This is a genomic window from Paenibacillus marinisediminis, from assembly GCF_054343325.1.
The window spans coordinates 865,072-920,703 of sequence record NZ_JBTGUH010000001.1; the positions used below are offsets into that span (position 1 = coordinate 865,072).

Consider the following 55,632-nt stretch of genomic DNA (forward strand, 5'->3'; position numbering starts at 1 on the left):
ATCTTTGCGGCTGTACCAGATGAAGTTGAAGCCCTTGCCTTCGGCATCCCCTTCGATTACGGGAACCATATAGATGCCGCCGTCCGCTCCTGTGGCTACCGCTTTGGCTTCAGGATATTTATCGAAGAAGCTCTTGATGTTCGGAGCTTTATCCAGATAATCATTTAAGTTAAGGAATATCTTGTCTGGCCCGTGTTCTCTGCCTTCCTGCGTGGTAACCTGAATGAAGTCTGTCGCGGTGTTCGTCGCGATCATGATCTGTTTCTTCTCAGCGAGTCCTTCCTGACTGACCACCTGGAAGTCGACCGATACGCCTGTCTTGTCCTTAATCTCCTTGAATATATCCCAATCCGTGCGAACCTTGCCCTCGGTCCGATCATACACGAGCCAAGTGAACGTTATCGGCTTCTTAGAGCCCCCGTCTCCACTATCAGAGCCCTTACCTGAACATCCTGCTGCAAGCACACCGATTAGCAAGCATGCGGTTAGAATCATCGCAACATATTTTCTCTTCACGCTACTACCTCCCTTTTTTAGATAAGTACCACACACGATATAGCGATAGATTCCTTGAATCTATAACTATCCTTTGATTCCGCCAATCATGGTGCCTTGAATAAAATACTTCTGCAAAAACGGATATACGCACAAAATAGGCAACGTCGCGATCACAATCATGGCGTACTTCAACGTCTCCAGGTAGGTCAGATCGCCTTCGCCCTGCACATTCGTTCCAGCTATCAATATGTTGCGGAGCATAATCTGCAGCGGATACATATTGCGGTCGCTAAGGTAAATCAGCGCATCGAAGAAGGCATTCCATTGGTTAACGGCAGTGAACAAGCCGATCGTCACGAGAACAGGCATCGATAGCGGCATGACGACTCGAGTCAACACTTGCAAGGTACTGCATCCGTCTATCGTCGCCGCATCCTCCAATTCAGCAGGAAGCGCCTCGAAGAAGGTTCGCATGATGAATAAATACCAAGTGCTGATCAATGTCGGAAGGACCATAGCCCAGATCGTATTCAATAGGCCCAACTGCTGTACCACGAGGAAGGTGGGAATCATTCCGCCGCTGAACAGCAAGGTAAATGCAGCCAGCATCAATATGATTCGGCGTCCAGGCAGCCACTTCTTCGACAGTGGATAAGCCATGGCCGCAGTTGCGATTAAAGTAAGCACAACATGAAGAACTGTATAGCGAATTGTATTCCAGTAGCTGATCCATAGATCCGGGTTATAGATTAATTGTTCATAGGCGATCCAAGTGATATCCTTCGGCCATAGCAGCACATCTCCTCTTGCCACCAGCGCATTGTTGGAGATCGAGGCGGAGAATACATAGATCATCGGATAGACCATGACAATGATAAATAGGATCAAGAAGCAATAATTAAGGATGTCAAACAGCCGCGATCCAACGCTTTCTTTGATCTTCATATCCGCCCGCCTTTCACCATAGACTGGTCTCCGAGTATTTTCGAACGATGCGGTTTGCTGTTACGACTAGAATAAGTCCGATTAGGGATTGGAACAGTCCGACGGCCGTGGCAAAGCTAAAGTCCGCATCCAGAATACCGCGCCGATAAACAAACGTATTAATGACATCTGAGGTCTCATAGTTCATAGAGTTGTACAAAAGCAATATTTTCTGGAACCCGATCTCCATGAAATTACCGAGTGTAAGCACAAACAGAATGATCATGACAGGCAGCATGCCCATAAGCGTGATGTGACGAATCTGCTGAAACCGATTGGCCCCGTCCATCTTGGCCGCTTCGTATAAGGTAGGATCGATCCCTGCGATCGCTGCAAGGTAGAGAATCGTTCCCCAGCCAACCTTCTGCCATATCTCCGAACCGACGTAAATCGTCCGGAACCATTCCGGCATCCCTAGAAACATGATGGGCTCCATACCGAATATTTTCACGAGAAGATGATTAATGACACCTGTGGTCGGCGAGAGAAAGGTGACCAGAATCCCGGCAATAACGACCGTGGACAGGAAGTGGGGCATATAGCTGATGGATTGTACCAGTCTCTTAAAAAATTTACCCCGAATCTCATGGAACAGGATCGCCAGTACAATGGGTGCTGGGAAATGAAACAATAAGTCATACACATTCAGCAACACCGTATTGCGAATCAGCTTCCAGGCATCTGGGGTCACATAGAAGAACTCGATGAAATGCTTAAGTCCGACAAACTTGCTGTCCAATATGCCCCGACCTACTGAATAATCCTGAAACGCGATAACGATCCCATACATCGGCGCATATCTGAAAATGATGTAGTACAAGATCCCAGGAAGCATGAGCAGATACAGCGCTCTATGACGTTTCAATACATACCAGAAGCGAGAACTTCTTGACACAACCTCCCCTCCTCTTCGCAGCGTATTTACGGCGGATGGAACGCCGTAGGTCTAACTATAGGCAGCCGTTATTGGAGCGTAAAGCGTACTTATTTGTGTGAGGAAGCATTTCTTGCAGCCTTGCGGGATATAGGAAAAAGACGCATTCAGGAAAAAAAAGAGACTTCAGAAAATATTGAAGTCTCTCGCTGGCTACTGATGAATACCACGGTATTGAGCAGGGGTGATCCCCTCATATCTGCGGAACATGCGGATAAATGAATTACGTCCCCAATAGCCTACCTTTTCAGCAATATCGTCAATCTTCCAGTCCGTGGTCAGCAGCATCTCTTTCGCTCTCATCAATCTGTATTTCGCGATGTAATCCACATATTTCTCGCCGACTTCTTCCTTGAATGTGCGGCTAAAGTGTCCTACTGACATATTCAAGGTCTCCGCAAAATAATCGATCGACAGCTCCTCATCATAGTGCTCGTGAATGTACGTCAGAATATCGTTGAATTTCTTGGCCTTGTCTCCGAACTCTGCTGTCGGAAATAGGTGTTTGTGAATATCGGCGAAGCACGCCTTGAGCTCATCACCCGTGATGCTTCGATTCAGCTTCTGATACATGTCCGCATAGAAGGACACATTGAAATCCTTGCGGTCAACTTCAACCGCGCGAATCCACGTATTCAGGATATCCGTGCACAATTGCTTCATCTGGATGACTGTCGCATTCATGTGAACGCCCTCATCAATCACATCGTATACATGCTGAAGCAGCTTGTTATACTCGCGTGTCTTGTATTGGTTCAGCATATGCGTTACCTCCTGCACAGATAAGAAGGTATCGCACGGGACAGAATCAACCTCTGTGCTGGCGGTGCAGATCTCAATGTCTGAATGAAGCCTCCGCAACTGGAGCGCAGACATCGCAGTCTCATACGACTGATGCAGGTCTTCGATGGTATGCACGTTTCGACCGATGCCGATCGACGCTTTGAAATAGGTGCTGTATAGCTGCAGCGCCATCTTCAATAGGTTCGCGTCCTCCATCGAGGTCAGATGGAGGATCGGATCTTGATGGACGACACAAGCCAGCGTATCCGGCTTCGTCTGGCAGAACCAGATCGTCGCGGGAAACAGCTGATGAATGCGCTCCTTAAGCTCCGCCATCAGAAACGATCTCGAGGATTCGGAGAGAGCTTCGTATTCCGCGCTGTAATGAAAGGCAATGCACAGAACGGTGCGCATCGCTTTCTTGCTGTACGTGAATCCGATCTCCTTCGCATACGTTTCGATCGACAGCTCATCCCGGTATTGGCCCTGCAGCATCTTCGCGATAAAGTGCTCCTGAACGATAGGCAGCATGCCGTTGATCAGTTGAGATAACTGCTTATTCTCGATAACGAGCAACCGGGAGAAGCGATTAATGACATCAAATTCATTCTCTCTTGCACTCATCTGACTAGCGGCAGGGCGATGGGACTTCAAGTTCTCTTGGATCTCCATGATCGGCCGATAGATGAGGCGGCTCAACATATACGATACGATGCTCCCCACCATGAGGAAGAAGGCAAGGAATAGCCAGATGATCATTCTGGTCATATCCGCAGGCTTCATTAGCAGCTGCTGGTCTATGATACTCAGATAATGCCAAGCATCATCGAATCCGGATGGAACGACTAGCAGCGCATTGTCACCATTGATCATATACTTCGTTTCCTTGCTGTCATTGAAGTCTTGGCTGGGAATCATATTCAGCATGTTGATCTCTTGCGGATCCAGACCGGCTCTGCTTAGAACTTGCCCTTGGGTGCCGACGATAGCGGTTCCCATGACCCATTCCTGCTGAATGCGAATGAGCTCCTGAAGCTTATCATGCTGAACATTAACGACGAGATACACATCTGGGGAATTGGTATTGAAAGGATAGCTTGTCACGGCGGGAATGATTGTACCCTGCTGCTCTAAGAAGCTCATCATCTTCTTACCCATAAAGTTCGTCTGTAGAGACGTTTGCTGTTGTTCGGTCAGTGGATATGAATGGTTAAAATAATAGGATTTGTCCGTATAGATTTCGGCATCAATCACAAGGTCATGATGTACAAAGTACAAATACGCTTTGGACACTAGTGCTTCCGATTGCAGCTTGTTCAGCTGCTCTCGAAGAGTTTGAATCAGCTCAGCGCGTTGGAAGGGATCCTGATTCTTATCCTCCACTGCGCTCAACAGACTTCGAATGTTGGAGTTGCTGAGCATGTTAATCATATTCGTCTTCAGCCTATTGAATTCTGTATCCGCTTGCTCCGTAAATTTGCTAATCATCATGTTATTCAGCTTCTTAGCATCCTCTTCAATCAAGCTGACGACTAGAAGATGCACGAGTATACTGGCGACAATCACCGGAATAAAGATCAACATAAAATAATTGATAAAGTGCCGCCAAAAAAAAGCTGCGCGAAAGGAGGGAGTTGAAGACACAGGAAACATTCAGACCACCACCTATGCTTGATTACCATATAATAGCGTATTCGAGCAAAATAATTTGTCCGTTGGTGTCGGTATTAATATGAAACGAGTAAAAATTTCTCGTGAGGGGAGTATTCCCGATCATTACTGTCTTACTGATCAGATACTCAACAAAAAAAGCCGCAGAATCTGCGGCCGAGTTATAGCGAAACTTGTATATTTAGGGATGATTCAGAGGTTGGTTGCCCAGTTATTTCCATGAAATATTATTTCCTCGGCAATATTCTCAATGATGACATGTGTAAACTAGCGAGGGATCGGATATTCCCCCGCCAGGTACTCATTTTAACTTATGACTCCACCACCGGACCATTAGCAGGACTCTCTAATGTTTCACCTTCAATGCCTTCACGATTAACAGGTGTGATCGCGACTTTCAGATGCATTCCTTTGTCTTCTGCTGTAACTGTATAGCTGCTGGCATTCGCTCCAGCAATCTCAGTATATTCACCATACTTATCCGATGCGGATAACCACTGATAGCGCGTCTTGCCCTCTGGACTTCCATTCATATCGATATAAGTATATGTCCCCGTTAACTCCTCGCCTACAGTAACTTTACCTTCAACCAATGGATTCGTGCCTAGCGGACGATTGGACGCAAACTGGATATCATCCATGTAAAAGGTTCCTTGAACCTGTTCTTCTCCAGGCTGGGCAATGAATATCAATGTGTTCATCGTACCTAGCTTTGCCTTCTCTTCCTTAGAGAACTCCCATACGAACGGGTTCCATTTGTCACCTTTTGAACTAAACTTTTTCTCGATGCTATTGCCCGATTCGCCTTCAAGTTTAACTAACAGCTTGACTTTGCCTTTCACATTAAAGTTTAGCTCATCCATATCGCTGAAGTCGACCTGATCGAATTGAACATTAAAGTAAGACGAGGCGGCATTCTTCTTATCGTATTCGACTTTCATCGACTTTAAGCCCGTATATGATTCCTCATTCGATTCTTGCAGCGTATACACTTGATCGGATGTATTCATCTGCCAGCCGTCATGATTTCGGTTGCCTTCATAATCATCTACAACTTCAGTACCTAGCTCTGTCAGTCCAACCATCTTCATCCCGGCCTGAATGTACTTATTCTGGTTCATTAGATCCCATATGAGCCCTGTGCGATAGTTCTCGATCATAATTATCGAAATACCTTTATCAATTCCGATAACATCCTCTCCATAGTAGGCAGGAGTAACATCTAAGTTATAGGAGTCCTGAAAGCCATATTGGCCTTTCAATTCCGGAATCGAGTTAAAGTGACGCATGGCAGCGAGCACATCATCTGGCGCAAATACGATCGACCCGATCGCGCCAGCCGGAGGAACCGTTCCATCGACCAAATGCTGATCATTGTTAAAGCCAGTCGGCGCCGAGCCGTAACGGCCCTGATAACCATTTGGACCATCAGATGCCGTTAATCCCCATGAATTCGGTCCAAACGTCTTGAACTGCTCCGCTTGATCGATGCTGAATTGACGGCTTGTCTTCGTCGCAATAACGGAGTTATCCCACCAGTTTACATTTTCATCATCAATCTTATAGCGAAGATCGAACCATGCGTAAGAGAATTGATGAGTAAAGATTGATCCGAACCAAGAATGAATAAATGGCGGATATTGACCATACGACGCAGTATCCCGAATGAAATCATAGAACATATCACGATTTACAGGATGCGTTGGTGAAGCTGCTCCAAGAAAGTACAGCATAAACTGCTCACCGTAAAAGTCCCACGCTCCCGAGAATCCATTTTCCGGAGAATACCCCATATAGAACTGGTTCGTGTCTTTATTGCGATACCATTCCCAGTCCACATTCTTGTAGAGCTGCTCAGCCTTCTCTTTGACCTCCTCGCCAAAATATTCACCCGCCGAGATAGCTCCACTTATAAAAATGGCCGTATCGATAACCGATACTTCGCTATTTCCGAAGCGCTGCGCTGTATCCATATCTAAAAAATGATAGAAGAAGCCATTAACCTGCTCCGCCTTGGTCAGCATTGTATCAAGTGTTCCCAGTATGCGCTCTTCTGCTTGTTCCTTCGTAATATATCCGCGCTCTGCTCCGATCACAATCGCCGACATCCCATAGCCAATCGAAGCTACACTGCTCATACTCGGATTGCCGGGAGCACGGTCACGAATCAGTCCATATCCATCGCTATTCGGATCTGTATTCGCCTCATTCCAGAAAAAATCAAATGACTTGCGAGTCTCTTCTTCCAGCATCTCCTCATCGCCAGACAACAGTGCTGCTTGCTTTGGTAACGATTGAACTGATTCAGCTGGTTGCGACAGAATGGGTATCAACACAAGAGAAAGCACGATCATCCCCGTAATGCATACTAGTAATATCCTTTTCGTGCTAACGCTTTCATTCTTCATTGCAATTCTCCTTTACATGCTGTAATAGAACACATAATGAATGATAAGAGCCTTCGCCGTGATCGAAACGTTTCGAAAAAAAGCAAAAAAAGTTACTACCTATGAAGATATAGTAGCATTAATGACTATTCCACCCTGTTTTTTTGTTTGTTATGTACAATTTTAGATATAAACGTTACGATTTATATTTAATATATCGATTGAAACCGCTTTCGTCAATAGACGTTCTTACTGTCCATTTTAATTACTATTGAACCTCAATTACAAACACATAGCTCGAACCGCCCTTGTTCCATCCCGCATGGATGTCATAGATGTACACACCTTTTTCCTTAGGCGCAGTCAGAACGTTTCTGTTGAGGTTAGCTTGTTTCGGACCATTCTCACCCAACCAGATATTCGCGCCTAATGTGTCTTCATTCGGTTTATTCCCGAAACTTATTGTCAGTTGAGCTTCTGGTGAAACGACCACAGGCTTAACGCCTTCATGTTTTACCATCATCGGAGGAGATGCCATATCTGCACATTCTGATCGGAACATTTCGGTCCAGCAATAGGAGCCCTGTAACACAGCAACTTTAACCTTGCCAGCTTGAATCGTCGGTGAAGGGGGACCCCCGCTCAATAGTTCCTTGACTAGCCATCCAGCAGTAACGGTAATGATTACAACAATCGCGACAGTTACAGCTTTCTTCATGCTATCCCTTCCCTTAAACATTTTCTTTAGATCACACCCTGATCATGATAGTAAATTTCGCTTCCATCGATTAACGCTCTCATACCTTGCTTGTAATAAGGCATGAATTCATCTGCTTGATCTATATCCACCCACGCAACCTCAGCAATTTCATGAGGCCTCACAATTTCCAGACTGCCCCCTATGATCTCTGCTCGAAAAGTGATAAACAGTGCATGTTCTCCTCTGTCTTGAAATAAGCATTCATTTACAGCAACTATACCGTGCACCGCTACATCCAAGCCGGTTTCTTCTTTCGCCTCCCTGATCGCTGCTTGCGCAAGCGATTCTGAGCTCTCAACTGCTCCGCCCGGAAGAGACCAGCTGGAGTTTCTATTGTTCTTCACCATAAGCACCTTGGTGTTAGACTCATCTACGACCAATGCATAACATACATCTACTCGCCTCATGGGATGATTCCTCCTTCTAATAACACCCTTACTTTCTGGCAGCTATCATCAAGCCTGTCGACCAATCCAACTCTACCACATGAAAGTCTTCTAGCTCCCTCATCGTCTGAATCAAGCTCTCTGCTTTCTCCGCATGGCCTTCTTCCCACGACTCCACTGGCGTCAAGTCATCAATAATATAGAGGCCGCCAGGCTTCACCATTGCTAATGCCTCTTCCAGCAAATAATACTTACCAGGCCAAGTATCCGCGAAAATGAGGTCATACTTCTTATCCTTATTCTCTTCGATATACACACCGCCATCTATCGTGACAAACTCCACTCGCTCGTCAACAATGCAAGCTCTTGCCACATTTTGAAAGGATTCATTCATCTCAACCGACACCAGCTTAGATGACTCATCCATACCGTCTAATATCCACGCTGTTGAAACACCTGCTCCCGTCCCTAGTTCCAATAACATCCCATTCCGTTTGGAGCTTGCCAGTGTCCGCAGCAGCTGCCCTGTCGCTGTATCACATGACATCGTAAATTTTAGTTCTCTTGCTCTTTCGGCAATAGCATCTAAGCATGCTGGTCTCTTATTCATAGGTATAGTTGCACTCTCCCTTCCATGATCGGCTTCGCCAATCGCATATAACGCACAGTATTTTCACGATTGAATAGAATCCGTAGGATCATCTTCTGTGCAAGCTTTTAGAGTTCCATGCAGTGGCTTGCCTTTACGTATTCCTGATTAACCATGAATCCTATAGATTCATAGAATTTCGCAGCGTCTTTGTTATCCGTGTACAGATTTATCACCTGAAAATGATCTTGAGCCCTGTTCAAAATGTCCTCTACCAAGCGTTTCGCGATCCCCCGCCTGCGGTACTTCTCGACTACGTACATCCGACGCAGCCTGCCTATTCCTGCATGTTCGTTATAAGGATCCTGATTCAATCCGCATACGCCAATCAACTGCTCACGATCATAGGCCCCCAATAACATTTCACCTGGCTTATCAAATGTATTCTTACCTAAGTGATATTCCTCAACTAAGCGCGCAATATGACGATAACCGGCTAGGCTGCTTTCTTGTACCAACTCCAAGGTATCCATCACCGATAGATCGTGTATTCGTTTAATGAGGATATGGTCTGTACCTATACCCTTTAACTCTTCATACGCATCTCTGAGCCATGGATGTATGACCCGAAGTGAATCCTTCCGTTCCCATAAATAATCAATGTAAGCGAATGCCCCGTGAGTTAAAGACCTATCCAAACTACTGCGAAGCTTTTGTATGTATGGCGGTTCGCCTGATTGATCCCATGCGATCTTATCCGCCACAAATAATACTTGATCAAGCTTAGTCGAATTCGCCCTTAGTGTTGTATGGCATCCAACCGCATCTAATATCTCATCATTCGTTATCTTGAATATGTCTCTAGCCATCGCCTTTGATAACTTCTGATGAATGATCATGGGGAATACTTCTTCTTCAGGAAGTACTTCAATACCCAGCCTTCTCGCTACAGCAACCCGCTCCTGATTCGGAAACACTGCGCTTATGTCATGCAGCCAGCCCGCGATCTCTGCTGCAGCAGGATCGGCGTGAAACATGAGAGCTACTCTCCTCGCTTCCGCCCCAACATCCATGCAATGCTCAGCAGTCTTCGGACAATGATTAGCGTTGAGAAAGGAGTAGATATCATCCCTCAAGTTATTCGTGAGCTCGAAGTTCCGAGTAATCTCTCCCCATACTGAATCCATCAGGTATCACACTCGCTTCATAACGACTTTAGTGGCATCGCACAACTCATTTATCACTGCTCTTTTTCCCTATTGCCTCTTCTACAAATGAAATCTTTCCTTAATCATTCGCGCCACTTCTTCTGGACTGAGCTTGGTATTATTGATCCTGATATAGTTCTCCTTTGTTATTTCTCCATCATGGGAATTTAAGCGATGCTTCTCCATAGACCGGATAAGATCACGTTCGGAGAATTCAAGATCTCGTTTAGTCGGCTTGTGCTCGAGTCGATTCGGACTTTTATTGCGTTCAAGCCTTAACTCTACATCCGCCTCAAGCTCAACATAATAGACAGTACCGCCCCTAGACTCGAATATATGACTGATCCTATTTATATAGTCCCAGTCACTCTGAAGATCGAACCCCCATACATAAGTGAAGATTAAGCCGGCTAGATCACTCTTGGATACTTCCTCGAAGATTTCTTCTCGAAATATTCTAACCAAGCGTTTCCCCGCCGCAGTACCATAGCTGAAGAAGTTAGAGACAAGTTCAATCGTCATATGATTGTGGAACAGCTTCAAATCCGTTATCTTGGCCAGTTCCTGCCCAACTGTCATCTTTCCGACAGCTTGAGGTCCAAATATAATAATAAGCTTCATAAAATTCTCCCCCTCATCACTCTATCTCACGTATGAATCCAGTATCTTTGAATGGCTACGCCGTCTACGATTGGCTCAGACTCCAGCTCACCGCCGTTATTCCTTATGGTCTTAGCTGATCCTACATTATTTTTATCGCAGGTAACTAATGCTTTCTCGATCCCCATCTTCTTGGCTTCTTCTAAGGCTAGAGACAGCAATTGAGTTGCATGCCCTTTTCTTCTCTCGCTAGGTCGTATTCCGTATCCGATATGTCCGCCTCTCTCTAACAGCCATGAATTCAATCGATGTCTTATATTGACGGCTCCCAATACTCGCTTATTTGCTCCAATTAACCAATAGGTCGAACTGCTGACTGCATGTTCAGCGAGATTGATACCTGCCTTCAGATCGGCTAACTCCTTGAGTAGTCCATCATAATCACTATAATCAAACCTCAAGACGAATGGGACCATCCTCTCTCCCGTCTGACTCCATTCTTCAATCATTTCGATATATTCTTTCTTGAATTCAGATGTTGGCTCAATTAGATACAGCTTCTCCAAATGGCTCCCTCCGTTCCATGTTATCCGATGTGACTCATTTTAATGAGTTGGAGTTGTTCTTGTTCAAGGCTTCCGTTTGTTTGCGCAATTCTATTAATTCGCTTCTTAATGCCGATAATTCTCGTTTAGTACTCTCTATGGTACGCATCAGTATCGTTCCAAGAGCTATGAGCGCAAGCCCTAATAGCGGTAGGGTGATTTGTTTGATCATCACTCCCATATAGTAGGAATCCGGTGTGTCTGACCTCACCAACCTCGGTATATAATTCCACAGCCCATACAGCAGAACGAGAACACCTATTACAATGACAGCTATCAACCATTTTCTAATCTGATCAAATGCCATAAGTATCTCCTAGAAGTTTAATCTATTTTCACGTTACGATTGTTCGTATCTTCAATACAGACTGATATAGCCTCCAGAACTGCTTCAGGATGTATCTGAGGAATCATGTGGCCGGAATTCGGAAGTTCAATCAGTCTAGAGCCTTTGATTTCCTGATGCAGCCTATAAGATTGTTCTTGCTTATTAAACGGATCCGAGTCTCCTATCACTATAGTTACAGGTAATTGTATCTGTTTATAGCATTGATACACAGAGTTAACGTAGGGACTAAAAAATAATATATCTTCACGATTCGCCTTAAATTGACCCGGTCTCAGCCATAGCGCTGTCGTGACTTGACGATAATCATCTGGTACTGGATCTGGTGAAAATGTCGCTTTTAACATAGAGTCCATCATCATTCTGCCAAGCGGTATAAGCATTGCATATAATAGCCAATGTCCTATGACAGGCGTATTGACCATACGAGAAAGTGGATCACCGTCCCCAGCTGGATACGCCTTGCCCCCATACACAGCTGCACCTAGTAATACGATGCCGTCTATCTCTTCGGCATAATTCAATGCATAAGCCATCACAAGCGCGCCGCTCATCGAATGTCCTACCAATATTGGATTTTCTATTCCCATGTTCTTTAACGCTCCGCGTATCAAGCGCGCTTGCACATCTGGGGTAGCAGGTTCATGTGCTGGCCGCTCGCTATATCCATACCCTGGACGATCAAATGCTATGGCATGATAATGTCGCGAAGCTGCATCAACTACACTTAAATAGTCGTGTACGGATAAAATGCCTCCATGTAGGAATACAATCGGCTTACCTTCCCCCTTACTTACATAATGTAATTTAACACCTTCCACCTCCACGAATTGTCCAATTGGTGGATAGGCCTGCTCCGCTTTATTGACTTCTATTCGATTATAGACCAGCAATAAGGCAGTCAAACCAATTAATATAAGAAGAATAAATAACCAAAGCATCATGTTCCTCCTTATGCGCAGCTTATTATTGGAGTCATACCTCTCTTTATAACCATTAAAAATAAAAGTTGTGATACCTAGCTGCAGATTTGAATCGAATGGTGCTGCCGATTATTCACTCTCGACTAAGATCTTTCCATCCTAATGCGGTCTCCATGAATAACTCTTCCCCGATCTTAAACTCTTTCTTCGTTACGAACTGCCCTCCTAATTTCTCATAAAAATGGATAGAAGGATTGCGTTCAAGCACCCATACCATCAAGGAGTCATATCCCTTCGACTGCAGTTCTTTGATCAATGTGTGAAAGAGCCTCTTACCGTATCCCATTCCTTGAACTTCCTGCAGCAGATAAAATGCATAGATCTCCGCAGTATACTCCGAGTCTACTTCTCTATTTTTGCCGCCGTCTATGAACCCCATGATCTGACCCTGTTCTTCAATAACATAGATAACTTCGTCTTGATAGAGATGATCGAAAATCCATTCCCATTTCTTCGTTCTTGCCTCAATGGATAAGTTAGATAAATACTCCCCCGCAATGATCCCCTTATAAGCGGTTCGCCAGCTATTCACATGAACCATCGCCAATCCTTCACTGTCGTGATGAGTCGCCTTTCTAATGTTCATCAGCCTATTCCTCCTTTATCGAATCTCTTACTGCAATCTCTGTCTGATCAGATTAACCAAGGCTTGCTTCTCTTTCTCCGGTATCCATTCATTTAATCTTGCAGCTGCTATCGGCAATATCCAGTTATCGACTTCATCTCGATCGATCTTGGAGTAACTTATGTAACATTTGAGGTACGTCTTGAGGATTTGATTTCTTATTCGTGAAATGAAAAAATTGATTAGTCTAGGCGTTTCATCAGGCATGGTCCCCAATTGAAGAAGCAGCACGCTTCGAGCAACATCACCTGCAGGATTTCCTCTCATTCCCGTCATCCAATCAATAATCCATTCCCGCTCCCCTAGGATGATGTTGTCTGGATGATAATCACCATGACATAACTTAGAACCTTCTTTAAGGCCATTCAAGTATTGGATAATACGATCTTTTTCTAAGCTAGTTAGAAGCGGTGCTCGCTCGATACACGCGCGTAAAATATCCTTTTGATTAGGCAAATCCAACACATCGTTAGTATGAATCGCAGCGTGTAAGCTAGCCATCCTCTTTGATTCTTTATGTACAGACCAAGGTTTCTTAGAAATGACGCTAAGCATCGTAGCTCCAGTTAGCTTCTGATATACGATACCCTTGCGATCCTTATAATCAACAATCTGAATCGGCTGTGGAATAGCAACTCCACATCGGTACACATTCATGCTTATACGAAACTCTTCCTCTACTAGGTTTGTGGGAATATTGGCCCTGAATAACTTCAGTACGTGTCCCTCGCCATAAGCAAGCAATTCGGCAGTTCTACCATATGCGATGATCTCCCTTGTTTCATTCATCCGCCATAGCTCCTCTATTTAGTAACACTTCTCTTATTTACGACTCCAAATGTTTTAAATAGTTGCTATATGTTGATCTTGTATACCCCAGCCTCACCGAGAAAATCCCTTCTCGTTAATCCGCGCTCCCCTAGAAGGATACGGTAATTCGTTATGGTGCCGTCATGAGAGATTATGAGGATACGATTAGGCTTATCCTTGCACCAATCTAGTAACTGCTTGGCATAGCTCTCGAATCTCTCCTGAGCTATTCGATTAATTCCTTCTTCCCAGCAGTCCACATCGAAGTCGAGGGTGATTGCGTCTTTATTGAACTTAATAATATCATCTTTAGAATAGATCTGATCACATGTGAATATCGGAAACTCTGGATTCTGTGGGAACATTCTGGGACCAACAAGTGGAGATATGATGATAGGATGATGGCCGGTCAGGATATGCGCTGTTTCAATTGTTCGTTTGGTTGGACTTACGAGTATAATATCGTCAGGTTGAATGGGTAGCTCTTGGCGAAGCTGATTGACCTGCATCATTCCATACCTAGTGAGACCCGGATGTATCGTATTTAAGCGATGCGGATAATCCAGCAAATGTTCACCATGTCCATGACGAATAAACAACAGCTCCATCGACGCACCTCCGTTGATCCCTAATAACCTGCTTCATTATTGCCAGCTCTTAATGTCTTGAGCGCGTCGATTCTCTCTTTAACAGTTGCAAGCTTCTGCTGATATATGGTGTTGTTCGGTCTCATCTTTACCAGCATGGAGTACCAGATCCATCTTACATAGATCAGATCATCTTGAAGTTTAGTCTTACGTTCGTCATGAATTAACCTTCTCTTCAAACTCCTCACTCCGTTCTACTTCCTCAACGCTAACTTAAGAAATAGCTAATGATCTCAGTATTCACTTCATCTGACTTCTCATGGTTTATCGTATGTCCCGCTTGCTTCACAATCTTATAATTCAGTTGATTCTCATTCAGCTTGTTTATAGCCATCGGATAACAGCTCAATATATCATGCTCCCCAATTAAAAATAGGGATTTATCTCGGATCAACTTGATCTGCTCGTTGCTAAATATCGTTATCATATGCCGCCTCATGGATAGTTTATTGAAATATTTGTTCAAGTAATACCAGTGCTTCATTAACTCCGGGTTATTCTCGATTGCTGAATAATTTGGGCCGCTCAGCTTTCGCAACAACCTCTTACAATTCGCATCAGTCGGAAATAACGTTTCAGGCAAGAATGCCTTCATCATCTTGAACATCACTTCCAATCGGCAGCTCGCTACTACACCTGCTATACAAACGATCTTCATAACCTTTAACGGTCTAAAAATGGCATAATGATACGCCAAGAATGCACCGTAAGATACTCCAGCAATGAATGTTGAATCAACGTTCATCGCTTCCAGTACTTCATCAAGCCACACTGTTTGGTCCAATTCCTTCGCATATCGATCATTGGGAACACTTTTTCCGGAACCGCCTATGATGTCAATTGCAATAACATAGAACATCTCGGATAGTTGTTGGATGCTATAGATCCACATCATCGCTGAATGATCTGCCATTCCGTGTAGTAGCAACAGCGGCGGATTAGTGGGTACACCTGCAGTAATAATATGAGTCTTCCCATAGACGGATGGAATATCTACTTGTTCATAAGCCACACCCCATGCTGCTAACAATTGGTCATAGGATTCATGGATCAATTCCTGGCCCAATCTTGATTTGTACCTCTTCATATGATCTCTCCAAGCTAAATGAGGTTCTTATCTGCTGCTGCATTTTCATATAACGCTATAGGATGTGTACAAAGCATTATTCTTATTCGTAAAATGTCATGTGCTCTTTATCCGCCTTATAATAGTTCAATCTATCCGATAACCGTCCGGTATGAAATTCAAACATATGCCCATCTGGATCTAAGAAGTAGACCGATTGCTTATCCCTATTATCCCTGGTTCGACCAGGTAATATATCCACTTTCAATTCTACAAGTCTATTAACGAGCGATTCAAAGTCTGCTTCCTCAACGGTAAATGCGATATGTGTATACGACCTGTTGTTCTGACTCCGATCGATCTCTTCTTCATTAAGCGCCAGCCATAAACCATTCAGGTCAAAATAAGCCAATCTTCTTCCCTTCACTAAAAGCTTTGCTTCAAATACATCGGTATAGAAGGCAATTGAGGTATCCAGGTTAGATACGGAGAAGCAGAGATGATTGATTTCTTTTATTTTCATGGTTAGCGTCATTCACCTTCTCAGTTCTTTCGTCTCTGCCAATATAGATTCAAGGAGTTCCATGATTCTTTCATCGTTCTTCTGCTTTTTCCTCAACCCGAGATCAATGTTAAATAATACGGCAATGACTATTAAAATAAGAATATATAACACTGGCTGATACCTCACCCTCATATTATTCTCTAGAATTCAAGCTAACGCTCATAGCATTCACAAATCTAAGAATTCTAAGGAATTATACATCCGTTAATGAATCAGGCAGCTCGATATACATGGAGACACTAGAGATCAGCATCCCGATTAGATCCTCATCCATGTATTGATACTCATCAGGAATGTTCAAGCAGATGATCTTCTTGTTATACGCGGAATCACTGAACTTCTCTTGTATTCTCCTCAGATGCTTCTTCTCCATCACAAATATGAGGTCTGCCCACCCGATATGCCCTTCTGTTACCTTAATTCTTGCATTCGCCTCTGTACCCGCAGATCGAACTTCATAATCATTGATTCCGTGAAATATCTTCTCCGCAGTTAAGCTTCTCCACTTATTCTGGCTGCATATAAATAAAAGTTTAATATCTAGTCACCATCCACTGTTTGTCATTCAACGTGTTCTTCTATTAACTGCACGATCTCTACGTCCGGATGCAGTTCCTTTATCTTCTGTGCAAATGACCTTACCCCGAATATTTCTGTAAACGTGTGGCTTCCCACGATTAAGTTCAACCCCATATACTGAGCATACTGGACCGTATATAATGACTTTTCTCCTGTTATGTACACATCACACTCCAGATCGAACGCGTCTCGAATGTTATCTGTAGAATTCCCTGCACCTGTCAGAATTCCAATTCGTTTAATGAGTCGGTCAGAGTTCTTCCATGACTTCACATCTTCAGCCAATTCATTCTTTACTTTATCTACGAGTTCTTCAAATGTAATAGGCACATCAAGCTCACCTACACCTGGAACACTTCTATCTTCTTCATGAACTGAACGTTGGATCAGGTTCTCGATCCCGAGCACCTCAAACAACGAATAGCAAGTCCCGAACTCCGCATAATCCAATGGCAAATGTACAAATAAATGATTGATATGGTGCTCCTTCAAGAGCGCGTGACATTCTTCTTTCATTCCATACATGAAATTCCACGCATCATGATGCGTAATGATCAGCTGAACCTGCTTCTCGGCAGCCTGTCTCACGATATCCGGTGTTATGTTAGTCGAATACCCTATACGATGAATCTCCTCGGGACCGTAATGATAGTGAGCATATTCTTCTCCCTCTTCAAACTGGTCAAGCCATTCTCCAAATAACCGTTTAAATGTATGTAGCAGTTGCGCCCGCTTCATGTTATCTGCCTCCTTAGGAATTGATTGTCGGTTTCGCTCTGACTAGATGAACCATGTTAAGCCAGTGCCTCTCAGCTTTCTCGATTGTGATACCCGACTCTTCGATCAGACCTAGAATGTCCCTTGTATGGTGACATCCAAACGCACGATAGAGGAGAGGGTTAAGCGTTTTCTGCATAGCGGCTATCATAATTTTCGAACTAATCCCATGCTCCATAAGCAGGATGACCCCATCTGGCTTGCACCATCTGTTGATCTTATTTAATACCATTAGCGGATCTTCATAACTGCATAGTGATAACGTCGAAACGATCGTATCAAACGATTGATCTTCAACATTCATATGTTCAATGTCAGAACATATAAACTCAGCGTTAACACGATGATGCTTAGCTGCCTGTCTCGCTTTCTCAATCATAGCTGGGCTGAAGTCAGTAGCGGTAATTCTAACATCAGGAGGATAGAATGGAAAATTAGCACCTGCGCCTACCGCAAGTTCAAGCACCTCGCCCTTTGCATGACTCAAGAGATGCTGACGCCAACGTGCCATTTCCAGGTTCTCCCGCTTCTTGGCATATTGGTTCGCTTGTTTATCAAAAATGCGGATTAACCGCTGCTTCTTCATACATCTCTCTCCTTATGCGTGGTGTAGGGCATATTATGAATCTATCTGATGAATGTGTTCTGTACTCTCTCAGACTTCAGAAAGTATGGTATCCAGATCATACAAGTTATTATTGCTCTAACCATATCTTTCAATATGCTGCCATCATCTAATCCATTAGCTATCGGTAATTGACTCATTAAGACATAATCAACAATTGCAATGATCAAACTTAAAGTATAGAAAGCAATCATCAATTTAGGAAATATAGTTTTCTTGCGATACATATTAATGAGACAGTAGATACTAAACAGCAGATTAAGAGTATTAAACACTCCTGCGAAAATAATGGTGAAGCCCCACAAAGGATGATACAGGTCTGAATTCACTGAGGTTAAAGGATCCCATATTTCTGAAGATAATGATGGAATGGTGTAGGTAAATAATGAGTTAATTAGCATGATGATCGTTGCATAGAGTCCAATCTGAATTAATACTAACCATCCACCTAGTCCAGATACTCCTAAAGGCAATTGCCTCTCCACATGAATATTGCTCTCTGAAGGCTTAGTTTCCATGATACCCCTCTTTTCAATCCTTCACCATTCAACTAGCACTTGGTCATCTTCATCGTATGCTGTCACATCATACAGCTTCCCCATGAACATATGTGGTTCTATACTATTGAATGATTCTGGCATTTCTAATATAAATGTATTGTTAACCGCATTGGTTTCCTGTCTCTCACCATTTTCATATTCAATGACTATCCTCTTCGCTGGAATGTCCGTATACACCGCACCCCATATGAAATTTCCGATGCCTTCCTTTTGTTCTGCTACAACCAATAGCGGGATTCCATTATCAGGACTTGTTCTCCATCCTGAACTCTGACTATTATCGTAATAGTATTTGTGATTCTTATACTTATACACACCGAATACATACTGTGTCTGATCTAGATAAATGACCAATCTATGTTCCTTATCCTCATTCTTAATTGAGATTGGTGTTTCCCATTGAGACTGTACAGCTTCTTGAAGAGAATTATACCCGCACCCACTAATAAGAATCGAGATCACAATGACTGAAATGATGACGTACAGAAGTCTTTTCATAAGTCTCCTTACCACTTGAATTATTCTAGACAATACCTATCCTTAATAATCCAATAATCCTTTTTCTGTCCCCATGAACTGTAGCTTGCTTCAGCCTGTTTCTTGTACTTCCCGAAGTGAATTAAGCTTTTCAACATTTCGATTCGCTGTCATCGACAGCTTAAGGAGGGCATTCTGTTGTCTTCAGATTCTATGTCCAGATGCGGTGAATCTTCATTTCGCTTCGATCATCACTTACCTGTAACTGATAGATATCCGGGTTAGTCAAGCTTCTCCATTCTTCAAAGCCGAATGCTTGATTATAGTGTCTAATCATAAGGGACATTAGCGCCCCATGGGTCACGACAATCGCGTTGGATTCATGTCTGTCCAGCAGCTCATGAATGACTTCCATGCCTCTTCGCATTGCTTCGTTGGATGATTCTCCACCCTCATATTTAAGATCGGCGTTATGATAGGTTTCACGCAGCTTATCCATCCATTCATCCAAGTGATGTGAGCTCAATACACGCTCCTTAAGCCTCTCATCTATTTGCAGATCTAAGTTCATCCTCTCGCATAACGGCCTTATCGTTTCAACTGCTCTAGTAAATGGACTTGAAACCACATAATCAATATCTAGTTGTGCAAAATAGTCAGCTAATTCTACAGCCTGCTGCTCCCCTTCTACAGTAAGGGTGGCTTCCGCCTCTTGCCCCTCTGCCTTGCAGTGCCTGACAAGGTATATATTTTTCATAGTATCCTTCTCCTTCGGATCTTACTCATACGCAAACCACACTCTGATCTCACTTACTTTTCCGTTCATAAGCTTAAACGATATTCCTGTCTTTTCACCCATCGATATTTGTTTATCATTCTCGAAGAAGTTGTAATATTCCTTGCCATATGCATCAATAACTTCATCCCTGGTCGATCCAACTGTGATACCTCGATTCATAACGAACAGCGGCTTCGTGAGCTCATACCATCTAAGGTATTCATTATCGCCATCCACATTATATTCAACCTTCATTCCGTCAAAATGTAATGTGTGCAGGTTGCCTCCACCATGTAAGTATTCAGTCACTTCCTCGTTCAGAGGTTGACCCATAACTTCCTTGATCTTCGACATCGTCATCGTTCTTGGCGTCAACATGACAGGATCTGAGAGCAGCTTCTCTTCAAATACGTTGAAAGAAGGAGTGCTTACTCCGCTGTTTAATGCTTGAATCTGATTCTCTAGTCTTACTTTCTCCTGTTCGTATCGGGCAATGGCTGCCTCTTTCTCTTTGAGTTCTTCTGTCAGCTTAGTGGTTGTGTCCTTCATCTGTTCTATTTGGCTCTGAAGCTCTGCATTCTGTTCCTCCATGCCTTTGGTATCGCTGCATCCAACTAATAATAAGGCTGCCGTAAAGAAAATTATCGCTGCTGCTCTCAATGCTACACCTCCCACTCTATTAAAACGATTATTGCAATGATATGGCTTGCTACGAGTCGTTCACCATTCTATTTCTCCATTGCATTCTAGAGTGAAGCGCTCTTGGTATGCCCGCTCAAACTCGATCTTCTTATCATATATTTCCTTGGATAGATCATAATTCAGGACATTTCTGTTGTTCTTAATATATTGTGCGTGTTCTGCACTTTCCCATAATCGAATCGCATCGAATACATTTTCCTCTGTATGAGCGCTGTACATGAATTTCAACCACATCTGCAACGATCCAAAATGATCAATCACGTCCGCATCCTGAACTATTTTCACGTAGAATGGTTGATTTTCTTGCTGCCTGCAGTTATGAAACTCAATAATTTCTGATACTTGTGTCAATTCTTGTCCTGTACAATATTCTTTCAGTAAACTAGGTATTAGATATGCTCCGGTTTGGTTATGAGGTTCTATTCCTTTCGTAACATCGTGAAATAATGCACCCATATATATAATGTCATCCATGGAGTCCTGTTCTGGAAATATGGCATTTCTTAATCTCAACGCAATCTTAGCTACTCGTTCGCCGTGATAATAGATGAATCCCCGCTCTCTTTGCAGATGAGACTTTCGTTTACTCATGGTCTTGAACGCCACTTCTTGAATTAGCTGAATGTTCAACAAGAATCACTTCCTTATAGTGAATGATGCTGGACTAAGTCTTATTAGCAACAAAGCCCACCTTCGAGGGTCAACCTTTGGGGTGGGCTTACTTGTTCATGGTGTTATTATGGATTTTACCTTTATTTTCATATATGTACAATCATACTTAGGTGTCGACCCTATAGGGTATTCTACTTCAACATGCACATTATATTGATAGCCTTATCAGCCATATCTAGTTGAATCTTTGTAATCAAAAGTAGATTATTGATCTGAGCTTCGGTAGTGCTTCTTCTCTCATCAAACAATCCGTTTAAGGAGTTGATCTTCTTTATTAGCTTAGGAACTTCCCAGACCGAACGAATGGCTGCTGCTCCATAATAACCAAGCAGTGGAAGGTTGATAGCGTCATCCCATCCTTCAGTCCGAAGACCTTCAATGTAGGAATCGATTATCTTAAACTTTGAGCTTTCATACATTTCTTGGGGGATGCTAGCCTTACTCATGCATAGTCCGAAGAACCTTCCTAACTCCTCTCCTACACCGGAAATGCTTGTGAACTGCCAATCTATCGCAGTTATCATTTTCGATTCGGATCTGGACTCAACAGTTTAAGCACGAATGACCATACTATCGACTGCTCCTTATGCTGAACTTGTCCGTGAATGTGAAAGACTCCTCCAGTTGTAAAGTTAGGCGTCTTGTAATTAAAGGAGGTTATTTCCCACGATCTGAGGATTACAGCTGAGCTGTCGTACATTTTACTCACATAATGCTGTATGATCTCATCATTAATTCCAACGCTTAGATTGGTTGGCATTAACCTATTCCTCTTAGTCCTTACGCTGATTCTATATAAGTTGATCAAGTTCAGGAATTTTCTATTCATTAGGGTGGCGTTTATTCGAAATGTTCTTGCTTTCTTTGACACAATGGATCATCCATATGTAAAATATTGAGTATACGCTTGATTGATCATAATGGAGGGATTCAATTGGACTTTACATTCATAGACCTATTGTTATTAGCAGTCATCGTTTATTTACTCTTTATGATTACTAAACTTGAAGGCCGTATCAAAAGAATGAACTATACTTTGGACCAGATGGCCAAAGAAATGGGAATCAGTGATAAACAAGTAAACAGTTATTTGCGCAAGCTGCTGCAAGAAGGCCATGAGGTTGAAGCCGTTAAAGAGGTTAGAGACACACTAGGACTGTCTTTAGTAGAAGCCAAACAATATGTTGACGCTTTAAAGCTTGAGAATAAATAATCCTTAAGCTCGTTTCATTCCGTCCGATCGGAATTACTCGGCTTGTCGATTCAATAGCTGAGCTCTTCCAGCAACAGCTTCACAAATGTATCCCTCGCATGCCGTTCTGTCCATGGTTTATGCCCGCATTTCTCTAACAGGGTGTAATGGAAGGATTGGACAGTTCCTGTAAGAGGTTCAATCACCCCTTCAACCGGATGTGGATCATAATCTCCATGAAATACGGATACAGGACACCTTATATTAGCGGTCAGCTGTAATAACTGACCACTCTTTCTTAATGCACTCGCTTCCTGCCATATACGATCGTGCATGTAGAAGTTAACCTCAGTCCGTTCTGCCACGTCCGGGAAGATAGAGTCGTAACCATCTACGTTACTAATAAGCTGGCCTAATTGCTTTAAGATGTCATCTTTATGTATGTCCTGTTGAAGAAGCTTCTGCTGCAGCTCTCTAAAGGCCTGCATTTCTTCCTCGCTCATACGCTTGAATCGAGTCGCCATAATCTCTGATGCATAAGACTCTTCGAAGGGTCCGCTGCTAACCAGTATGAGTTTCCTAACCTTATCTGGATGTAAAGATGCATATATGGAACCGAGCCATGCTCCCCAAGAATACCCCACCAATACTACGGGTTCATGGCTGTGTTGTTCGATGAGCTCATTCAACTCTATCACCAGTTCTGAGATCGATGTCTTCGTCTGCAAGGACTCTATGATCCCGATTGAAGCAGATAGTGTCTTCGCCAGTGGTTCCATTTCGCCTATAGCACCTGGTCCGCCGTGCAACAGTATCGTTTGATATGGCGGATCGCCATGAACTCTATAATTATTCATGAAATTGCCCACACGCTCCACTTCACGACCATTTTCCTTATTAGAGGTACCTTCATACATGGTTATAATCTCACGTGATACTCGTCATGATATCACTGTAGGCCTCTTCTTCGATTAGAGAATGATCTCTGTGCAGTATGCTGGTGAATGCCTCGTATAGCTTCTGTATGTCGGGTTCCATATTAATAAGCTGTTGACTATTCTGATACTCTTGTTCACTCTGATAGATCTGTATTTCCTCGATGATTCCTGGCCGTTCCTTACTCTCCATGACCATGATCGTGTAATCCGTATATCGTTTGTATATTTCATGAGCCTCTGCGAGCACTCTTCTGTACTCTTCCATCTTATTGAGATCTATCTGATACATATATTTCTTAATGTACATTCCTTATCTCCCGAAATATCATTCTTTTGGAAACCAAAACGTGTCGCCAGTATCATTCTTACATTCAGTCAGTACATAATACTCTTGACCATTCTCGCTTTTCTTCGTTCCAATCCCCTTACAAGTGGTTGTTGGTCTGCCACTATCAGAACCAAAAGCATCCATGGAATTATCATATGTAAACTGAATAGCATTACCATCAAAAATTAATTCGTAAAAAATAGGGTCTCCTTCATCGGTATATTGAGTAATGCGAATTTGATCTGCTTGATTGTTTTTCACATTCTCAATAAACTGATTCCATTTATCTATATTCATATACTTTCCATGGACGTTAACCACATCACCATTTTCAGCTGCTTGTTCAGAACTATAGGGCTCTGTTACTTTTGGGAAACCCAGCTCTTTAATAGGTGAGTCATGTTCACCACTATTACTGCAAGCAGACAACAGTAAAGACGCTAACGCCAACATAATCATATATTTTTTCATCTAATCACCTCACGTTTACAATAACGCTTAATGCGTTGTAAATGTTTCAAGATGACAGATTCTTCAAGGCCCCATATTCCATGGATGCAGCGTTCCTACGGTAGATACAGATAGCTAAACCTCACCTATAACATTGTCTACATAGTCATTCACTCGACATAACCAGACCATGTGAACAGAATCGGGTCCCCAATAATCCTGAACAACGGTATGGGGCTCGCCAAATTTGCGCGTCCATCTTCTCTGTGCCCTTCGGAAGCCGCTGTCCAAGCAGAACTGCTCAATCCCTTGCTCCTTGAGATGTGTTGCCATAGCTTTAATTAAAGCCGAACCCACACCTTGATCCTGATATTCAGGCAGCACATATAAGCCTCCAAGTTCGCCCACGCCATCTAGCTGATTATGAGTACATGCTTTAACATCTTCACCACACGGACCAAATGAGATTGTACCGATGACTGTCTCATCTCGTTTCGCAAGCAAGAAATAGATACCCGAATCGGTCCGTTCCAGTGATGCATGAAGCAGACTCTTCTTATACTCAATCTCTTGATGGATATCGTCTATTAATTGGCCGAGCCCCTCTTTCTCAAAGGCATCTGGAATTGATTTCTTAAAAACTCGGTATGCCGCTTCCAGGTCAAATGAGGTGAGAGTGCTCAGAGTTACATTAGATCTATTTGATGGTGTCATACAAGTCCACCTCAAGATCACTAGTCTCTCCATTTCCCCATTCACTAGAGATCTCTAGATGCCAAGCTCTATGCAACCGTTCAAGATTATTGGCTTCGATCCAGGCATGCAGTTTTTCATATGTGTTTCTGATTTCAACATTTGGACCCTGGTGTGTAAGGACTGCATATTTTTGTTTAGGGACAACCAATGAAACCATGCCCTCTGGAACTAGACTAATCTCGCTTACCTCCACACAGGCCCAATAACCGTCTTCCTCTTCTGAGTAATCTCCAACCACAAATGCTCCAATTAGCCTTGATGGTATTACAGCATTCTGAATCTCGGTCAGCCTTTCTTTAAGCGTCAGAGTTGCCTTAGGAATTTCATGGACATACTGATCTCCTGAACACACTACTCTGATTCCAACCAATTTCATTTCATCAAGTTCGACGATTCTCACAAGATCCACCCTTCCGCTTCCGCATACGCTCATTTTCCTGTAACAATCCCATTCCATCATCTCCGCAGTATCCTATAACAATCATAATGTCACAATTTCTGCAGCCACGGATGGTCTCCTGTGTGCACGACTTCAAGAGCTTGCTTGAACCATAGCTTCTGCTCATCGTTAAGGTAAGATAGGACCATATTGAAATCATGATGATGATCCTCGGAATCAGGTCCATCTAGATAGGTTGATTTATTGAGGAGTACCATTTCCGGTGATAATAAACGATGTCCGTGCCTTACAACAGTCGCCTTTTCTAGGCTCCTCTTTACGTTTTCATTTCGTGAATAATAGAAGTCATCGTGATCCCTACGATTAAATAGAAATTCTACATAATTAAAATCATGCTGCTCCTCATTGGCAAATGTGAATCGATAATTATGTCCGCCTATTGGCTCTAGGTGACAGCGTGTTTCACTGATTGTAAAGCAGAATAGATTGCGATTCTCGCGGCTGTCATTTGTAAATAGCTCCTGTATTATCCCGCCGCCGCATGCTTCAAATACTCTCCATCCTGCACTCAACATGTAAGTAATGATTGTGCCTCGATCTTCCCAATACACAGCTATATCGATGTCTTTATGCGATCTCGTGTCCTGTCCGATATACAAGTCTATTGCTCCGCCGCCGCAAATAGCCCAATCGAAGCTAGCATGTTCTAAAAAAGCTCTCGCTTGCGAAATGATATGATGCATTGTAGTCTACTCCTCTGGGTAGGTATCATGAATAAGGATTCGCTCAAGGTTCGGAGAGCTTAGAATATTCTTGTGTAATGTTCAACGATCGGGAACGGATCATAATAATGATGCAGCAGCGCCTTCCACTCCTGATATTCAAGCGAACCGCGAAAGCCTATGGTGTGATCCTCTATCGTTTCCCATTTTACTAATAACAAGTATTTATGCTCATCCTCTATACACTTTTGCAGCTCATGATCGATGTAGCCCTTCATTCCTGATATAATCACGGATGCCTGTCTAAAGCTTTCTTCGAATGGTTCAGTCAGTCCCGATTTGACTTGCAATACTGCTGCTTCAAGTATCATAGGCATGCATCCTTTGTTATATAAGATCCAAAACGACTGCTTCTACTGCTTGCTTAATGGTTCATCCCCCATTTCCTTATCCAAGTTGTATTCATGCTCTAATATCGAAAATAGATACGAATCAAGGTACTTCCCTCTGTGCCACAAATGTTCCCGCAGATGACCTTCCTGCTTCATGCCGATCTTCATTAACACATTTGCTGACCCTTTATTCATAGGTCTACATGTAGCAAACACTCGGTGTACGTTGAAGGTCTCATATCCGAGCTTTAACATGGCTCTTGCCGCCTCAGTAGCATAACCGTTGCCCCAATATTCTTGGTTGAAGCAATAGCCGATCTCAGCATTACGACCCATGATGTAGATTCCACAGCCGCCTATTAGCTGATTCGTCTCCCTCAATACGACTGCGAATTCATAATCGGTCCGCTCTGGAGACTGCTGCTTTACAAGCTGCTGCTCAATGTGAGCTATTGTATCCTCTTCGCTATTGGGTCCCCAGGTCATATGTTTCGTGACTTCACTATGGGATGCATATACGTGCACGTCCTTCCAATCCTCCATAGTTAGATCACGTATCCATAATCTGTTCGTTTCTAATTGCATAGCACAACGCCTCCCGCTTATCTAGATTCCATCTTATTCGTTCGATATAGATCTCTAATTTCTTTCCAGGTTACGATGCTGATCCCCTCTTGCTGGATGAAAGACCATAACTCAGGGTCCGTAAATAATCTATATTCCATCACTCTCTTTATATTGCCTGCTGCTGAACTCGATCCATCACTGTTCCACTCCGTAGTTTCGGGATGAATGACGACCTGAGTAATCCCTGGTTTCATATCCTTCATGGCTTTCATCATCATCACTTTAAAGCTCTCATAGGTTTCGCCCTCTTGAAGCTGATAGGGAGGGGTGATCATGTCATCTATCAACGGAATATTTCGATCATCAGCCAGTTGAATGATTTGAGAGAAACGAGCTTTCTGCTCATTGGTGAAAAAGGGCTTCTCTACGATATTTCTAGGAAACAGAAATGGCAGCCCGTACATCTCACATATATCAAATACAGCATCTATGAAATCACGCCCCGTCATTAGTCCCAGTAAGCTCCCTTGATGATTATCTAAGTGCGTAGGGTCTATTCCAAGAGATATAGCCTTCTCGATCTGAGATTGCAGTTCCAGCCTAACTTGTTCTCGGTCGGCTTTTATCTCAACTTCATAAGAGTCTGAATGGAAATATCCGTTTTCGTCAACTAAGCTGTCGACCTGATCCGATGGACTGACCGGTTGATGTGCTCCTGTAAGTGTCAGATGAATTCCTACTTGTGGGTTGTGCAGCTTATTACATAACTCAGTAGCCTCTTGCACTTCATCAGCAGGTACAATCAGTGAGGTCGATATCTTCTGGTTGGATTGCATTAAATCATAAATGGCTTCGTTGGCTCGTCTATTGATGCCATAATCATCAGCATTGATGATGATTAACCGTTCACTCTTCGAATATCCTAATCTAGTATGCACGTATGTCCTCCTCAACAACGAACTATAACTTCTTTACCATTCTGTAGTTCCCAGGCACAGCTATAAAATGGAGTTGGTCTCTGTTGATTCTCAGCATAGGCTTGTTCAATGAATCATTGTTGGTGCGCATGTATTTCATGTCCAGATTCAATGCAAGTTCGATACTTTTCAGTTTAAGAGTTAGGCCTATGCCTTGCCCCCGATACTCTTTCTTTACCCCCGTATATTCGTGATACACACTCTGTGTTGATGGATGATGGAGCAGATGCACAACCCCGATATATCGGTCTTGATCCATCGCGATCAGCACATATTCTGGCTTAGATCCCGGCAACTCTAAAGTCCACTTTCTCCACTCGTTGAATTCGAAGAACTCACCATCGAAGCCAGGGATGTCATAACTGGTCTCTTTGTATAATTCGTATAGCTTTAGCTCTTTATCGGCCTCCTTGATTTCGGATAGAGAAAGAACAGTTAACTCAGGGTTCATATCTTTAAGCTTATTCCGATCAAACGATGAGAGATCCAAGACGGATTCATAGGAATGTCTCTCTACCTCGTACCCCATCTTCTCCGCAAATGATACTGCACTTTCTGCATCATCACGGACTTCATAACACAATTCACTTGCCCCGTTGCTGCTTGCCCATTGCTCTAAGCGGTTATAAAGTTCAGTGCCTATCCCTTGATTGCGATGGCTCGGTGCAACAACAAGTGTATGATTCAACTTACCTGCAGCAGTCCACGGCGCTCTCCATGAGATCCCGTAACCTACTAGCTTATCGTCCTCATCGACAGCCACTATCCGATATCGATCGAAACCAATTAATAATCCAGCTTCATTCTTCCCCAGCATTCCCGTGGACGGAATCTTGGAGTCCTCATCCGCTAGTTTCTCTGCATCCGTCTGTTCCGACAATATATAGTTGAGCAGATCAGCAATCTGTCCGTAGTCTTCTGGAATGTGTATGTTTCGAATCGTAATCGTCATTTCGTCCCCCCTGGAAATAAGATATATGTAAGAAAGACCAAGTGCTGCGAACACTTGGCCTTTACAATTGGTTAGGATTTTATCAATCTCGCGATCTGCTTTTTGTGGTGTTTGTCATGAGGTATAAATCCCCTTAAATATTTTCGGATACTAAACTTCTTCTTATCGCCATCCACATATTCTTTGATGTATTCCTCTTCACTTAGCTCTGAAATATCATTAATAATCTTCGATCTGTACTCCACAAATTGATCAAGGATTGATTTCTTGGATTGAGTCATGGCGTATTCTACTGCATTAGCATTGAATTCATTGAAATTCAGATGTCTAACCGTTAAGGGTTCTCCCCGCTTGATCTTTGCAATTGCTTCTTCATAAAAATACTTATCCCACAGCATGATATGGCAGATAACGTCCTTCAACGTCCATTTTCCTTCAGATAGGGGTGAGTTCCATAGACTTTCATCTAGATCATCTAATGCTATTACAAATGGTATAAACGACTTAAACTCTTCTATCATTTCTGCATTGGTCTTTGCCATTCATCATCACGTCTCCTATAGGATTGATATTTATTCTGGTGCTACCTCCATCGAATATTTGTCTCTGAGAATTGATAGATCAATAACGATATCATGGAAACGCACACCAGAACATTCACTATCGTTAAATTGTTAGTAGTCTGATTTATTTTAATGATACAAAGGAGAATCGAATACACTGTTATAGATTGGAAAATATGCTTCTTATATTCATCATTCGCATTTCTAGATATAGCTATGAGTGAAAAGAAAAACCCAAGGGCCAAACCACTAATCATAAGCATAATTACATCATCTACCTTATCATGTGATTACACTGCCATCTTGATTAATCTAACATTCCTATATGACGAAATGCCCGACCATATGTAGCTCCTATCTTAGAAGGGAGGCTTGTATGCTGAGATGCTCCTATAATTATACACTTGTAAAATAAAGGGTGGAAGCCCCTAGGCGTGAATACGGTACAATATTGGCATTTAAGGATTAGGATAGGTTTCATTCAAGAACGTAACGGAATGCTTTATCAGTTCTTTTAATATCTCCACATCAATATCTGCAAGCTTATTGATATATACACACGCTTTCCCTGCGGAATGCTTCCCTAATTTCTGAAGAAAATTTCCTCACGGCCTGTATCACCAGTTGCAAAATACAGACTGATTTTTGCTTTCCGAGGTGAGAAGCCAGCAAGCGGTGCATCGCCCTCATGACCGGAATCATATTTATAATGGTATTTTCCGAATCCAATGATGCTTGGTCCCCACATCTTCGCTTCATAACCTGTCGCATTGTTTCCCATATTATTAATAAAGATAATAAACCATAGTTACTCCAATGAGTAGCACGATAAGCGATACCATGTATTGTTTCGAGCCCTTTAGATACTTCCAATCTATAAAGGACTGAAAGCCATTTGCAGCAATGATTAGTATCATCCAAAACCACTTGATAGCCTTGCCTTCCGCGCTATCTACAGCAATGATAACAATGAAAGTAATCAAACTAATGACTGCTAGAATAACTTTCCCCCATAGACTAATATCCTTGCCCTCTTCTGCAATTTCTTCTTTTTCGGTTCCAACAATCCACAATCTTAAAAGTATCTGAGAAAAAGTGAGAATTATTAATATGAATACAATTGCACCCATTATTAAATCTCCCCTTTAATCCAGTTCGGAATATGGTGTGCAAAGTATTGACCCACTTTGGTTAGCTCATTCATCACAGTTCTGATCTTCTGTTCTTCCAAGAACCAATTATCTTTTGTTATTCCCGTCTTATCCGTGACTGGGCTTACATAGAAATGAGTTTCTCTCGGAAAATAGACTTGGTATGTAAGCAAGGCGCGTCTTGCATGATAACTCTTGCTCACTAATATTGCCTTTTGAGGATGAATCCGATGCTGTTGAAGTACTTCCCATGACAGTCTAGCATTTTCAAATGTATTCGTTGCCTGATCTTCCCGTAATATCGCATCTTCAGGTACACCAAGACCTACCCCAATGTCGCGTAGGAACTCCCACTCTGTTGTCTCTACTTTTGCTGTAGGTCCGCCGGACGGCAAAATATAAGGTGCCATCTTCCGGTGGTATAATTCTGCTGCCCTTTCCATTAGCTGCGGCTGGCTTCCACCAGGAATTAAGATGACATCTGCTGGTTCGATATTAGTTTCAAAAAACATGAATTCGGTTATGCAATCAAACGGATATGTCATAGATCCACAACCTTTTCTGATTCATTTTCCATGCGAGTATGTCGCTTGCCTTATTGCCCTAACGACCAAGGGCCATCAACTCTCTACCATATGGGCCTATATCTTTTGCAGTAAAAAAGTGATTCAAGTGCCACGACACATCATTATTTTCATATCCGATGAGTGCCCATCTTATTGAAGATACTTTAGCATAGAATCTTGACCTATCCATAAATGAGTCCATACCCTCGTAGTACTTACCCATTATCTTAGTAAATCCCTCGCCTAATGTATCCAGAATAACACCGACATCGTGAGCAGGATCACCATATCCAGCCACACCGAAATCAATTATTCCAACAACTCGGTTTGATTCTTCTATGATGTGGTATGGAGCCAAATCCCCGTGAATTAATGTCGGACTGTAATGAAGGAAATCATCGCTCTTAAATATAGGACTAAATATTTGTTGAATGCACTCTCTGACATAGCTCTTCATATGTGGGAACAGTTTGGCCTCGATTCTTGAATACAGATCTATATATGACTCTCGTGTTCCATTACCAGGAAACGGACTAATATTATTTTCTTCAACGGTACTCATCGGAATGGAATGCAGCTGATATAAAAATCGGCCAAGTTGTTCCGCCATCTGATCTTGAAGGTCCTCGGGCAAACTCAAGATATTGCTCCTATAAATAGGATTTCCCTTAATATAGGAATACCTTGAAACGCCTTCATCAACCATTTCCAGATTCGGTACAGGTATGTCAACAAACTGTTTAACAATCTGAAGCACCTTGTACTCGTTGGATAATAGACTTCTACTAAAATCGTGCTTTGAAAATCGAAACACATCATGATCATTGATTACGATAACATCATTATGAAGACCATCCGTAAGGTTGGCCTGCATGTCGTTGATTTCGAGATTAGGGTATTTTTCTTTAATGTATTTTTTGTATTTGGATAGTTGTTCTTCCATGATTACCTCTGCAAATTTTTATAGTCTATAGTTGCTCACTTACTCTACAATTATGATCCCAAAATGATAAGAAGCTGTATTCTTCTCGTCCCATTCTGCTGACAGTTCATATTGATAATATCCCGGAGATCGCGGCAATGAATATTTTCTACCGTTGCTACTTATTTGTTCTTGAGTACCGTCAGGATTATTTCTAACGAATATCAATTTCTCCGGTTTTATCGAAAACTTAACTTCAATCTTACTATCAGGGTTAAGCGTGATGGCATCATCTTTAATCTGTTCATTAAAAATATCTGGATGAGGCGGATCACCGCAGATTCCTTGTTCTGAATTGGTTCCAAACCAGCAGTATTGTCCAATTTGATACTCAATAACTTGCTCATCGACTGTAATGATCGGTTTAATGAGTTCATCTGGTAATTGTTTTTCCATTGTGACGTTGTGGCAAGAAGTTATTATAGTAATTAAAAGAAGCAATATACTTATTCTAAGAAATCTCAGAAATATCACCTCTGCAGCGTAATTACGTTGTTAATTCATAAATCGCATTTGCTTTAGTTGTGTGATCAATCTGTCATATTTCTTTTTAAATTCCCCTCTGTTATCAGGTAACAGACTGATATTTAATGTAGATGCTATATGTGTCACGACATCATCGATTGCCATATGATCTGTATCGAGGTGGGACTCAAATATGGGATTAGACAGCCCCTCTATGCATCTTTTTATTTGTTGAGCAGGCCATGTATTTCTTCCTTCTCCTCTGCTTCGCAATCTTTTCAGTAAGACTTCTTCCGTAGCACATAATGCAAAATGATGAACAGTTACGCCTTCTCTTCTTAATTTGCCGACGATTTCATCAAAATATTGAGGATTTACGATGGTCATTGGCACTATAATGGTCCCATCATAATGATCGTTCAGATATTTTAGCGTTGCATAATTTATTTCACGCCACAACGGATAATCTTGAAAATCATTCAGCTTAATCCCAGTGGGAATATTCTTCTGTAGGAAGAACCCTGCATTTTCAGGATCATAAATAAATGAATTCGGAACTCTTCGTTGTAATTCATGAGCAGTCTGGGTTTTTCCAGCCCCAAATGCTCCATTGATCCATATGATCACAATTGTCACCTCCGAAATGCATCTGTTGGGCCGCTTGGATCTTATATCTTATAGTTATATTTCATTAAATATTTTGAAATTACTTGCTTGTTTTCATGCCACCATAGAATCGGCACTTCTCCAACTTTTTGAAAACCTAATTTTAGAGCCAGCTGATTAGAGGCAACATTGCCAGAATCACAATCCCAATAAGGGATTAATTTACGCTGCAAGCTTTGATTAATAAATTTTTGACACAGTGCATAAGCAAGACCTTGTTTCCTATAATCAGATAATGTAATTATATCTGGTTCTATATATCCCCCACCTATATAGAACGTGTTGCATGCGCCAACAAATCCAGATTCATTTATAAAGCAGTAACCAAATGCTCTTTCAAGATACGCCTGTGAAGAAGCCCAGAGTAAAGAATATGAATCATCCATTTCATTTACATATCGATCATACAACTGCTCATTCATACTCTTAAGCACGCATTCTCGTGTTTGGTTAACCTGATGATCAGGAAATGGGATTGTGTTATTGAATATATAGTGAGATCTCTTTAGTTTTACTACATGCTCATTCAACGGAGCTTTAACAATAGAAAGCCATGTATGTGAAGAGAAATACAAATCATAAAAGTTAGCGTGATGATCTGGATTGGCTAAAAAGTCAAGTAATGATTGATTAAACGCTTGATCTCCTTCATCCCCAAAAAGGTAATACTTCCCCCCACGACTAGCCAATAATCCGGCAGTTGGATTGTCAATATTATTTACAAATACCTTACCTGGTTGATTATGATCTATAACAGAATGAACAAATACAAAGATATTTTCATTTTCTTCGTGAGTGATAAGAGGGGATATCTTATAAAATTCATTTGGCTGTAGTTCTATCATGTTCAATCATTCCTCTCTTCTAGAGATTTCTCTTTATTACTTCAGAACAAATGCCTCAACTAAAACAATCAATGATTCTTTTGACATTACTGTATCTATTACACATTCTCCTTCTAGAATTTCAGTTTTGAGGTCCTTATAATATTCTTTTAGTTCGGATAGATTAGTTATTAGTTGATTAGGCAATGGATTAATACTTCGTTCGGCTAGTCTCTCGGACCAAATGGACTCATCACTACATGTACAAAGAATCGTTATTAATTCCCCGCCTCTTTCCTCAACCCAATTCTTTAGTGTCCGTACGCCATCAACATTATTCAGACCGTAATCCAGTATTATCGAGGCATTGGAATCCATAACCGTTTGTAAAAATCGATAAAGAAAATCAAAACATATGTGATTTCTCTTATCATGTTCGGGTACCAGACCCGCAACCGAATCGTATATGTCATCCTTATGTAAGATAGGGAGTTGGAGTCTCTTACCAAGTTCTTTGGACAAAGTTGTTTTACCTGTTCCAGATTTACCTCTAAATAAGATGATCTTTGACATAATATCTCCTTTAAAATAAATAGTGCTTTGGTACTCTAACTAATTGCGAAGAAGAGCTTCAGCAAAAGCAACTCTGTCGAGAGTAGGTGGCGATCCATCTTCTACATCCCAACATACAGTCATTGCAGTTTGTATATAGAGACACTCTCTTAATATTTCATTGGGAATATGAAGTCTCATTTCTAGATCATTTATGATGTAGTTAATTTTTTGATATAGTTCCTCAGTTATAACCTCATCAAATTCATTTACAATGTAATGTGCAATATCAAATACAGGATCTCCTACCACACCTTTAGGGTCGATTATGATATACTCCCCATCACTGCCCAATAAGATATTTTCAGGATGAATATCACCATGCAGCAGCATGTTTTTGGAGTAAATAGAAGAAATAGATAGGCATAGGTCCTCTGCTTTCTTCATATGCAAATACAAATCCCTACAGTCTTGGCGATTGCTCATATATTCTGTTATTCTGCTTACCCATTCGATGTAAGTTGGATATATTTCAGCTTCAGCAGGTACGATATGCAAACCATCGTATAAGGAACTAAATACGGAGAGCCTTTTATCAAGCGACGATCCTTCCTATAGTGTCATTCCTGGTTGGATGCACTCTTCGATTATGATACCGTTTTCAAGGTCAGTATCAAAAACTTTACAGAATCGTCTGCCGTTATATTCACAAAGTGTATTAAATTCTGTATATACTTGTTTACTGGGATTACCTATTTTCAGCACTGCATCGCCGTAAAGTTCTGAATGGCATTTGAATACACAGTTTATGGAGTATGAATTTATGAATTGAAATCGAGTTAATTTCCATCTATCCGCATAAGTCTCAATATCCCTATGTACTTTCTTATAAAAGTCCTCACCAAAATGGCTGATAATCCTCCTAGTTTCATCTTCTGTGAAATAGTAACTTGTATTTATCTCAATCACTCCCCTATTATATGATCGGATCCTCTTATATCAAGTACTATTGTTGCTAAAAGGAACAGTTTTTAATGCCTTCTGTAATCATATACATCATTTGGAAGATCCAAAACATGACCATTTATGTTAACTGTATCATCATCTAACCAATTGATATCCGCAGTTTGTTCTCTGTATTGCCAATATATATTTTTCGGTTTATTGGAACTCTTATTAATAAAGAGTTGCCCTCTGACAGAGAAACCTGTTGTTGCTCCACCACTGTTAAGATATGCCTTTACTGTATAAGTGCCATTAGGCGAAGTCGATTGCGCGATGATTTCGCCACCTGTAAGCCTATTAATGTCGTAGAACGCCCAATACCAGCCGTAACCTATAAAACAAGCGACTAACGTGATGGGGAACAGCACTAAAAAAATCAGTTTTTTATTTTTTTGCATATTTTCACCCTCATACTATTTTTGTTTCAAATAAGCCCCTCATCTCCGATCTCCTACCAAATACTATGTTTTTGTTGAACCATAATAGCTGCTAATACTATGGTTACTCCGTTCACTAAGAAAATATAAAGTTTCTGTTTGAAGCTTAATTTTGTTTTAAAGATCCATCGTATTGATGAACATTCCAATATCGTATTGATAAAAACAGCAAGAATAAAACTTGAGATCCACGTACTCCAATGAAAAGTACCGTAATCAAAAATCAACTGTCTAATCGGCCCATATATGAACTCCCATATAATCCCGGATATCGGTAAGAGGAGTGCGCCACAAACTGCAGAAGTCGCATTCATGACCACGCTTACAATTATGGATTTATATAAACTAAACTGCTTTACTGTCCCCCAAATAACTAGTGTTTCAATTACTGTACTTAGCAATATAATCTTCCACGAATATACATCCTCTATCATGTACATCGCTGGCCATACAAAATTAGCATACGTTATGGTCGGAAACAAAAAGAAGAAAACAATTGCTACATAGACTTTTTTCAGAGTTATCATCTTCTTTTCTAGAGTTTTTAAAATAGTCTTATCAAACCTTCATTCTCATACCTTGCAATGCTTTATTATATAATTCTGGAAGTATTTCTGGATATGTCAATTTGTTTGGTAGTTCATTCATGAATGAGACTTGACCGATCTCTGATTCGGGTGATAAACAGCCAATATCTGTGACATTAGAATAATACAATGCACCATATGACTCTTCACCATGATCACGCTTTACTGAATAAATACATAAAGGACGCAAGTCAAAAGCTTGAGCGCCTGTTTCTTCAACTAATTCGCGTTTTGCTGTTTCCTCAATTGTTTCATTTTCTTCTCTTTTTCCACCTGGGCACTCCCATGTATCTCGTTCTTTATGCTTTACATATATCCATTGCTCCTTATATCTTGCCATAATTACGGCAAATTTTAGTTTTCTATCATCTACAGTATCAAGCTCATAACATGAAACCTGCATTCTAATTCACCGTCCATTATGTTCGCTGTATATTTTCAAGAAATAAATTCACATCTTTTAATGTTCTGAAAATGATCACGTTTTTTGTATCAGAGTAAGGCTCTAGCTTGTTCAGTATCTCTGGTCGTTTCTCTTTTTTATAGTTCCAGATCCATTTAATAAATTCAAAGCTTAATCGTTCTGGACAACCCTCGTTTAAGTCTGGTCTTGTTTTGCCGTGATATTGAATTCTTCTCTTACATGCCCTGAATACAGAAATATACCGAGGTAAATCGAAGAAAATGATGGTATCCGCTCTTGCCATTCGAATGTCCAATGTCCTTCCATAGTTCCCATCAATAATCCATTCATCTTCTTCTACTAATCGTTTCTGAAATGCATCCCATTCATCTTTGGGCATAGGTATCCAACCAGGCTTCCAATTATAAGCATCCAAATGATGTACAGGCAAATGGGTGATTTCCCCCAGTCTACGTGCGAAAGTGGATTTACCTGAACCTCCCGGGCCTATTATCATTACTTTTTTCATTTGTGTACTCTCCTAGATGATGTCATTGATTCCTTCGAATATTAATCTCATCTTCAAACTTTTCATTAACCATTTCCCATTGGACTTGTATATTCATTCCGTCTTTATTTATTGCTTCAAATGTGTTCATCCCTTGATCTCTTAATAATGCATATTCAATATTAAATTCAGTTGTCTTTTTATGCTTTAAATCATCAATAATTACTCCATAAGTCTCTTCATATTCTTGAGAGTATTGTCCATCCCTCATCAGTTCTTCCTTATACTCACGATCAAATACATTTATTACTTGAGTTCCCAAAAGAGTCCCTTGAGCAAACACGATCTTTTGAGCTTTATTGATATCATCAAGAGATCCAAGATATTGATAAGTAATGATGAACTTGTTCATTCCATTTATCTGTTGCACTTCAGGACTTACATAGGCTTTCCAGTATTGGCCGCTGGCTTCATATGAATTTGATACCTCTTGTTCCTTTGAACATCCTACGATAAACGAAAATGATAGAATTAGGATGAACACGAAAATTCTACATTTCATTCTTTTCACCTCATTCTCGTTTTGATACATATTTTTCATCATGGTATAGATATATGCGCAAAAAAACCACCTTCTGTTTCCAATCATAGGATGAGTTTTTACATTTTCTTGTTGATCATATTAATGACAGTTAATAGTCTAAATGGTTCTTCATATTCATTTCATGAAGCTTCCACCCGTCTATTCCCTTCTCAACAGAGTGCACGCTTGTGTTATCAATGGGATAAAATTCAGATTTATTCGTCCATTCACGACCGTTCAAATAATAATATAAGACATTAATTACACCGCCATGCGTAACTAGCAAAACATTTGATTCCAGTTCTTGATGTTCGATCTTCATGCATAGTTCATCAAATGATTTACAGATTCTATTATAGAAGTTCATTGGAGTCTCTCCGCCAGGAAATGGGGTATCCATTCGAAGAGTATTAAAATAAACGCCTGGGAATTGTACTTCAGCTTCTGTATTAGGCATTCCAGCTAAAGCTCCATTATTCATTTCTCTCCATTCTTCTAGATATGCGCCTTTTATATTTAGAGATCGTTCAATTTCTCTTGTTGTCTCAACTGCACGAGGAAGATCGCTGCTAATAATCGTACTTATTCTGTAATGTTTATCATTATTATGTAGATGCTCCCCTAGCTTCTTCGATTGAATAATCCCTTGTTCAATGAGCCCTCGTTGGCTCCATCCACCACGAAATCCTTCTTCATCCATGCCGTGTCTGACTAGATATATTTTCAAAGTAATCTCTCTCCTTCACCGTTAGCCCCGATATATGATTTCTCGGATTAATTCTTACTTATTTTTTCAATGGGAAAATAGAGATATAAATCTCCATTCGTTTCCGAAGGGTTATAATATTCATGTACCGCCCCAACTATAGAATAGTTATGATTAGGCAAGTATTCATGGACCATATTAGTAAATATGTCCTGATAAGTTTCTTGGTTACATTTCACTACTGCGTACTTATAGGAAGGGATCACCCATTTAGTCCAGCCGGCAGGAGCTTCAGAATCTTCAAGCACTTCGCAACCCGCTAGATATTTCCCTTGCTCGCCCCATCGTTCAAAGGTTTCGGAAATATCGCTCATAGCGCCCCATATCCCGACAATATTACCGGCTTCGTCAATCTTGGCTAAGTCTCTGATCTCATTAAAGTTTTGGTTTGCCTCCTGCCAAAGTGCGGGTATCCAGTTGCTTCCTTCAGCGGATAAACCTTGTCCTACCTTTCCAATAATGGCAATCGATTCTCTTTCTTCAATATGTACAAGCATAGCGCACGCTCCTTTAGGATGGGGATAATTATTTGAAATCCCTCTACTATGAAATTAGACATCTTTTATATTGGTTTCAATATTCATTTAATTAGCGCTTTGATACATCCTTTTTCATATGGTACTATATATTTAATAAAGACCAAGTGCGCTAACACTTGGTCAGTACAATTGGCTCGGATGGGTATTCCCTTCTGAGTTAATACGGGATAAGAACCCACCTTCGGCTGCTAATCTTCGGGTGGGTTTTTACTTTCTCTTGTTGTTATTATCAATGTAGGTTAAAAGTGCAATTTTTCCGAAGGAAAATTACTTCGAAAGCATTTGCTCGAAGGGAAACCATGCCCACCCAAGATTCAATTGTAGTTATATTTTACCTTTATTTGAATCTACGTACAAGCGTTCTTATATAGAGTTGGAGAAACTGAGACTTCGAGGCAGGATCATAACTTGGATACGTTGTTATATGATACTACCACTACTATGAGCTTACATTTCAATCTTCATCTTCTTCAAAATACATCATCCAATACCCAATACTATCTCTTTTAGATATGGCTTTTCTTGTTTCAACTAATCTATTATCTGAATCATAATAATAAACTACTACCTGATCATATTTCTTTGCCTCTTCATAATAACGATATATCATTAGTACTTCTGATTTTTGCAATTCATTTCTACGAATAATAGTCTTATTTAAATCTTCTATTTTTTCCGCACACTCAATATTTTGTATTCCTATTACATAACGAGGTTTATAGTATTCATCTGAAGCACTAAATAACTTATCCAACGTATCATATGCTTTATGAAATAAATTTTCTCTTTCAAGATGTAACACTAAATAGAGATATTCTTCTTTATTCTCGCGTGCGTCCCATTTCCACCAAGCTAAATCCATTGGTCTGGATCTACCTTTTAATAAATCTGGTTTGGAATCTTCAAAAAATGAATAGTAACCTAAATATTCACCCAATCTCGCAAAATAATCTATTTCTCTTATTGTAAACATTGACTTATTGGCGTCATGAAGATTTAGACTTCTATAGTTTCTTACATATCCCTCAAAGAAATTCATTAGATTTATTTGTTCTCTACTCATATGTCCCCTCATTATCTTGGATTTTCCAAAGTTTCTGCATTTACGATGTCTTAGCAACTTAACACTCAATCCATATATAATGTCTGTCTTCATTAGACCTTTCTATTATTCCGTTATTATTCAAAGCAACTTTAATTGAATTGGTGTTATTATTCTGAACGGTGAGCAATACTTTATCAATGTTCATTGATTTCGCTTCTTCAAGCATTAATTTCAATAACATGCTGCCGTACCCTTTCTTCCGCTCACTTGGTCGAATCGTATATCCTACATGTCCGCCTTCTTCTCTCAACTTTTCAGTTAAATAGTGACGCAGCTTACCAAACCCAACTGGATATCCATTCGCATATAGCCAATATGTATTTGATGGAACCATCCAATCTTCTAATCCCTCAGCCTTAGAAATAGCTTCACTACGTGTTAGCCATTGTTTATATTCTTCAAAGGTTCTTCCATTTGTTGAATTGATAAAACCATTTTCATCTCGTGGTATCTCTTGCAACATCTCATATATATCCATATCATCGCTTATAGATAATTTCCTCAACTCGTAGTTCATGTGCGTTGCCTCCTTTAAACTCACAATTCACTCTTCAATTAATATTTCATATGGTTCGGATTCCAAAGAGTATCTCTCCTGCTCTACTTTACTTTTCTCAATCCTAAAAGATGCGTTTCCAATTAATTTATACTTACCAGGTTTGTCAAATTTGATCGTTCGCTTTTCATCAGAATGCTCTTCTCGTTCTGGGTAATACGTTCCTTTTGATTTGAACATGTGGCTCATTCCTATATCATCTCTCGTAAGATACTTAATCATCGGCTTATTCGCCTCATCATATGCCTGGACAGTTACTAAAGGATCCGAGTGTTGAATCAAAAATGTTTTATTGGACTTATTGACTAACTCAGTAATAACTTCAATTTCTTCGTTAATCTTTGCTGTCTTGCTAGGAGTGCTAACACGTACTTCAAAGTCATCTATTGTTGGTAAAGTGTCCGAGCTGCAAGCCACAAGAAATAGAAATATTAATAATACGAATATACTTCTGCGCATTGAGATTTCTCCTTTCATTTAAGCACTTAGAGAATTTCATATAACACTTTTGTATCCACGAACCCAAAAGGATTAAGGTACGAATGTGCTGGGTAGGTCCACCACTTAGCCTTGCATGGAGGCATACCTAAGAGAGTTAGCGATATATCGTAGTTACGTTATTAAGTTATGTCGCCTTTCCTTAGAACTCTTTCCCAAATTGTTCTTCAAATAATTCTATTATAAGCCCTCCAAATTCATCATTGGCCTTATAATAGATGTTATTAATTCGATTGGGAAGAAAACTTAACTTAAATTCGTCTCCTTCATAAAGCCAAATACTAAAAATATTACCGACGCTTCCTTCTTGATTATCGTCAGGTATTAATTCTATATCCTTAATTTTGCTTATCCATCGTTCAATGACTACTTGATCTTCTATGAATTTTCTTTCCCCAGAAGAACCATCCAACAATTCAAACTTATCTACCTCTGTGATGTTTCCTGGATAGGCTTCAGACAATGATGTCGGATTCAAATCAACGGGATCAGGCTTGCTCTGACATCCAGTAATAATGATCAGTAAGAATATAACTATCACTTGTCTCATAAAAATCACTATCCCCGTCTTGATAATTTATTCAAACAAGCATTACAAAACTAATTCAGCGTAAACTTCACCGCATTCCAACATCTTACCTGTCTCTACAAATCCAAGTGAGGCATAAAGATTTCTGACCACTACATTATCTGGCTTATAAGTGAGTTCAACTACCCTAGCTCTTTTATGCGAGGTTCTCATAAACTCAATTGCTTTCTTCATGGCTTCTTTGCCGTATCCCTTACCCTGATACCGCTTATCAATCATTATTTTAAAAACACCGTAACAGCTATTATCAAAGTTTCCATCTCCGTCATCATAATACATCATTATAAAACCAACCATATTTTCGTCGTTATATATTGCAAAAGTTATAATATCTTGGCCTTCATCTAAAGCTACATAAGCTTCAGCAAGTGCATGTTGGTTTGAGGATATAAACTTATTTTGGTCTTCCGTAACCTTCAACTCAATACATTGAATAAAATTATCCCATGTAATTTTTTGAATTGTATCATGATTGACCTTCCCCCCCGTATACTTACGATCATTTTATAAGCATGGATGAGGTAATAATTCCTTGATTCTTATCTTTTGATATTTTCCTTCGGTTTGTAATATTACAAAGCTTTCAGGTGCATATTCATATATCAATTGTCTGCAATTTCCGCAAGGTGGTAACACATGATGAGGTTGTTCCTTTCCATATACGGCCACTATGCATTCAAAATCACGTTCACCCGAGGTAATGGCTGCACCTAATGCTATCGCTTCTGCACATGATCCATGTATCCCATCAAGATTAACTCCAACAAATATTTTCCCGTTCTTGCAGCGTACAGCTGCACCAACTGTATGATTATAGTTTGTATGATCAAAATTGCCTTCAATAACATTCTCAGCTTTCTTTAATAATTCGATATCATTGATATTTAATTCCATCCCTTTACAACCTCCACATTAATAACTTCGATCTCTCAGATCTTTATCCTCAAAAAACATTTGAATGGATTCAACATTTTCTTGACCACATAATGAGATATAATATTCTCCATTAACATAACACCCCAACCCTAGATAACTCTTATCTTGGGCTGGGGCGTTTGTTGTCTGAGCTGCTTAGCTCACTTTTATTTTTGTACGGTCTGCATGACAGGTTGCTGTTCACTGTTTAGACCGAGTGTCCGCGCTGTAGATGTATGAAGTTCGTGGATGAGCTCTGGATTATTCAAAAGTGACATGCCATAAGAAGGAATCATTTCTTTAATTTTCGGTTCCCATGCTTTTAGATATTGCGGGAAGCACTTTTCAAAGACCTCCAGCATGACGGAAACGGCGGTAGAAGCACCCGGAGAAGCACCGAGCAATGCAGCTACCGATCCATCAGCGGCACTAACAACTTCCGTACCGAATTGAAGCGTCCCTTTGCCACCAGCAACAGTATCTTTGATAACTTGCACACGTTGGCCCGCTACTATTAAATCCCAATCCTCGCTTTTGGCGCTCGGGATAAACTCTCGCAACTCTTCCATGCGCTTTTCTTTCGATAACAAAACTTGCTGAATTAGGTACTTTGTCAATGAAAGGTTCTTGGCACCTGCCGCCAACATCGTTATAACATTATTCGGTTTTACAGAACCTATCAAATCAAACATGGAACCCGTTTTTAAGAACTTTGGCGTAAAGCCGGCAAACGGTCCAAAGAGCAATGATTTTTGATTATCGATAAATCTTGTGTCAAGATGCGGAACAGACATTGGAGGCGCACCAACCTTAGCTTTGCCGTACACTTTGGCATGATGCTGCGCTATAACCTCCGGATTATTACACACCATAAATAGTCCGCTAATCGGGAAGCCTCCAATATGTTTTCCTTCAGGAATACCTGACTTTTGGAGCAAAGGAAGACTTCCTCCCCCGCCGCCGATAAAGACGAATTTAGCAGTATGGCGTTCAACATTACCGCTAGCATTCCGCACTTTCAATTCCCAAGAGCCATCGCTAGTACGTTTAAGATCATCAACGCTATGCTTGTAATGAATATCGACGTTTTTATTCTTCAAGTGGTCGAACAATATGCGCGTTAATGCACCAAAGTTCACATCTGTGCCAGAGTCAATCTTAGTTGCCGCCATAGGTTCATTCGATGTCCGGCCTTTCATAATAAGCGGAATCCATTCCATCAGCTTTCCTGGCTCATCGGAATATTCCATCCCTTGAAACAGAGGATTCTTTGATAGCGCTTCAAATCGTTTTTTCAAAAACGCTACATTTTCTTTCCCTTCTACTAAACTCATATGAGACAATGGCATAATAAAATCTTGCGGGTTACGAATCAGATTGCTGCTTACAAGATAAGACCAAAACTGCATGGAAACTTGAAACTGTTCATTAACTTTAATCGCTTTGCTAATATCCATGGACCCGTCCGGCTTTTCGGTTGTGTAATTCAGCTCGCACAGTGCAGCATGCCCCGTTCCCGCATTATTCCATTCGTTAGAGCTTTCCTCTCCTGCGCTTGCTAGCTTCTCAAACACTGTAATTTTCCAGTCCGGTACTAATTCTTTCAGCAAAGTCCCCAAAGTCGCACTCATGATTCCGGCACCAATTAAGATAACGTCTGTTTCGGTTTGTCTGTCGCTCATTTTACCGTCCGTCCTTACATGCTAGTATTTGAAGAAAAGATGTAGGCGCTCTTGCCTGCTGAAGCCCTTACCATTAATAATAGATTAATATATTTACTATTATATGACAGTTATATACTATTTAAAAGACAGTAAATTTCAACGATTACAGATTGTTGAAGTTTTGACGCGATAAACATTTAAAATTTGTACAATATTACTAAAATACCTTCGGATCCATTAGTTCTGTCCACTGTACTTGTGGTTCTTCATTATTTCTCATCGTCATAGTCCCGACATGAACACTTGTTTTATGTCTATTCTCATTATAGTGTTGAAGCATGAACTTCAATATAGTAGAAATCTGTAAATTCTCTACATCGTTCTTATGTATCCAGTATAATTCTCCTTCTTCAGAACTGATCACGTCCGTGTGCCTACTCTCCCCGAAGTAAACATACTGTTGTCTGATTTCATCGTCTTTCTGACGTAACAATATATATCTTAATTCCAGATTGAATAGGTCACCCTTCTTCAACCCTGTCTCTTCCTCAATTTCTCTAAGGCAAGCTTCATAAGGATGATTTATTTCCTGTGCTTCTAAATGCCCTCCTACTCCACTCCAGAACTCAAACGAAAAAACTCTTCCCGGCTTCTTCTTCATCATCAGTAATTTGTCATTATATGAAAAAAAGGCTGTTGCCATTTCTCTCATCTTCACGCTTATATCAACTCCTTCATTCATCCAGAAATGATGGGATTGTAATCACCGTTGAAATCAAATTGATAGCCGTTATCTATACGGATATAACCCAATATGTGATGCCACCTATTTCTATAGAAAACGCTAGAGTAATTCTGATTATCCCGATTACCCTCTGCAACCAAAATTTCATGGTCGTCGCATGCTAATACAATACCAATATGATCATGTGAGTCATCAGATAGCAATTTTTCATAAATCACGATATCGCCGCGTTGTGGAGTAAACCCATTTTGCTTATCAAAATGAAAAAATCCGGTTTCAGGCAACTGGGCCCATTCCAACCAAGCTCCTACACCAGCTAGTCGATATATGCCATTCGGGTATCGAATCGGCAATAGCAATCCGGCTTGCATACAACAGTAATACACGAATGCAGCGCACCAACTACTCTGCAATACTTTATAGATATCTTGGTCAGGCCAATATTTGCAGATTTCACGATATCGTTGATCTCCGTGTACTCCGATTATATTTTCTCTACCGAGTGCTTCAGCTATATCAGCCAACTTGCTGCGCCTATCCGTGTTCTGGAGAATCACTTCCTTTTGGTGTGCTACCTCTTCCGTACACTCTTCTGGAATCGCCAATTCACGAAAAATATTCCGGAGTCTATTGGCATCTTGCTGCGTTAAGCTACAGTTCGGATTCTGAAAGTATAACTGCATCACATAAGCATCTTTTAGGAGTTCATCATAAGGACCATGGATCTTATTTCTGTCCCCTCTATAAAAGATCGCCTGTAATATTGTGATTTGTTCTTCTTTGGTGAAGATATTCAAATCCCTTAATAGAGGTCTTGCCGTTTCTGCGCTGTTAGACCAGGAAACTCTTTTATTCCAGTTTTAAAGAAATAATAATCGTGAAGAAGGCCAATGATTGCTGCGATTTCCTGATTGAGACCTCTTTTCTTTGCAAGCAAAGAGGCAAAGTTAGATACCCCGTAAAGTTGAACACATGCTTCCTGTCTCTGTTCTGCGCTATCTATGGCTATGATCATTTCCTGAACAAGAAATCGAATACTTTCCAGCCGCTTATTAGTTCCCACACTGTTCAAAGTATTGCCCCCTTGGATGGCATTATCTTCAGATAACAAGTCACTCATCTCGTAACCCCTACTAAGTACTTGTAAGCATTTAACGATTTCCATACAAGCTCCTCATCCCTAACACCATGATGCACAAATAGCTTCAATGGAAAAAAGACTCCTTCCATGATCGAGATTTCGATATCCTCCATGAATTGATGGTAAGTGTATTCGCCTGTGATTTTATTACGAAGTGAATGATAGTACAGATCAAAAATCCGTAAGGTCTCCTCACTGCCATGAAATAAATCATGAACAAATAGCATTACCAGGTCCTCAGTACATAGCCCAAGCTTTACTGCCTCAAGATCAATGATGTAGGGTCTTGCATTACTGAACAACGGATATAATAAATTGCCAACGTTCAGATCACCATGTATATATGTAGTATTTTGAGTTCTGGATATGCGATCAATATGCTTTTGGGCATGCTTACGTAAACGAACTAAGCTCTCCTCGTAAATACTAAACTGATCTTCCCCAAGGTTATAAGTCTGATGCTTTCTAAATTCATGATAGTCTCTCTCTAAAAATGAAATGTGCTTTACATATTCCTCCACACTCTCCAGATGCCTAGGAACAGACAACTCGCTTGTCTCCCAGGAGACCGCGTGAAACTGTGTGATCGCTTCAATAATATTTGCTAATCGATCGGAATCAATTGGTGCTTCCCAGTCTGTCATGTTGCGATGTGTCGGGGCCAGATCTTCCATCAGCAATATACCTTCTTGTCCAACTGTATCATACTCATTGAACAGAACCTTTGGAATAGACACTTCCTTATTGGAGTAATACTTGTATATCGTATTTTCGTAGGGAATATTGTTTGAGATCGTACATTTTTCTAATAGGGATAAAACTCTATTGTCTTCTGTGTGTACGTCTATTTTATGGAGGGAAGCTCGAGTTCGAGCAGTACGTTCTGTCCTCCTAATGTCAAGAACCTCAGTAATTCCATGATCTCTTAATATTTCTAGGAATTGATCATCGTTTAGCGGCATTTGTCGTCTCTCCCATCTTGACTGAATTTCGCCTATTGTTCTTGTTTTCAAGCCTCATTCTTATTTATCCGCCAATATAGTAAACTCCCAAGGGATATTTTCATTATTCCATCCACGATGTTCATCATACTTCTTCAATTTAAAACCTGATGCAAGAACAGAATTGATGATCTCACTCAAAGTATACAAACGGATGGAGGTATCAGGGAAACCCGACTGCTCCTCTTCGTCAAAGAATCCCTTGTATGCCACGTCTCCGCTTCTTAGCTCCGGATCAAAATATTCGATTTTCCCTTGGCTAACAATGCATCTTCTAAAGGGATGGAAGTCACTAAGAATCATGCTCCCTCCATCTTTCAATAAACCAAAAAGAATAGACATAAGCTTATCTAGATCACCAAAATAATGTAATATCCCGCCTTCTAAATAAAGAAGGTCAAAATATCCTCCGTATTTCTTCAGATCAATCTCATAGATATCAGTAACTATATAATCTATTGTGGTATTTGCACTTGCAGCTACTTCTAAGGCATAATTGCTATTTTCCTCAGAAATATCGAATACGGTCACCTCTGCTCCTAATAAAGCTATGGGGACAGCTTTCCTTCCATTGGATCCGCACAGATTAGCAACTTTTTTACCTTCAACATACTCAAAATAATGTTTATGCTTTTTAAGACATGCGATTGGATTTTCTAATATTCGATTTGCTAACTCCTCTGGAGTTCCATCTCTTTTATGCCAAAATTCGTATGCTCGATACTCCCATGCTTTTTTATTTCTTTGACTTTGTTCATTCAATTGGATTACCCCTTTCTGTTTTTGACATTTACATACTGTTACTTTCGCTCTAATTGCCGATTACAAACCACTATCAAAAATATTCGTCATTTCTTCAGGAACCTCAATTACTCGCTGTACTTTATACTCCTCACTAGAAATATCTTTAATAATTTCAAGTAATATGACTTTTCTATTTTCCATCCTGATATAGCTGTAAGTTCTATATTCAGCCCCTGCAGTTGTGCTCTTTGATAATTCTTTAAACTGTTCCATACTAATAAGCCCTTTTTTAGGTTCAGATAAATACAAATTAAATTTGTTGTAATCTCCATTATTCAGCGCAAGTTTCATAATATGAGCTAGTTCTTCAGGACTTTCTGGCTTTTCCATCTTTGCTGACGAACATCCAATTAGTAATAAACAAAGTAGGAATGGTAAGTAAATTCTCTTATTCATTAATGCTTCACCCCTCACTTCCTTTCGGTACTATCCCTCAGGATCAGTGAACGTAATAATTCTTTTCGCGTAATTATCCCATTCTTTCGAATCCGTGTTTATCACAATTGTAGGCACTTTCGATAATTTGGCTTGTTCCCTTAATAGCATTTGAGTATCTATCAACTCTTTACATCCCTTTAAAATATCTTCTCTCGACTTTCCAAGCCATCTCCCAGCATTTCTACTCATTATCCGTTCCTCAACAATCTCATCTGAAATTGTCAATAACGCACATTTCGCTCCAAGTTCAACTAAGTTTTGTTCTAATTCTTCAATTTCATGACATAACGAACTGTTAAAGGCTGCTCTATGATTTAAATGAAATCTTTCTAGTATAAAAAACAATCCACGAGATTTACGAGAGAACGGGCCCAGCCCGATAGCCCATTCATTTAACTTATTTAGCATTTCTACTCTTTCTTGTAGTAACTTTAAATGTTCCGATCTACTTAATGAAACAAATTCACCATTAACATTATTTAATACTTGGGAATAATGCTCACCCAGCACAATAAGGCTTCGTTCAGCACTTTCATCCTGAGACAGCATTAACTTTAATGTTTTTAATAATGATGTTTTCCCTGAATTAGAATAACCCTCAAGTATAATTCCTCTTATATGCATCCAAGAATCCCCTTAATAATCTTTTCTCTGTACTGTAGAAGACTTTAACCATTCTTTTAAATCAGCTGCACTTAGGTAAATATACTTCCCAATTCAAAATCCACCTATAATTTCATCAATTTGTTTAATATGTCTTTGTTCATGTAAGTACAGTGATCTAACCCAATCAATTAATAACATCTCCTTAAAGACGGGGTGTTTAAAATATCTCCTACTCAGCACTGATGGGTCCTCTACACTGTTCAATGTCTCATATAACTTCTGTCTTGAATCGTTTAGTTTTTCAATAAGTTCTTGATATTCTATATATTCATCCGTTGGTTTAGCAATATTAGGAGCTTCTAGCTTCTTACTTCGATCAAGCAGAAATTCCAATGGTTTTTTGTCAACGAGTGAATCTTCTTCGCTCTTTAATCCTCGTTATATGGCTGCAACATATAATTCTTCTGTCTTACTGAGATGTTGACATACCTGACTTATACTCCAACTGTTTGGGTCTTTTTGTGTATTTAATTGATCCCCACTTAATCCTTTAAGAATGTCTAGCAGTTCGTCTCTTGTTTCTTTTAATTTCTGATTGATCTCTTGAAGTTCCATAGAATGCTCCCTCCTTCAATTTGTTGAGGATATTTTTGCTTAATTCACTACATATGCTAGGAAAAATGAATTCATTCATTTATATCAGTCCTAATCTTGATGGATGTCTTGAAATAACAGCAACATCAATGCAAAACAGCTCCATAGGGATGCTTCCCATGTGGAGCTGGTGCTTAAAACGTAATATTATCTTTTGTTGTGTCAGTATTCAAAAGGATACTCCACTTATTATCGTGCTTACTTAATATGAAGACCATTTCTGCACTTTGATCATCTACAACAAGTTGGGTTAGTACTTTGTATGTGTTGCTATCAACTTCTTTTGTTTCTAAAATTTCATACTTACTCAAATTGTGATCTTGTACTGACTTAGTGAACTTTTCTTGATCAGGAAGGCTAGTTTTGTTCAATAATTCATAAGCTTGTACAGGTTTCTTTTGCTTTACATTTTCAAGATACGAATCAAGGGTTTCTCTAACTACTTTCTCATCGCTTTGTGTACAACCACTAATTATTAAGGAACACAAGATCAAACATAATAATAAACCTTGAAGTATACTTCTCTTATTATTTGTTCCATTAATTTCCATACACCTACCCCCCCTATGGAAATATTATGATATTCTAATACTCTATCATAAATTACATATGATGGAAATAGCAGTCGTCACCCGGTCGAAGAAACGATTAGTTTATCTTTGCATATAGATAAGTATCTCGAATTTCACTCCCATCAACTGATATATCTTCATTTCGAAGTGTACCTTCTAACACAAATCCTAATCTTTCAGGAATCAACTTACTTTTAGTATTTAAAGTATCACAACGTATTTCAAGCCTTCGAGCCTTTAATTCATCAAATGCAAAATCAGAAATACCTTGCACTGCTTCTGTCATATATCCCTTACCACTATAACGTTTATCAATCCAGTAACCTATTTCGAATTTAGGAATATCCCAATTTGGATTATGCAGCCCCGTTACCCCAATAAACTGATTCGTTCCCTTTAGAAAAATTAGTAGCCTTAGATCTTCTCGTGTTAAAAATCTACAGTGGGCCGTTCTGACACTTGCTTCTGTGTTCCCTTCAGTTTGTGTCTTTTGAGCAAAGGGTAACCATTGTTTTAGCTCATCGATAGAAGCAACAATTGCATCATATACTGCTTTACCATCTCCAGGCATTGGCATTCTTATATGCAGCCTTTCAGTGTAGAATTCAGATGGAAAGTCTATTAGAATCGGATCCACTTAAATAACTCCTTTCCGTTTATTATGCAGTTAGATTGTACTTGCGTTGATTTTCTATAACGCCTCTTCTATTTACGAATCAAAGAGCCTTAATCTCCTACTGAGGACCGCTCTGATATACATTCAATTAGCCTGTTTATATAAAAATTCATTAACATCGCTTGAAAATATAAGAATAATTGAAGTTATCAAGTTCAGTAATAAAGTGATTATGGTTATGATCAATAGACTCGTTAAACGTGTCTCAATTATCCCCTGAACTAATGCATTTGAGAATAAGATTAGGTTTATTGAGGTGTAAATAATAAAAATCCATTTAGCTTTGTTACTTCCCAAATAGATGAAAGCAGAAATAATAATCCATATTATAGATCCTAAGAGATTCGAAAATATTCCATGCATTAAACTAATGATTTCAACAATTATTATAAAAACAATATTTAAAATGACCAAAGTACGCGTAACGATCCGTCCACGCTTAACTTGTCTTGTTATGAAATCATCGCTTTGGCTAATAAAAATGCTCCTCCCTCAAAAAGATTCTGCACCGAACTTCGTACCCACGAACTTCAATCAAACGTTTTTTTAATTAATCTCTCCAATTCATATAAGTCCTTAATACTTTTATAATCTCCATTAATAACTTCTTCACTGCCTCTTAACAGCCATACCGTATGTATACCCAACTTCTTCGCGCCTTCCAAATTACGAATGTTGTCATCCACAAATATAACCTCATGAGGATTAACATTCAGTTCCTTCAAAGCAGTTATATACATCCGTTCATTAGGTTTCCTAACTCCTAATATGGACGACATCACGAAAGTTGAAAAATAATTCCGTAATTTTAGATTAACAAAAACCCTTTCTAATGAAGGCCATGTATCCGAAACAACACCTAATTGATAGGCAGCATTTAATCTGGGGATAACATCAAACACATCATCATGGAATAAGAATTTCTCGTCATTATACACGGTATCCTTCGCGATACCTTCTATATCTGTTTTGGTTAGTTGTAGTTATGGTAGCCGATCAGCAAATTCACTATAGAATTGTACAAATAGTTCATATTCTTCTTGTTCTGTTAACACATAATCTTGCTCATCTATTCTCTTTATACAATGTTGAAACACCTTCTGTAATGCATCTATTCCTTGCTTTTCAAATAAAGGCTTATCGATATATTTATAAAAATTAGGTGGTATAAACCAATGTCCTGTTCTAGGGTGATTCAAAACTCGCCCTGAATCAAAAAGGATCGCTTTAATTGTCATGTTTGTCACTCTCTCTGCTGATTATTAAAGAACTTGGATCAGATGTGTAACCATAAATATAGAATGTATCGTTTTCCAGCCTATATGGTATTGATAGCCCCATTAAAATCTTAGTAAAGTCCTCAGTAATATCTATTAATTCAGGTGAAACTAATCTTCCACGATGTTTTAGATATCTTGGCCGCACTCGGATCCACTCAACACTATAAAATGGTTCAAGTCCTTCAACCCAATCACCCCAATACCGCACATCACTTTCGAAATTTCCCCGATATATCCTATCATCTAAAACATACTTAGCTTGAAACGGCGGGGGAAATAATAAATCATCAAGAACAGCGTTTTGTAGTTCTTCCCATTTGGTATTATTCATGATTGAAGTTAAATTCCTTGCAGATACAACCTCAGTTACTCTTTTTTTGTTTTTATCTAAGACCATAGATTATTCCTCTCTTATTCCTTATCATTGCTTTCTTGTTTAATCAAAAGATCCAACCGTTCAATGATTCTTTCTTGGTTCTCCATTTGCTTTTTTAGCTTATAGTTCATGCTACTGAATCCGAAAATTATGATAAGAGGAACAGATATAACAAGAATAAAATTAATAATCTCCACTGTCATGTCTCCTATTTATGTAGTCGTACTGGATCCTCCGGACTTAGCCTCGAAGAGTGAATACGATGTTATTGAGTATCAGCTTGTTCTTCTAATTCACTTAAGTCTATGTGTATATTGTTTAACCAGGTTTCTAATTCTAAAATCATATCTTCATATTGTCTTAGAGCATTTATAGTTCCTATAACCTGATTTGTCCCCATTTCCTGTTCATTTTCGTCTGCACATTCAATCCCTAATGATCGTTTTAAACTATATTCCAGCCAGTCTAACTTGCCTAAATAACCATGTTCTAAAACCATTCTCCAATCAGCTTCAATAATTCCAAAGCTTTTCTGATATCCACCAACAAACGCAAAAAATCTCTCTTTATCTATACTCCCTAATTCATTCAATGACCAGTAAATAGCCGTTTCAATCAAATCATGCTTCGGATTATTATACCCAGCTGACTCCCAATCAATTAAGATTGGGCTTTCCTGCGTCCACATAACATTCTTCGGTTCCAAATCACCGTGGCTAATAACCATTTCTGATGCTAACATTCTGGAAGATCGGTGTGCTTTATTACTCCATGCATATAATTGATTAATGGTTTCGTCTAGTAGGCTCTCCCAAACAGAATTGACCTCTTTCCCTTTACTTAAGTAGAAATTCCAATCGGTTTCTTTCGTATGTTCAAGGTAAGTGTTGTTCTCTATTTGAGAGAAATCTGTCTTGTGAATTTGAGCTAGAATTGAACCCATCTTTTTGCAATGAGTGATATTAATTTCGTAAGATTTCAGGCTGTATCCTTCTATCCAATCGAAAACAAGGTAATATTGAGTATCAATGATCTGAATAGACTTACCATCAATTATTTTTGCGGGTTGAGCTGGTACACTATTAGATGCAATATTAACGATTGTTTCTGATCTGATATAGTTATTTAAGGCTGTTGGTCTTGCCATAATCTGTGGATTTAAGGCTTTTACAGCATACTTCCCTTCAGTGGTTTCTATCGCGAACATCCTATGTAACAGTCCACCCGATATAACTTCCGGTACATTAATTATTTCACCAAGTTTTAGTGTGCTACACAATTTTTCGAATTGTAAATTATATTGATCATTCATGTAGATCTGTTCCTTCCATTTATTGTTTTCCATTGACTTTCACTCAATATATTAGTTCCTCTAAATATTGAATACCATGTTCTTCACAATAGTCCCTATACTTTTTAAGTACTGTATATATATCGTCTTGACCAATGACTTGGTTATCTTTATTAAAATATTGCAGGCAACCACCCAAGATAAATAAGGTAATCACTTCTTCTTCTGTTATTAATGTATGAATGTCTCCAGGTGGTTCAAATATAAACGTTCCTGGTTTAGCAACCCAATCCCTGCCTTCATATCTCCAAGTCCCTTGTATGTTATAGCCAATTACCGATCCGCCAGTATGCCGGTGTCTGTTTAATGTCTTATTGCCTTTTATCTTAAACAAATAAGTCCATGTGCCTGTATTCAGGTCAAATCTTAAAGGTTTAAAATGACACGTCCCATCGTCAAAAGGAACCCATGGTAACTCTTCTACATTAAAAATCTTTTCAGCTAATTGCATCTTCTCTGCAAAATGCATGACCGACTCTTGAATGAGATTATTCATTATTTAAGTCACCTCATTTCCCTGTAAATACTTATCGTAACGGCGAGGTCTGCAGCGCGATACGGTGTTAGGCGAAGTATTATGCTTCCTTAAAAATTTTATCAATATACTCTCTCCAATAATCTACAAGCCAATCATTGTACTTTGTATAAATTTCTCTTAAACTCTCTTTTGAAGTTGAATATACGATACAACCACGATCATCATACATGTAAAATACAATTTCCCTGTTCACACTTACATAATATATGCCTTGAGAAATGGATGTTTCTTTACC

The 55,632-nt window shown here is 40.1% G+C and carries 77 protein-coding genes and 2 pseudogenes (2 of these 79 cut by a window edge); 1 reads left to right on the top strand and 78 read right to left on the bottom strand.

Going from position 1 to position 55,632, the window contains the following annotated elements; translation table 11 throughout:
• The 29 genes from ACXX53_RS03910 to ACXX53_RS04050 all read right to left on the bottom strand — a co-directional run.
• On the bottom strand, positions 1-495 hold the 5' end (the start) of the coding sequence (locus ACXX53_RS03910; RefSeq protein WP_458567673.1) for an extracellular solute-binding protein. 1,032 nt of this gene lie to the left of the window's left edge; the window shows 495 of its 1,527 coding nt (coding positions 1-495); its start codon is at positions 493-495; the stop codon falls past the left edge of the window.
• Positions 496-582: 87 nt separating this feature from the next.
• The gene (locus ACXX53_RS03915; protein ID WP_458567275.1) at positions 583-1,443 is read right to left on the bottom strand and encodes a carbohydrate ABC transporter permease; all 861 of its coding nucleotides are present in this window, start codon (positions 1,441-1,443) and stop codon (positions 583-585) included.
• A gap of 13 nt (positions 1,444-1,456) precedes the next feature.
• A complete protein-coding gene (locus tag ACXX53_RS03920; protein ID WP_458567674.1) occupies positions 1,457-2,317 on the bottom strand; it encodes an ABC transporter permease in 861 nt (286 codons plus the stop codon).
• Between the two features lie 252 nt (positions 2,318-2,569).
• A complete protein-coding gene (locus ACXX53_RS03925) occupies positions 2,570-4,852 on the bottom strand; it encodes a helix-turn-helix domain-containing protein (RefSeq protein ID WP_458567276.1) in 2,283 nt (760 codons plus the stop codon).
• Between the two features lie 329 nt (positions 4,853-5,181).
• The gene (locus ACXX53_RS03930) at positions 5,182-7,278 is read right to left on the bottom strand and encodes a glucoamylase family protein (RefSeq protein WP_458567277.1); all 2,097 of its coding nucleotides are present in this window, start codon (positions 7,276-7,278) and stop codon (positions 5,182-5,184) included.
• Between the two features lie 247 nt (positions 7,279-7,525).
• The gene (locus ACXX53_RS03935; RefSeq protein WP_458567278.1) at positions 7,526-7,975 is read right to left on the bottom strand and encodes a hypothetical protein; all 450 of its coding nucleotides are present in this window, start codon (positions 7,973-7,975) and stop codon (positions 7,526-7,528) included.
• A 26-nt stretch (positions 7,976-8,001) separates the two neighbouring features.
• Positions 8,002-8,424: an NUDIX hydrolase gene (locus ACXX53_RS03940; protein WP_458567279.1), complete on the bottom strand. Its 423-nt coding sequence runs from the start codon at positions 8,422-8,424 to the stop codon at positions 8,002-8,004.
• Positions 8,425-8,452: 28 nt separating this feature from the next.
• Entirely contained in the window at positions 8,453-9,013 is a 561-nt protein-coding gene (locus tag ACXX53_RS03945) for an O-methyltransferase (RefSeq protein WP_458567280.1), read from the bottom strand.
• 107 nt (positions 9,014-9,120) lie between these two features.
• Positions 9,121-10,179: a bis(5'-nucleosyl)-tetraphosphatase (symmetrical) YqeK gene (yqeK, locus tag ACXX53_RS03950; RefSeq protein WP_458567281.1), complete on the bottom strand. Its 1,059-nt coding sequence runs from the start codon at positions 10,177-10,179 to the stop codon at positions 9,121-9,123.
• An 81-nt stretch (positions 10,180-10,260) separates the two neighbouring features.
• Positions 10,261-10,821, bottom strand: coding sequence for a shikimate kinase (locus tag ACXX53_RS03955; protein ID WP_458567282.1), 561 nt, complete (start codon positions 10,819-10,821; stop codon positions 10,261-10,263).
• A gap of 26 nt (positions 10,822-10,847) precedes the next feature.
• Complete coding sequence (locus ACXX53_RS03960) at positions 10,848-11,309, bottom strand: GNAT family N-acetyltransferase (protein WP_458567675.1); 462 nt, start codon at positions 11,307-11,309, stop codon at positions 10,848-10,850.
• A gap of 91 nt (positions 11,310-11,400) precedes the next feature.
• Positions 11,401-11,712 carry a hypothetical protein gene (locus ACXX53_RS03965; protein ID WP_458567283.1) on the bottom strand — a complete coding sequence of 104 codons (312 nt, stop codon included), beginning with the start codon at positions 11,710-11,712 and terminating at the stop codon, positions 11,401-11,403.
• 17 nt (positions 11,713-11,729) lie between these two features.
• Complete coding sequence (locus ACXX53_RS03970) at positions 11,730-12,692, bottom strand: alpha/beta fold hydrolase (protein ID WP_458567284.1); 963 nt, start codon at positions 12,690-12,692, stop codon at positions 11,730-11,732.
• Between the two features lie 115 nt (positions 12,693-12,807).
• Positions 12,808-13,320 (bottom strand): N-acetyltransferase family protein, encoded by a 513-nt coding sequence (locus ACXX53_RS03975; RefSeq protein ID WP_458567285.1) that lies wholly within the window; start codon positions 13,318-13,320, stop codon positions 12,808-12,810.
• A 27-nt stretch (positions 13,321-13,347) separates the two neighbouring features.
• Entirely contained in the window at positions 13,348-14,148 is an 801-nt protein-coding gene (locus ACXX53_RS03980; RefSeq protein ID WP_458567286.1) for a phosphotransferase family protein, read from the bottom strand.
• 65 nt (positions 14,149-14,213) lie between these two features.
• Complete coding sequence (locus ACXX53_RS03985; protein WP_458567287.1) at positions 14,214-14,777, bottom strand: histidine phosphatase family protein; 564 nt, start codon at positions 14,775-14,777, stop codon at positions 14,214-14,216.
• A 20-nt stretch (positions 14,778-14,797) separates the two neighbouring features.
• On the bottom strand, positions 14,798-14,995 hold the full coding sequence (locus ACXX53_RS03990; protein WP_458567288.1) for a hypothetical protein: 198 nt from the start codon (positions 14,993-14,995) through the stop codon (positions 14,798-14,800).
• 29 nt (positions 14,996-15,024) lie between these two features.
• A complete protein-coding gene (locus ACXX53_RS03995) occupies positions 15,025-15,903 on the bottom strand; it encodes an alpha/beta fold hydrolase (RefSeq protein ID WP_458567289.1) in 879 nt (292 codons plus the stop codon).
• Between the two features lie 82 nt (positions 15,904-15,985).
• The gene (fosB, locus tag ACXX53_RS04000) at positions 15,986-16,405 is read right to left on the bottom strand and encodes a metallothiol transferase FosB (RefSeq protein ID WP_458567290.1); all 420 of its coding nucleotides are present in this window, start codon (positions 16,403-16,405) and stop codon (positions 15,986-15,988) included.
• Positions 16,406-16,640: 235 nt separating this feature from the next.
• A complete protein-coding gene (locus ACXX53_RS04005) occupies positions 16,641-16,985 on the bottom strand; it encodes a low molecular weight protein tyrosine phosphatase family protein (RefSeq protein ID WP_458567676.1) in 345 nt (114 codons plus the stop codon).
• 23 nt (positions 16,986-17,008) lie between these two features.
• The gene (locus ACXX53_RS04010) at positions 17,009-17,764 is read right to left on the bottom strand and encodes a Nif3-like dinuclear metal center hexameric protein (RefSeq protein ID WP_458567291.1); all 756 of its coding nucleotides are present in this window, start codon (positions 17,762-17,764) and stop codon (positions 17,009-17,011) included.
• Positions 17,765-17,777: 13 nt separating this feature from the next.
• Positions 17,778-18,389, bottom strand: a complete 612-nt coding sequence (locus ACXX53_RS04015; RefSeq protein WP_458567292.1) for a class I SAM-dependent methyltransferase — start codon at positions 18,387-18,389, stop codon at positions 17,778-17,780.
• Between the two features lie 41 nt (positions 18,390-18,430).
• A complete protein-coding gene (locus ACXX53_RS04020) occupies positions 18,431-18,946 on the bottom strand; it encodes a DUF2569 domain-containing protein (protein WP_458567293.1) in 516 nt (171 codons plus the stop codon).
• A gap of 21 nt (positions 18,947-18,967) precedes the next feature.
• Positions 18,968-19,486 carry a hypothetical protein gene (locus ACXX53_RS04025; RefSeq protein ID WP_458567294.1) on the bottom strand — a complete coding sequence of 173 codons (519 nt, stop codon included), beginning with the start codon at positions 19,484-19,486 and terminating at the stop codon, positions 18,968-18,970.
• Positions 19,487-19,676: 190 nt separating this feature from the next.
• Positions 19,677-20,222: a histidine phosphatase family protein gene (locus ACXX53_RS04030; RefSeq protein WP_458567295.1), complete on the bottom strand. Its 546-nt coding sequence runs from the start codon at positions 20,220-20,222 to the stop codon at positions 19,677-19,679.
• A 21-nt stretch (positions 20,223-20,243) separates the two neighbouring features.
• Entirely contained in the window at positions 20,244-20,903 is a 660-nt protein-coding gene (locus ACXX53_RS04035; RefSeq protein WP_458567296.1) for a hypothetical protein, read from the bottom strand.
• Positions 20,904-20,963: 60 nt separating this feature from the next.
• Complete coding sequence (locus tag ACXX53_RS04040) at positions 20,964-21,575, bottom strand: HD domain-containing protein (protein WP_458567297.1); 612 nt, start codon at positions 21,573-21,575, stop codon at positions 20,964-20,966.
• 173 nt (positions 21,576-21,748) lie between these two features.
• Positions 21,749-22,063 carry a hypothetical protein gene (locus ACXX53_RS04045; RefSeq protein WP_458567298.1) on the bottom strand — a complete coding sequence of 105 codons (315 nt, stop codon included), beginning with the start codon at positions 22,061-22,063 and terminating at the stop codon, positions 21,749-21,751.
• Between the two features lie 74 nt (positions 22,064-22,137).
• The gene (locus tag ACXX53_RS04050; protein WP_458567299.1) at positions 22,138-22,377 is read right to left on the bottom strand and encodes a hypothetical protein; all 240 of its coding nucleotides are present in this window, start codon (positions 22,375-22,377) and stop codon (positions 22,138-22,140) included.
• Positions 22,378-22,551: 174 nt separating this feature from the next.
• Here ACXX53_RS04050 and ACXX53_RS04055 point away from each other — a divergent pair, with 174 nt between their 5' ends.
• Complete coding sequence (locus tag ACXX53_RS04055) at positions 22,552-22,830, top strand: hypothetical protein (RefSeq protein WP_458567300.1); 279 nt, start codon at positions 22,552-22,554, stop codon at positions 22,828-22,830.
• Between the two features lie 50 nt (positions 22,831-22,880).
• On the opposite strand, the gene ACXX53_RS04060 is transcribed toward ACXX53_RS04055, so the two are convergent.
• From ACXX53_RS04060 to ACXX53_RS04300, 49 genes and pseudogenes are all read right to left on the bottom strand, one after another.
• Complete coding sequence (locus ACXX53_RS04060) at positions 22,881-23,666, bottom strand: alpha/beta fold hydrolase (protein ID WP_458567301.1); 786 nt, start codon at positions 23,664-23,666, stop codon at positions 22,881-22,883.
• Positions 23,667-23,736: 70 nt separating this feature from the next.
• Positions 23,737-24,054 carry a hypothetical protein gene (locus ACXX53_RS04065; RefSeq protein WP_458567302.1) on the bottom strand — a complete coding sequence of 106 codons (318 nt, stop codon included), beginning with the start codon at positions 24,052-24,054 and terminating at the stop codon, positions 23,737-23,739.
• Positions 24,055-24,072: 18 nt separating this feature from the next.
• A complete protein-coding gene (locus tag ACXX53_RS04070) occupies positions 24,073-24,546 on the bottom strand; it encodes a DUF4362 domain-containing protein (RefSeq protein WP_458567303.1) in 474 nt (157 codons plus the stop codon).
• Positions 24,547-24,660: 114 nt separating this feature from the next.
• Entirely contained in the window at positions 24,661-25,239 is a 579-nt protein-coding gene (locus ACXX53_RS04075; protein ID WP_458567304.1) for a GNAT family N-acetyltransferase, read from the bottom strand.
• Positions 25,223-25,681, bottom strand: a complete 459-nt coding sequence (locus ACXX53_RS04080; protein ID WP_458567677.1) for a GyrI-like domain-containing protein — start codon at positions 25,679-25,681, stop codon at positions 25,223-25,225. The genes ACXX53_RS04075 and ACXX53_RS04080 overlap by 17 nt, the downstream gene beginning before the upstream one ends.
• Before the next feature lie 89 nt (positions 25,682-25,770).
• Positions 25,771-26,424: a nucleotidyltransferase domain-containing protein gene (locus ACXX53_RS04085; protein WP_458567305.1), complete on the bottom strand. Its 654-nt coding sequence runs from the start codon at positions 26,422-26,424 to the stop codon at positions 25,771-25,773.
• Between the two features lie 59 nt (positions 26,425-26,483).
• Entirely contained in the window at positions 26,484-26,774 is a 291-nt protein-coding gene (locus ACXX53_RS04090; protein ID WP_458567306.1) for an antibiotic biosynthesis monooxygenase family protein, read from the bottom strand.
• Positions 26,775-26,816: 42 nt separating this feature from the next.
• Entirely contained in the window at positions 26,817-27,380 is a 564-nt protein-coding gene (locus tag ACXX53_RS04095; protein ID WP_458567307.1) for a GNAT family N-acetyltransferase, read from the bottom strand.
• A 17-nt stretch (positions 27,381-27,397) separates the two neighbouring features.
• Positions 27,398-28,300: a ChbG/HpnK family deacetylase gene (locus ACXX53_RS04100; protein ID WP_458567308.1), complete on the bottom strand. Its 903-nt coding sequence runs from the start codon at positions 28,298-28,300 to the stop codon at positions 27,398-27,400.
• 22 nt (positions 28,301-28,322) lie between these two features.
• Entirely contained in the window at positions 28,323-29,291 is a 969-nt protein-coding gene (locus tag ACXX53_RS04105; protein ID WP_458567309.1) for a GNAT family N-acetyltransferase, read from the bottom strand.
• 71 nt (positions 29,292-29,362) lie between these two features.
• Entirely contained in the window at positions 29,363-29,833 is a 471-nt protein-coding gene (locus ACXX53_RS04110) for a DinB family protein (protein WP_458567310.1), read from the bottom strand.
• A gap of 479 nt (positions 29,834-30,312) precedes the next feature.
• Positions 30,313-30,620, bottom strand: a pseudogene (locus tag ACXX53_RS04115) (DUF1801 domain-containing protein); the annotation flags it as partial.
• Between the two features lie 19 nt (positions 30,621-30,639).
• The gene (locus ACXX53_RS04120) at positions 30,640-30,984 is read right to left on the bottom strand and encodes a DUF4181 domain-containing protein (RefSeq protein WP_458567311.1); all 345 of its coding nucleotides are present in this window, start codon (positions 30,982-30,984) and stop codon (positions 30,640-30,642) included.
• A gap of 2 nt (positions 30,985-30,986) precedes the next feature.
• Positions 30,987-31,550, bottom strand: coding sequence for a YdcF family protein (locus ACXX53_RS04125; RefSeq protein WP_458567312.1), 564 nt, complete (start codon positions 31,548-31,550; stop codon positions 30,987-30,989).
• A 58-nt stretch (positions 31,551-31,608) separates the two neighbouring features.
• The gene (locus ACXX53_RS04130; RefSeq protein ID WP_458567313.1) at positions 31,609-32,514 is read right to left on the bottom strand and encodes a phosphotransferase; all 906 of its coding nucleotides are present in this window, start codon (positions 32,512-32,514) and stop codon (positions 31,609-31,611) included.
• A 39-nt stretch (positions 32,515-32,553) separates the two neighbouring features.
• Positions 32,554-32,949, bottom strand: a complete 396-nt coding sequence (locus ACXX53_RS04135; RefSeq protein ID WP_458567314.1) for a hypothetical protein — start codon at positions 32,947-32,949, stop codon at positions 32,554-32,556.
• 99 nt (positions 32,950-33,048) lie between these two features.
• Positions 33,049-33,645, bottom strand: coding sequence for an AAA family ATPase (locus ACXX53_RS04140; RefSeq protein ID WP_458567315.1), 597 nt, complete (start codon positions 33,643-33,645; stop codon positions 33,049-33,051).
• 41 nt (positions 33,646-33,686) lie between these two features.
• Positions 33,687-34,529, bottom strand: a complete 843-nt coding sequence (locus ACXX53_RS04145; protein WP_458567316.1) for a GNAT family N-acetyltransferase — start codon at positions 34,527-34,529, stop codon at positions 33,687-33,689.
• Positions 34,530-34,565: 36 nt separating this feature from the next.
• Complete coding sequence (locus ACXX53_RS04150; protein ID WP_458567317.1) at positions 34,566-35,081, bottom strand: AAA family ATPase; 516 nt, start codon at positions 35,079-35,081, stop codon at positions 34,566-34,568.
• 39 nt (positions 35,082-35,120) lie between these two features.
• Positions 35,121-35,546, bottom strand: coding sequence for an aminoglycoside phosphotransferase family protein (locus ACXX53_RS04155; RefSeq protein ID WP_458567318.1), 426 nt, complete (start codon positions 35,544-35,546; stop codon positions 35,121-35,123).
• A gap of 545 nt (positions 35,547-36,091) precedes the next feature.
• Positions 36,092-36,463 (bottom strand): DUF5412 domain-containing protein, encoded by a 372-nt coding sequence (locus ACXX53_RS04160; RefSeq protein WP_458567319.1) that lies wholly within the window; start codon positions 36,461-36,463, stop codon positions 36,092-36,094.
• A 597-nt stretch (positions 36,464-37,060) separates the two neighbouring features.
• Positions 37,061-37,492: an NUDIX hydrolase gene (locus tag ACXX53_RS04165; protein ID WP_458567320.1), complete on the bottom strand. Its 432-nt coding sequence runs from the start codon at positions 37,490-37,492 to the stop codon at positions 37,061-37,063.
• A gap of 16 nt (positions 37,493-37,508) precedes the next feature.
• Positions 37,509-38,021 (bottom strand): DNA topology modulation protein, encoded by a 513-nt coding sequence (locus ACXX53_RS04170; RefSeq protein ID WP_458567321.1) that lies wholly within the window; start codon positions 38,019-38,021, stop codon positions 37,509-37,511.
• 22 nt (positions 38,022-38,043) lie between these two features.
• Entirely contained in the window at positions 38,044-38,544 is a 501-nt protein-coding gene (locus ACXX53_RS04175) for a hypothetical protein (RefSeq protein ID WP_458567322.1), read from the bottom strand.
• Between the two features lie 148 nt (positions 38,545-38,692).
• Positions 38,693-39,310 carry a histidine phosphatase family protein gene (locus ACXX53_RS04180; RefSeq protein ID WP_458567323.1) on the bottom strand — a complete coding sequence of 206 codons (618 nt, stop codon included), beginning with the start codon at positions 39,308-39,310 and terminating at the stop codon, positions 38,693-38,695.
• Positions 39,311-39,357: 47 nt separating this feature from the next.
• A complete protein-coding gene (locus ACXX53_RS04185; RefSeq protein ID WP_458567324.1) occupies positions 39,358-39,846 on the bottom strand; it encodes a GyrI-like domain-containing protein in 489 nt (162 codons plus the stop codon).
• 496 nt (positions 39,847-40,342) lie between these two features.
• Complete coding sequence (locus ACXX53_RS04190) at positions 40,343-40,951, bottom strand: hypothetical protein (protein WP_458567325.1); 609 nt, start codon at positions 40,949-40,951, stop codon at positions 40,343-40,345.
• A 58-nt stretch (positions 40,952-41,009) separates the two neighbouring features.
• Complete coding sequence (locus tag ACXX53_RS04195) at positions 41,010-41,510, bottom strand: GNAT family N-acetyltransferase (RefSeq protein ID WP_458567326.1); 501 nt, start codon at positions 41,508-41,510, stop codon at positions 41,010-41,012.
• Positions 41,511-41,537: 27 nt separating this feature from the next.
• Positions 41,538-42,008 (bottom strand): hypothetical protein, encoded by a 471-nt coding sequence (locus ACXX53_RS04200; RefSeq protein WP_458567327.1) that lies wholly within the window; start codon positions 42,006-42,008, stop codon positions 41,538-41,540.
• 181 nt (positions 42,009-42,189) lie between these two features.
• Positions 42,190-42,597, bottom strand: coding sequence for a hypothetical protein (locus tag ACXX53_RS04205; protein ID WP_458567328.1), 408 nt, complete (start codon positions 42,595-42,597; stop codon positions 42,190-42,192).
• A 42-nt stretch (positions 42,598-42,639) separates the two neighbouring features.
• Positions 42,640-43,056, bottom strand: coding sequence for a GNAT family N-acetyltransferase (locus tag ACXX53_RS04210; RefSeq protein WP_458567329.1), 417 nt, complete (start codon positions 43,054-43,056; stop codon positions 42,640-42,642).
• An 84-nt stretch (positions 43,057-43,140) separates the two neighbouring features.
• Positions 43,141-43,530 (bottom strand): cytidine deaminase, encoded by a 390-nt coding sequence (locus ACXX53_RS04215; protein ID WP_458567330.1) that lies wholly within the window; start codon positions 43,528-43,530, stop codon positions 43,141-43,143.
• A 188-nt stretch (positions 43,531-43,718) separates the two neighbouring features.
• Positions 43,719-45,233 (bottom strand): malate:quinone oxidoreductase, encoded by a 1,515-nt coding sequence (locus tag ACXX53_RS04220; RefSeq protein ID WP_458567331.1) that lies wholly within the window; start codon positions 45,231-45,233, stop codon positions 43,719-43,721.
• 199 nt (positions 45,234-45,432) lie between these two features.
• Entirely contained in the window at positions 45,433-45,957 is a 525-nt protein-coding gene (locus tag ACXX53_RS04225) for an NUDIX domain-containing protein (protein WP_458567332.1), read from the bottom strand.
• Positions 45,954-46,757, bottom strand: a complete 804-nt coding sequence (locus ACXX53_RS04230) for a CHAP domain-containing protein (protein ID WP_458567333.1) — start codon at positions 46,755-46,757, stop codon at positions 45,954-45,956. Before ACXX53_RS04230 ends, ACXX53_RS04225 begins: the two co-directional genes overlap by 4 nt.
• Before the next feature lie 5 nt (positions 46,758-46,762).
• A complete protein-coding gene (locus ACXX53_RS04235) occupies positions 46,763-47,080 on the bottom strand; it encodes a hypothetical protein (protein WP_458567334.1) in 318 nt (105 codons plus the stop codon).
• Entirely contained in the window at positions 47,077-48,063 is a 987-nt protein-coding gene (locus ACXX53_RS04240) for a phosphotransferase (protein ID WP_458567335.1), read from the bottom strand. The genes ACXX53_RS04235 and ACXX53_RS04240 overlap by 4 nt, the downstream gene beginning before the upstream one ends.
• A 60-nt stretch (positions 48,064-48,123) precedes the next feature.
• Entirely contained in the window at positions 48,124-48,864 is a 741-nt protein-coding gene (locus ACXX53_RS04245; RefSeq protein WP_458567336.1) for a class I SAM-dependent methyltransferase, read from the bottom strand.
• Positions 48,865-48,924: 60 nt separating this feature from the next.
• Positions 48,925-49,302 (bottom strand): hypothetical protein, encoded by a 378-nt coding sequence (locus ACXX53_RS04250; RefSeq protein ID WP_458567337.1) that lies wholly within the window; start codon positions 49,300-49,302, stop codon positions 48,925-48,927.
• A gap of 30 nt (positions 49,303-49,332) precedes the next feature.
• A complete protein-coding gene (locus ACXX53_RS04255; protein WP_458567338.1) occupies positions 49,333-49,968 on the bottom strand; it encodes a hypothetical protein in 636 nt (211 codons plus the stop codon).
• 93 nt (positions 49,969-50,061) lie between these two features.
• A pseudogene (locus ACXX53_RS04260) lies at positions 50,062-50,565 on the bottom strand (DinB family protein).
• A gap of 173 nt (positions 50,566-50,738) precedes the next feature.
• Positions 50,739-51,155 (bottom strand): hypothetical protein, encoded by a 417-nt coding sequence (locus tag ACXX53_RS04265; RefSeq protein WP_458567339.1) that lies wholly within the window; start codon positions 51,153-51,155, stop codon positions 50,739-50,741.
• 97 nt (positions 51,156-51,252) lie between these two features.
• Positions 51,253-51,813 carry a GNAT family N-acetyltransferase gene (locus ACXX53_RS04270; protein WP_458567340.1) on the bottom strand — a complete coding sequence of 187 codons (561 nt, stop codon included), beginning with the start codon at positions 51,811-51,813 and terminating at the stop codon, positions 51,253-51,255.
• Positions 51,814-52,382: 569 nt separating this feature from the next.
• Entirely contained in the window at positions 52,383-52,790 is a 408-nt protein-coding gene (locus ACXX53_RS04275) for an HAD family hydrolase (RefSeq protein ID WP_458567341.1), read from the bottom strand.
• 45 nt (positions 52,791-52,835) lie between these two features.
• Positions 52,836-53,090 carry a hypothetical protein gene (locus tag ACXX53_RS04280; RefSeq protein ID WP_458567342.1) on the bottom strand — a complete coding sequence of 85 codons (255 nt, stop codon included), beginning with the start codon at positions 53,088-53,090 and terminating at the stop codon, positions 52,836-52,838.
• Positions 53,080-53,529, bottom strand: a complete 450-nt coding sequence (locus ACXX53_RS04285) for a DUF6678 family protein (RefSeq protein ID WP_458567343.1) — start codon at positions 53,527-53,529, stop codon at positions 53,080-53,082. The genes ACXX53_RS04280 and ACXX53_RS04285 overlap by 11 nt, the downstream gene beginning before the upstream one ends.
• A gap of 244 nt (positions 53,530-53,773) precedes the next feature.
• Entirely contained in the window at positions 53,774-54,820 is a 1,047-nt protein-coding gene (locus tag ACXX53_RS04290; protein ID WP_458567344.1) for a phosphotransferase, read from the bottom strand.
• Between the two features lie 43 nt (positions 54,821-54,863).
• Positions 54,864-55,355, bottom strand: a complete 492-nt coding sequence (locus tag ACXX53_RS04295) for a 2,4'-dihydroxyacetophenone dioxygenase family protein (RefSeq protein WP_458567345.1) — start codon at positions 55,353-55,355, stop codon at positions 54,864-54,866.
• Between the two features lie 79 nt (positions 55,356-55,434).
• On the bottom strand, positions 55,435-55,632 hold the 3' end of the coding sequence (locus ACXX53_RS04300; RefSeq protein ID WP_458567346.1) for a DUF3885 domain-containing protein. Its footprint extends 426 nt past the window's final position; the window shows 198 of its 624 coding nt (coding positions 427-624); the start codon falls outside the window, past its right edge; the stop codon is at positions 55,435-55,437.

What these genes read in the sequence shown, in the direction of transcription:
- ACXX53_RS04185 (WP_458567324.1), bottom strand. Translation starts at nt 39,846, where the DNA reads ATGCTTGTACATATTGAAGAAAGAGAATCGATTGCCATTATTGGAAAG.
- ACXX53_RS03945 (WP_458567280.1), bottom strand. Translation starts at nt 9,013, where the DNA reads ATGAATAAGAGACCAGCATGCTTAGATGCTATTGCCGAAAGAGCAAGA.
- ACXX53_RS04295 (WP_458567345.1), bottom strand. Translation starts at nt 55,355, where the DNA reads ATGAATAATCTCATTCAAGAGTCGGTCATGCATTTTGCAGAGAAGATG.
- ACXX53_RS03920 (WP_458567674.1), bottom strand. Translation starts at nt 2,317, where the DNA reads ATGCTTCCTGGGATCTTGTACTACATCATTTTCAGATATGCGCCGATG.
- ACXX53_RS04155 (WP_458567318.1), bottom strand. Translation starts at nt 35,546, where the DNA reads ATGAGCAATCGCCAAGACTGTAGGGATTTGTATTTGCATATGAAGAAA.
- ACXX53_RS03995 (WP_458567289.1), bottom strand. Translation starts at nt 15,903, where the DNA reads ATGAAGAGGTACAAATCAAGATTGGGCCAGGAATTGATCCATGAATCC.
- ACXX53_RS03935 (WP_458567278.1), bottom strand. Translation starts at nt 7,975, where the DNA reads ATGAAGAAAGCTGTAACTGTCGCGATTGTTGTAATCATTACCGTTACT.
- ACXX53_RS04010 (WP_458567291.1), bottom strand. Translation starts at nt 17,764, where the DNA reads ATGAAGCGGGCGCAACTGCTACATACATTTAAACGGTTATTTGGAGAA.
- ACXX53_RS04120 (WP_458567311.1), bottom strand. Translation starts at nt 30,984, where the DNA reads ATGGGTGCAATTGTATTCATATTAATAATTCTCACTTTTTCTCAGATA.
- ACXX53_RS03925 (WP_458567276.1), bottom strand. Translation starts at nt 4,852, where the DNA reads ATGTTTCCTGTGTCTTCAACTCCCTCCTTTCGCGCAGCTTTTTTTTGG.
- ACXX53_RS04190 (WP_458567325.1), bottom strand. Translation starts at nt 40,951, where the DNA reads ATGAGTAGAGAACAAATAAATCTAATGAATTTCTTTGAGGGATATGTA.
- ACXX53_RS04235 (WP_458567334.1), bottom strand. Translation starts at nt 47,080, where the DNA reads ATGAGTGACTTGTTATCTGAAGATAATGCCATCCAAGGGGGCAATACT.
- ACXX53_RS04110 (WP_458567310.1), bottom strand. Translation starts at nt 29,833, where the DNA reads ATGGCAAAGACCAATGCAGAAATGATAGAAGAGTTTAAGTCGTTTATA.
- ACXX53_RS03960 (WP_458567675.1), bottom strand. Translation starts at nt 11,309, where the DNA reads ATGATTGAAGAATGGAGTCAGACGGGAGAGAGGATGGTCCCATTCGTC.
- ACXX53_RS03930 (WP_458567277.1), bottom strand. Translation starts at nt 7,278, where the DNA reads ATGAAGAATGAAAGCGTTAGCACGAAAAGGATATTACTAGTATGCATT.
- ACXX53_RS04160 (WP_458567319.1), bottom strand. Translation starts at nt 36,463, where the DNA reads ATGCAAAAAAATAAAAAACTGATTTTTTTAGTGCTGTTCCCCATCACG.
- ACXX53_RS04060 (WP_458567301.1), bottom strand. Translation starts at nt 23,666, where the DNA reads ATGAATAATTATAGAGTTCATGGCGATCCGCCATATCAAACGATACTG.
- ACXX53_RS04050 (WP_458567299.1), bottom strand. Translation starts at nt 22,377, where the DNA reads ATGCCAACCAATCTAAGCGTTGGAATTAATGATGAGATCATACAGCAT.
- ACXX53_RS03980 (WP_458567286.1), bottom strand. Translation starts at nt 14,148, where the DNA reads ATGAATGAAACAAGGGAGATCATCGCATATGGTAGAACTGCCGAATTG.
- ACXX53_RS04030 (WP_458567295.1), bottom strand. Translation starts at nt 20,222, where the DNA reads ATGAAAAATATATACCTTGTCAGGCACTGCAAGGCAGAGGGGCAAGAG.
- ACXX53_RS04225 (WP_458567332.1), bottom strand. Translation starts at nt 45,957, where the DNA reads ATGAATGAAGGAGTTGATATAAGCGTGAAGATGAGAGAAATGGCAACA.
- yqeK (WP_458567281.1), bottom strand. Translation starts at nt 10,179, where the DNA reads ATGGATTCAGTATGGGGAGAGATTACTCGGAACTTCGAGCTCACGAAT.
- ACXX53_RS04020 (WP_458567293.1), bottom strand. Translation starts at nt 18,946, where the DNA reads ATGGAAACTAAGCCTTCAGAGAGCAATATTCATGTGGAGAGGCAATTG.
- ACXX53_RS04130 (WP_458567313.1), bottom strand. Translation starts at nt 32,514, where the DNA reads ATGGAAGAACAACTATCCAAATACAAAAAATACATTAAAGAAAAATAC.
- ACXX53_RS03915 (WP_458567275.1), bottom strand. Translation starts at nt 1,443, where the DNA reads ATGAAGATCAAAGAAAGCGTTGGATCGCGGCTGTTTGACATCCTTAAT.
- ACXX53_RS03965 (WP_458567283.1), bottom strand. Translation starts at nt 11,712, where the DNA reads ATGGCATTTGATCAGATTAGAAAATGGTTGATAGCTGTCATTGTAATA.
- ACXX53_RS04205 (WP_458567328.1), bottom strand. Translation starts at nt 42,597, where the DNA reads ATGAGACAAGTGATAGTTATATTCTTACTGATCATTATTACTGGATGT.
- ACXX53_RS04255 (WP_458567338.1), bottom strand. Translation starts at nt 49,968, where the DNA reads ATGCATATAAGAGGAATTATACTTGAGGGTTATTCTAATTCAGGGAAA.
- ACXX53_RS04150 (WP_458567317.1), bottom strand. Translation starts at nt 35,081, where the DNA reads ATGTCAAAGATCATCTTATTTAGAGGTAAATCTGGAACAGGTAAAACA.
- ACXX53_RS04290 (WP_458567344.1), bottom strand. Translation starts at nt 54,820, where the DNA reads ATGAATGATCAATATAATTTACAATTCGAAAAATTGTGTAGCACACTA.
- ACXX53_RS03985 (WP_458567287.1), bottom strand. Translation starts at nt 14,777, where the DNA reads ATGGAGCTGTTGTTTATTCGTCATGGACATGGTGAACATTTGCTGGAT.
- ACXX53_RS04200 (WP_458567327.1), bottom strand. Translation starts at nt 42,008, where the DNA reads ATGCGCAGAAGTATATTCGTATTATTAATATTTCTATTTCTTGTGGCT.
- ACXX53_RS03975 (WP_458567285.1), bottom strand. Translation starts at nt 13,320, where the DNA reads ATGAACATTAGAAAGGCGACTCATCACGACAGTGAAGGATTGGCGATG.
- ACXX53_RS04090 (WP_458567306.1), bottom strand. Translation starts at nt 26,774, where the DNA reads ATGATACTTGAAGCAGCAGTATTGCAAGTCAAATCGGGACTGACTGAA.
- ACXX53_RS04135 (WP_458567314.1), bottom strand. Translation starts at nt 32,949, where the DNA reads ATGGAAAAACAATTACCAGATGAACTCATTAAACCGATCATTACAGTC.
- ACXX53_RS04265 (WP_458567339.1), bottom strand. Translation starts at nt 51,155, where the DNA reads ATGGAAATTAATGGAACAAATAATAAGAGAAGTATACTTCAAGGTTTA.
- ACXX53_RS04280 (WP_458567342.1), bottom strand. Translation starts at nt 53,090, where the DNA reads ATGACAATTAAAGCGATCCTTTTTGATTCAGGGCGAGTTTTGAATCAC.
- ACXX53_RS04015 (WP_458567292.1), bottom strand. Translation starts at nt 18,389, where the DNA reads ATGAAGAAGCAGCGGTTAATCCGCATTTTTGATAAACAAGCGAACCAA.
- ACXX53_RS04170 (WP_458567321.1), bottom strand. Translation starts at nt 38,021, where the DNA reads ATGAAAAAAGTAATGATAATAGGCCCGGGAGGTTCAGGTAAATCCACT.
- fosB (WP_458567290.1), bottom strand. Translation starts at nt 16,405, where the DNA reads ATGAAAATAAAAGAAATCAATCATCTCTGCTTCTCCGTATCTAACCTG.
- ACXX53_RS04195 (WP_458567326.1), bottom strand. Translation starts at nt 41,510, where the DNA reads ATGAACTACGAGTTGAGGAAATTATCTATAAGCGATGATATGGATATA.
- ACXX53_RS04075 (WP_458567304.1), bottom strand. Translation starts at nt 25,239, where the DNA reads ATGACACCATCAAATAGATCTAATGTAACTCTGAGCACTCTCACCTCA.
- ACXX53_RS04165 (WP_458567320.1), bottom strand. Translation starts at nt 37,492, where the DNA reads ATGCAGGTTTCATGTTATGAGCTTGATACTGTAGATGATAGAAAACTA.
- ACXX53_RS03955 (WP_458567282.1), bottom strand. Translation starts at nt 10,821, where the DNA reads ATGAAGCTTATTATTATATTTGGACCTCAAGCTGTCGGAAAGATGACA.
- ACXX53_RS03970 (WP_458567284.1), bottom strand. Translation starts at nt 12,692, where the DNA reads ATGCTTTGGTTATTTATTCTTCTTATATTAATTGGTTTGACTGCCTTA.
- ACXX53_RS04145 (WP_458567316.1), bottom strand. Translation starts at nt 34,529, where the DNA reads ATGATAGAACTACAGCCAAATGAATTTTATAAGATATCCCCTCTTATC.
- ACXX53_RS04025 (WP_458567294.1), bottom strand. Translation starts at nt 19,486, where the DNA reads ATGAAAAGACTTCTGTACGTCATCATTTCAGTCATTGTGATCTCGATT.
- ACXX53_RS04105 (WP_458567309.1), bottom strand. Translation starts at nt 29,291, where the DNA reads ATGACGATTACGATTCGAAACATACACATTCCAGAAGACTACGGACAG.
- ACXX53_RS04220 (WP_458567331.1), bottom strand. Translation starts at nt 45,233, where the DNA reads ATGAGCGACAGACAAACCGAAACAGACGTTATCTTAATTGGTGCCGGA.
- ACXX53_RS04285 (WP_458567343.1), bottom strand. Translation starts at nt 53,529, where the DNA reads ATGGTCTTAGATAAAAACAAAAAAAGAGTAACTGAGGTTGTATCTGCA.
- ACXX53_RS04095 (WP_458567307.1), bottom strand. Translation starts at nt 27,380, where the DNA reads ATGCAATTAGAAACGAACAGATTATGGATACGTGATCTAACTATGGAG.
- ACXX53_RS04065 (WP_458567302.1), bottom strand. Translation starts at nt 24,054, where the DNA reads ATGTACATTAAGAAATATATGTATCAGATAGATCTCAATAAGATGGAA.
- ACXX53_RS04125 (WP_458567312.1), bottom strand. Translation starts at nt 31,550, where the DNA reads ATGACATATCCGTTTGATTGCATAACCGAATTCATGTTTTTTGAAACT.
- ACXX53_RS04240 (WP_458567335.1), bottom strand. Translation starts at nt 48,063, where the DNA reads ATGCCGCTAAACGATGATCAATTCCTAGAAATATTAAGAGATCATGGA.
- ACXX53_RS03940 (WP_458567279.1), bottom strand. Translation starts at nt 8,424, where the DNA reads ATGAGGCGAGTAGATGTATGTTATGCATTGGTCGTAGATGAGTCTAAC.
- ACXX53_RS04045 (WP_458567298.1), bottom strand. Translation starts at nt 22,063, where the DNA reads ATGAGTAAGGCTAGCATCCCCCAAGAAATGTATGAAAGCTCAAAGTTT.
- ACXX53_RS04250 (WP_458567337.1), bottom strand. Translation starts at nt 49,302, where the DNA reads ATGAATAAGAGAATTTACTTACCATTCCTACTTTGTTTATTACTAATT.
- ACXX53_RS04085 (WP_458567305.1), bottom strand. Translation starts at nt 26,424, where the DNA reads ATGCATCATATCATTTCGCAAGCGAGAGCTTTTTTAGAACATGCTAGC.
- ACXX53_RS04215 (WP_458567330.1), bottom strand. Translation starts at nt 43,530, where the DNA reads ATGGAATTAAATATCAATGATATCGAATTATTAAAGAAAGCTGAGAAT.
- ACXX53_RS04070 (WP_458567303.1), bottom strand. Translation starts at nt 24,546, where the DNA reads ATGAAAAAATATATGATTATGTTGGCGTTAGCGTCTTTACTGTTGTCT.